Here is a 57,671-nt window from a genome sequence, read left to right on the forward strand (position 1 = left end):
ACCCGTTCCCATCCCGAACACGGAAGTTAAGCCCTCCTGCGCCGATGGTACTTGGGGCTCGCGCCCCTGGGAGAGTAGGACGTTGCCGGGCAACATAATAGTAAAGCAAAAAAACCTGTTCCGCATATGGAGCAGGTTTTTTGCATGGGTTTCCAATCACTGATGATATATTCACGGTTAAATAGCGCGATGCTTATTTGAATGGGCGGAGGAAATAGTGGATCATTCTAATGGTTATAGAGCTGGACTGATTAGTCCCGGCTTGGCCATCGTTGTTTATAAGGAAACAATGTTTCTCATTGCGTTTGTCAATTGACTGTTTCAGATGTACTTGTAAGGATACGTTAACAAAAAAGAACGCGCTTTTTGGGCGCGTTCTTAATATATCAGGATTCTATTCATACTTTAGTGATTCATATAATGAAATCCTTGTTGCTCTTCGAGCGGGTAATACAGCAGCAAAAATACTCGTAAATAATCCTAAAGCGCTGATAAAAGCAATTGCAAACCATGGGATGATGGGTTCGATGTCGATGTTGATCATATTTGTGGATAAGTAGATCGTGATCATTCCTAATACGATTCCACTTATGACTCCTGCGATGCCAATCATTAGTCCTTCTGAAAGAATCATCTTGATGGTTTGACCATGAGTAAGGCCAATGGATCGCATGACACCGATTTCCCGTGTTCGCTCCATAATGTTCATCATCAAAGTATTGACAATGCCGATACCTGAGATGAAAATAACGAGTACAAGTAGTGCGTAAAATGGAGTCATTACCCCAGACTGTTTCACACGTTCCAGATTGGAAGCGGGAGTCGTCAGTTCGTATAATTCTCCTCCAAAATATTTCAGAACTTCTTCCTTGATTTTGTTTTCGTTGCCCGCATTCTCAAAAGTAAGCGACATATTTTTTGCATCCTTCATACCGAACTCACCTTGAAAATTTGTATCTAACGAAAAGGCTAGATACCCTTTGTATTTTAACACAAACGAACTATCTACAACCCCAACGACTTTAAATGCTTTTTTTCCCCTAGGTGTCTGCATTTGAATGGGCTCGCCTACTTTTCCACCCCATTCTTCAAAAGCAGCTCGACCTAAGAGAACGGTATAAGGTTTGGACAACTTTTTAAGTAATTGCGCTGTTGTTTGTTCTTGTGATTGAAAAGGAGGATGTTTTTTTGCCCAACTCTCTTCGATCCCAACAACTGAAAATTGACGGGGTTGTTGGTCTGTTGTTTCCCACGGGACTTTCTCTTCCTTATAGGTTGTAACATCCCCTACACCATTTAACTTTTTCATTGCTTCTATATCTATATTCGTTACGGTTCTTTGGAGTCTTACATTCATATCGCCACCAGCAGTTGTTCGAATGACCTCTTCCATATAATCGTTTGAAGTCTGAATGAAAGACGTAACAAATAAGGTGCACACAATCCCGATCGCTAAAATAAACGATGTATTTGCTGTTCGGTTGATGTGGCGAGTCATACTTTTAGCAGCGACACGCCCGCCAAATCCCCAAATCCGATGATTGATCGATGTGAAAGCTTTTGAAAAGGCTAGCAAAATAGCAGGGAATACGAGTAAAAGCCCGATTAATAGGAAGATAGCAAAATATTGCTTTGTGAAAAAGCTGATCAGAATAAGCAAAATTCCACAGTAGCTTCGCCACTTCCGCTTAGAACTTACCTGAGGTCCCATCGAACTTTTAATGACCGTCATGACATGAACGCGACTAGCTTGGATCATGGGGAATAATGCAGCTAATACAGGAACTACGATTCCTGTAAGAATAGCCATTGCAATCGCAAACGATAGCTCGGACTGAACCGTAAAGGATGCATTAAAGGATGCGAACAGTAAATTTTTTAATAGGTCTGCTAACTGGATCCCAAGTGGAACGCCCAGCAATAGTCCAATCGATGAAAGAAGGAAAACTTCATACATAACAGATTTCCCAATCTGGTAGGGGAGATATCCGATCGCTTTCATAATGGCAAATTCCTTCTTTCGTTCCCCAATACTCATATAGAAAGTATTGAATAGGATGAAGCCAGTTATGAAAATGATCAGACCACCGATCAAGTATAGGATCTGATAGATACCATCGACTTGATTCGTCTGTTTCTCATCTAGAACGACAGGTCTTAATAGGGCGCTTTTATCCTGGATCGCGTTTTGGAGAGCATGTTCTGCTTGTTCATTGGATCGCGTTGTTTTGATACGGATTTCACTTACGCGATGATCCTGTTTATACCATGTTTGCAGGGTGGTTAATGGGATCACAATTCTCCAACTTTTTCCTTGAGCAGCTTCCCAATTGGAAGGGCTTTCAAAAAAACCTCCATTGGCTACAATCGCAGCTATCTGAATTTCTTTTTTACCGGTAGGGGTAGTAAAAGAGATTTTATCACCAATCTTTACTTTCCATAAACGGGCTGCGCCTTCAGGGATGATGGCACCTGGCTGGTTCACATCTCCTTCTTTGGCTACTATTTTTCGCATGCTATTGTTGATGCTACTCAGACCGGTGATTCTTACTCGGTTATTCGTCTTATTTAATTCAGTTAGACTGGGTATGTTAAATTGCGTGTAAATGTATAGAGAAGCAAAAGCATCGGTAACTTCGTCAACTTGCTTGACTTTCGATAGGTGATCGATTGGAAGGGTATTATTTTTGCTTTCGATTACATAATTAGCATTTCCTTCACTTTCTTGCATTTGTTTGTCAAGTAATTTTTTAGTTGAATCCACAGAGCTAAAAACAGTTAGTACCATAGCGACACAGGCCACTATAGCAAAAAGCGTAAAGAATGTCCGCAGCTTTTTACGCATTAAGTTTCGCCAGCAAATTTTCCATGACATGATCTTCTACTCCTTCCGCTAATCTACTATCCGATTGGATTTCACCATCTTTTAAGAGTAGAATTCGTTCTGCGAATCTTGCTGCATAAGGGTCATGGGTTACCATCACAATCGTAAGTCCAATTTCACGATGCAGACGATCCAGAAGATTAAGGATTTCCGTTCCACGCTTCCGATCCAAGTTTCCTGTGGGTTCATCGGCTAGGACTAATGGAGGATTCATGGCTAAAGCGCGTGCGATGGAAACACGTTGTTGTTGTCCACCACTTAACTGGGAAGGGAAAAAATTAATCTTGTCTTCTAAGTCAACTGCTTGAACAAGTTCGGCCGTTCTTCGCTTTTGTTTACTTTTTGAAATGCCCTCAGCCTCCATTGGAAAGGCGATATTTTCGGCAACAGTCATAGTTGGTAATAGTTGATAATTTTGAAATATAAACCCTATATTTCTGCGTCTGAAATATGTCAACTCCTTTTCAGAAAGAGAGGGAATATTTGTTTTTTCAATAAATATTTCTCCATTTGTTGGTGAATCTAATCCGCCTAGCAATTGCAACAGCGTACTTTTTCCAGACCCACTGGGTCCCATGATGGCGACAAATTCACCTTTGGGGATTTTTAAATTCATTCCTTTAATAACTGTAAAAGGGTGTTTGCCAATTTCATATGTTTTTTGTATATCATTCAGATGAATCACATTAACTCCTCCTTAAACTAAAAGCTGATAGATAGATATTCCTGATTCTAGTTAAAAATATGGCTTTTTCACTTATTTTTTCAGTGAGATGTCGCCGTTGTCGGTTTGAATCATTAAAGTCGGACCTTGTCCATTTGGTTTTTCTTTTCCGATGAACCCCTTAACTTGTTTCTCTACGAGATCATCGTTCTCTTTATTTTCGCTAGAGATAGGAAAGTCTGTCTTAATATCGCCAAGTTGGGTATGAAGATCGACCCTTAGAGAAATCGGCTCCTTTGAAGTACGTATGATAACATCGCTGATATCCGCTTTAATCCGGTTATTCCCCTTGAAACCGTCAGCGGCAGCCAACTCAACATTGCCAGTGTTCGTTTTCACGTCTACCGGAGAATCGATTCCCTTAAGGGTTATGTCGCCTACATCTGTCTTCCCATTCAACCGGTTGCCCTCATATCCGTTCAGTTTGATTTCTCCAGTATCCGTTTGCACCGTTAATTTTTTCGCCGACAGCTTTTGATCGACTTCTATAACTGCCACTTTCGTTTTAACGGTCAGGGATTTATATTGTTTTTTCGGGAGATACACATGCAGTTGCAGAGGGTGCATCCTATCAGAAATAAAGTCGAGTAGCTGGTTCTTCTGTTTCTGTATTGCATCTAGTCTAACTATTCCGTTGTTTTCTGAAGTTTGAAGATCCACATTCACCCCTTTGTTTTTTTGTCCCACCAGTTTTGTCTTAATTTGCTCACTAGTACCGGGATGGATTTTTACATCGGCCAAATTGCTCTCCACCGACAGTTGATCTACATTTTTTTCTTTAAATGTTTTCTCGATATTTACATCTTGACTTCCGTATCCCGTCCCTGCGAACAGCAGGCCCAACACCCCGACCAAACCAACCACGATCAAAGCCAGAGCAAGTTTCACAATCTTACGCATGTTTGTTCACCCCTTTGATGATGTTCAGATTGGATTTCAAATAACGGATAAACCATCCGAAAAACGTACGGGAGAAGCGAACCGTTCCCATGCCTAGCAATAAGCCCACACCGGCACCGATTAAACTAGTGAGCAGTCTGAGCAAAAACTCCAGTAGACTGGACTCCATCAGCAGTGCCTCGATGGCGAACAAGGGGGTGATCAACAGAATCAAGGACGTGACATACATAGAAAAAATTACGGAGAGAACAATGATCAGTGGCCCCAGCATAAACACTAGATTAAAAAATCCAAGCCCCAGGAAGGTGAAAGTCGCACGAAACAGACTGACAAAAGATTGATTTTCCTGCGCCCGCTCTAGATGGTAGTCCGCAATCAGTTCCCTAGCGATTTTCCTGGGGTCGCCCAGTGTCCTGACCATCTCCTCCTCTGTTCTTCCCTTATGAAAACCGTGTTGGAAGTGTTCTACATAGTCGGACAGGATCTCTTGTTTTTCCTTTTCTGGAATTTTTACCAAGTGTGAGCGGAGTTTCTTCAGAAACTCATCCTTCATCATGATCCAGTCCCTCCTTGATCAATTGATCGACCCCTTTGTTAAATGTCTCCCACTCCCCAATCAACTCCTCCGCGTACAGCTTCCCCGCTTCTGTCAGCTGATAATACTTTCGCGGTGGCCCTTCCTTGGATTCAGATAGGTAAGTGGTGAAATAACCGTCTTTGGTCAAGCGCCGCAAAATAGGATAGATCGTTCCTTCGGCAATCAGGAATTTCTCTGAGATATGATCGACCAACTCATACCCGTACCGATCCTTTTTCAGCGTCAGAACCAACACACACAATGTGAGAACGCCTTTTTTAAATTGGACATTCACAGAGGATCACCCGGCCTCCTGCAGGTAATTAAATATTGGGAGGTAAAGAACATACTCTCGAAGTATAATACATGGTACTAAACAATGCAATGTACTAACGATTGCATAATAACATACCGTTTGTAATGTTACAACCCCCTTAATAAAATGGCATGAATTCAGTTATAATGAAGCAATTCATAATTCCATTTCTTTTTTTATGCAAAAAAGGACGCATTCATTTGATACATAAGGGTTTGCGGCCTTTTTTCGTAGGCAAATCGGAAATGATCAGTTTCCATCAGTTTGCATAGAAAATAATCGTCAGAGTCATTTTCTATTTTATGGAGGATTGACCCCGAAATCCGTTGCTCCCTTTTCCCCTTCAATAGATCCACTGGGTCCTATGAGGTGACAAATTCATCTTTGGGAATTTCTGAATTCATTCCTTTAATAACTGTAAAATGTTATTGTAAAATTTAATATTTTTTTGTATATTATTAAGATATATAACATAAAATTACCCTTAAATAAAAGCTGATAAATAGATATGTATAAGAATAGCATGTGTAAACTCAGGAAGAAATTGCGGTAAATACTTATATTAATATGATTGATATAAACATATAATATAAAAAACAATTTAAATGAATGCACATTTTATGTTTATTAAATAAAGAAATCGATTGATGAAATAATGGATTGCTTTTAATATTTAATTGGTTATTAATCTAAAAGGAGTTTAAACGATGAGTTACTTATTTAATAATTTACAAAAAAAAGTAAAAAATATATCTATTTTGACCGATGAAGAATATAGACAGATTTTATTGGAGTGGAATGATACAGCGGTTGAATATCCTAGTGGAAAAGGATTGCATCATTTAATTGAGGAGCAGGTTTTGCGAACGTCAGCTAATATTGCTGTCACGTTCAAAGATGAACAAATAAATTATGATCAATTAAACGGTCGTTCCAATCAATTGGCGCATTATCTAAGGGAAATGGGGGTGAAAAAGGATACAGTAGTAGGGGTGTTAATGGAACGATCTGTGGATTTAGTGGTCACTTTGTTAGGGATATTAAAAGCTGGAGGGGCGTACTTGCCATTAGATGTAGAAAGTCCGTCCGCGCGGTTGGGGAATATACTGGAAGATGCACAAGCCCCTATTTGCATAACACAACCTCATCTAGAGAATAAACTCTCAGATGTTAACAGAGTACAGCCATTTGTTCTAGAAAAGCAGCGTGATCTCTTACAATCCTTTTCTCAAGAGAATTTAGATATTGATTTTGATCCCGACCAATCGATATCCATTTATTATACTTCGGGGTCTACTGGAAAACCAAAGGGTGTAGTTAGTACACACCGTGGATGGGTTAATCGCATGTGTTGGATGCAGAGAGAACATCGGTTAACAGCTGAAGAAACTGTCTTACAGAAAACAACACTCACGTTTGATGATGCGGCGGTTGAATTTTTTTGGCCTTTAATGGTAGGTGCAAAAATTGCTTTAATGGAACCCGGCCTTCATCGGGACCCTAGAGCGATATTAGATACAGCTATTCAGTATCAAGTTGCTGTGATTCAGTTCGTACCTAGTATGTTACGAATGATATTGAATGCGATTACACAGGAGGACAAGGAGCGATTATCTACTGTACGAGTCGTTGTATCGAGTGGCGAAGCTCTTCCGGCAAGTTTAGTAGGCAGTTTTTTGGATAAAATGCCCGGGGATCTATTTAACTCTTGGGGGGCTACGGAAGTATCGATTGACTCAACGGTTCATAAATGTACAGAAGAAGATGTTTTACTAGGGGGGATTATTTCTGTTGGTCGCCCTTTTGATAACAATCACGTATATATTTTAGATTCGTTACTAAGACCAGTCCCTGTTGGTGTGGCAGGAGATCTTTTTTTGGGTGGAGTAGGACTTGCTCGAGAATATTTGAATCAGCCCGATAAAACAAATGAAGCGTTTATCTCAAATCCTTTTGTTCCAGGTACAAGGATGTATAAGACAGGTGATAGAGGGTTCTATCGACCTGATGGATCCATCATGTTCTTAGGTAGAAAAGATAATCAGATTAAAATTCGTGGGATGAGAGTCGAATTAGGTGAAATTGAAAGTGTTTTAAGAAATTATATCGGTATAAAAGATGTTATTGTAGAAGTTTCGGGAAAAGGCGACCAAATTAAACGTTTAATTGCTTATGTTGTTAGTCATGGAGTAGAAGTGTCTCAAAGAGAGTTGCAATCCTATTTAAGGAGTCAACTACCCGACTATATGGTTCCGAGTTATTACATGTTCTTAGAGGAAATGCCTCTAAATGCAAATGGAAAAATTGATAGAGGGGCTTTGCCACAACCGAATGAGGCGCAGATTGTTTCAGATAGTGAATTTGTCGAAGCTCGAACGGACACTGAAAAGGCAATAGCAGAGATATTTAATCAAATTCTAGGGCTAAGTCGGATAGGAATTCATGATAATTTCTTTTCTTTAGGAGGGCACTCCTTATTAGCTATTAAGTTGGTTTCTCGTATCCAAGAGACATTTGGGGTAAGAATACCCTTGCGAACCGTTTTTGAATCGCCAACTGTCGAAAAGTTATCGTCCACCCTTGACCGAGATGTAAATGTCAAAGGACATATAAAAAAAATAATGTTAAGTGATCGAACTCAACCGATCCCACTTTCATATGCTCAACAAAGACTATGGTTCTTAAACCAATTAGACCCAGAGAATACGGCTTATAATATGCCGATGATTATTAATTTGAAAGGTCGACTCAACAAAGTAGCTCTCAATCAAAGTTTGCAACATATCATTGAACGGCATGAGTCGCTTCGTACAAGTATTCAAAATACAGATGATGGTCCAGTTCAAGTAATAAATCCCTCGTGCATGATGGAACTACCGCTGATTGATTTTACTAGTTATGCTGGAGATCAACGGATAGACAGAGCAAAAGAATGGTATCACGATGAGGCAAGACGTCCCTTTGATCTTAGCCAAGCCCCTTTAATTCGAGCTTATCTGCTTCGTTTAGATTTGGAAGAGCATGCATTAGTCATTAATATTCATCACATTTTTTCAGATGGTTGGTCATTAGACATCTTAAAGCAGGAACTTACCCAATGTTATGAAGCATTTGTAAAAAATAGCGAGCCTTCGTTTCCGGATTTAACTTACCAGTATGCAGATTATGCTTATTCACAACAGCAGTGGATGAAAAACGATGACTTTCAAACACAACTTGCTTATTGGAAGAAGAGATTAGATGGGGATATTCCTGTGCTTTCACTACCAAAGGATCAGGTGCCTGAACCAACTTCAAAACTGTACACTCATAAGCTACCGATTCAGTTGACTGATCAATTAAAAAAGTGGAGTGAAAAACAAGGGGCAACTTTATTTATGACGATGTTGGCTGGCTTTAAAGTACTGCTTCATCGTCTAACGGGACAAGAAGATATTCTGGTTGGAACCCCAGTGATCAATCGAGATAATCAGCATCTAGAGTCTTTGATTGGGATGTTTTTAAATACAGTCGTTATGCGAACGCAATTGTCAAGTAAGATGAGCTTTAAAAAAATCGTTCATCAGGTGCGTAATCATGTGATTAACGATTTTTCTCATCAAGATATCCCATTTGAAACGATAGTTGAGGAGATACAGCCGAATCGTAGTTTAAGTAGAAGTCCGTTATTCGATGTTTTTGTAAACTATGTAAATTTCGAGAACACCAAAAATCCCACATGGAATTTGCCTGATTTAAGAGTCGAACCGCTAGAGTGGTTAGAACCTGAATCCAAATTCTTACTCACTTTGTATATTGTTGAGACCGATCAGGAATTGGTATTAAATCTTGTTCATCAACCTGATGCATTTTCTACTCAACGTATTGAAGTGTGGTTAGAACAATATCAACTTTTACTGGAACAGATGATGGAAGAATCCGATGAACCAATCTATGGATATTCATTGGTAGGAAAAAATACGGATGGTTTACTTCCAGATCCAACGATAGAGTTAGATCGGCCGAAAGTAGAAAAGGTCTATCATCAGATTATCGATCACGCACAGCAGCAACCTCAGAAAGTAGCCATTCAACAAGGAGTTCAATATTACACCTATAGTCAGTTGGTTGAAGAGGCGAATAAAGTAGCCGAGTTACTCCGTACACGTGGAGTTCAGCCAAAACAAGTCATAGCGGTACGCGGCAAACGTGGTCATTCTCTCATACCAATCATGTTAGGAATTTGGCAAGTAGATGGGGTTCTCTTGCTAGTCGATTCTATGTTACCTGCGTCACGCCAACAATTATTCATTGAGGAAGCTACTGCTTCATGGTTGATTGATATTCCAAAGGATTTACAATCAGTAAATAGTAAAAGAAACTTAGTCATTCATTCATTGGAAAATAAAAAATCAGTCAGGATCAATGAATTTGCCGATCAAATGGATGGAGATCCCGCTTATATCTTCTTCACCTCAGGTACTACAGGAAAACCCAAAGGAGTATTGGGCAGTCATCAAGGGCTTAGTCATTTTCTCATGTGGCAACAGAAAGAGTTTGATATTCATTCCGGGGATCGGGCTGCTCAACTCACGAATTTGTCTTTTGATGTCTATTTGAGAGATACCCTATTGGTATTAATCAGTGGTGGTACCTTATGCATACCAGAAGATCCATATGATTTAAATGGGGAAACTATATTTTCTTGGGTAGAAAGAGAGAAGATCTCTCTAATCCATACGGTGCCTTCTATCCTGCAATCCTGGGTAATCGATCAACGATCAGATTCGTCATTAGCTTCGTTAAGGTGGATCTTTATTGCTGGGGAGCCCCTCACAGGAGCACTAGTAGAAAAATGGAGAAGTAAATTCAAGGAAGCGGGCTCACTTGTTAATCTATATGGCCCTACAGAGACATCACTTGCAAAATGTTTCTATATTGTACCTGAGTCTCCCCCACAAGGAATATTATCCATCGGTCAGCCTATTCCTCAAACTCAAATTCTAATTTTAAATGAGAATAGAAATTTATGTGGAGTCGGGGAAGTTGGGGAGATCGTGATCCGGACACCTTTCCGTAGCTTGGGCTATCATAATTCTCCAGATGAGACGAAACGTGTATTTCGATTGAATCATTTTAGAAAAGATACAAATGATTCCCTCTACTACACTGGAGATATTGGAAGGTATAGGTTTGATGGTACCTTGGAGATTTTGGGGAGAACAGATGATGTGGTTAAAATTCGTGGTGTCAAGGTTCAACCAAATGAAATTGCAGCGGTTATTTCTAAACATCCAGCAGTTAATCAGTGTGTCGTGATCCCATATAAAGATCAAGCCGGTGAATATAAGTTATGTGCTTATATCGTGCCTCTATCCAGTGATGCGATCAAAGATGAGGAATTAAGGGCATATATTGCACAAGAACTACCGGTTTCGATGCAACCCTCTGGTTATATGTTTCTTCCACGCTTGCCCCTTACCCCCAATGGGAAGGTAGATCGAAAAGCATTGCCAGATCCAGTAATCGACATGCCAAAAACGGTGTATGTTCCACCGAACGATGAAGTAGAAAAACAGATCTGCGAGATTTGGTCATCACTGCTAAAAGTTGAGGAAGTAGGAATAACGGATAACTTCTTTTCTCTAGGTGGGCATTCATTAATAGCCGTACAGGTGGTTGCTCGCATTCGTAAGAGTTTCGCTGTCGACTTACCTGTTGCGCACCTTTTTGAATTTCCGACCGTGGAAAAGTTGGCTGAGTTGGTCAGAAATCGTCAAAATAGCTCGCTCTTTGTTGAACCGATCAGTGCAATTGAACCGCAATTGAAAAGTGAATCGATCGATAATCTTTCAAATGAAGAGATAGAAGCAATGCTCCAAGGTATGTTAAATCAGGACAGTTTGAAATGACAAAGGTACATTCGAATGATGATATCTATTACAAATGTGGATATAGGTTAAATAAGGTTATATTCGCATGATTGGAAACGGAGATGCTATGTACAATGACAAATATTACATTTAATGACTTTGTAGATGATAAGCGAGTCGTTATTGAACCCATAGAAACAGGAAGAACTCTTCCTGTTCTCGTTCAGGCGCTAGGGAGTGATGTAGAACTAGAGGAATGGGTTGAAAATAATAAAAAATCAATCGACGATTTACTTTTTCAATACGGTGGTTTATTATTCAGAGGTTTTTCGATTGAAAATGAAAGAGATTTTCACCATTTTCTCGCTCAAACTGGTAATGAGCTCTTACAGTATAACGAGCCTACTTCCCCGCGAACTAATATCCAGGACAAAGTATATACTTCAACCGAACATCCAAATGACCAAGAAATATTGTTACATAATGAGATGTCTTATTCCTCATCTTGGCCTCGTAAGATCTGGTTTTGTTCAGTACAAGTAGCCGAGGTGGGCGGCGAAACACCAGTAGCGGACATGAGAAATGTATTTAATCGGATTCCGGAGGATATTAGAAAACGATTTATCGAAAAAGGATGGATGTTAATTCGGAATTTTGGTAACGGATTTGGCTTATCTTTGCAGCAAGTAGTGGGTTCAACACAGAAAGAGGATGTAGAAAAGTATTGCGCTAGCAATGATCTTGAATTTGAGTGGATCAATGACAATTGTCTACGCACTAGGCAGGTACGTAAAGCAGTACGCCAACATCCTATTACAGATGAAAACCTTTGGTTTAATCATATTTCTTTCTATCATGAGTCTAGTCTCCAACCTCAAAATCGTAAGATGTTTTTAGATTGGTTCGGCTCGGAGGGGATGCCATACAACACATTTTATGGTGATGGCACACCGATTGAAGATGAAGTGATTGAAATCATTCGTCGTGCATACGAACAGGAGAAAGTGGTCTTTCCATGGCAAAAGGGGGACGTGCTTATGTTAGACAACATGCTAGTGGCACATGGTAGGAATCCTTTCAAAGGAGAACGGAAAACCCTTGTTGCGATGGGTGAGTTATTTAAAGGGTGAAGGAGTGATTCAATTTTGAACATCAATGAACTAACCATTGAACAGAAAAAAGATTTGCTGAAGCGGCTATTGAAAGAGGAAATTAAAAAATACCCGGCTTCCTTTGCACAACAGAGTATGTGGATGGCTCATCAGATGGCTCCAGATAGTGATGCATATCATGTAACGATTCCTTTACGTTTAAAAGGAAAACTAGACATTGTTGCATTAGAAGCAAGCATCAATGAGATCATTCGGCGTCACGCGTTGTTAAGAACGACTTTTGAGAATAGTGACAACGGTGTTTTACAGGTTGTCCATCCACATTCAAATTGGGTACTTCCGATTGAAGAATCGAAAGGAAATGCACTTTATCGTGAGTATATTACAAAACCTTTTGATTTAGAGAAGGGTCCGTTGTTCCGTGCCTCCATGATTAGGCATAGTAACGAAGTACACGATTTGATTATTGTTAAACATCACATCATTACAGATAGTTGGTCAAATGGGATCTTACTTCAAGAAATGGTTGCTTTATATAGAGATTTTGTTCGAGATAAACCATCTTCATTGAAGGATTTGTCTATACAATACGTTGATTACTCCCAATGGCAACGAAATGTGCTAAATGATAGCGTCATCGAGAAACAATTAAAATATTGGAAGGAACAACTTGATGGCGATTTACCTGTTTTAGAACTTCCCACAGATTATAAACGTGAAATCAGTAAAAATAACCAATCCACATATTGCTTTCGAATTTCCTCCCACTTAAGTAACCAAATCAAAGAGTTCTCAAAAAAAGAAGAAAGTACAATTTTTGTTACCATGTTAACTGTATTTAAAATGATGTTACATCGTTATACCGGACAAAAGGATATTTTAGTGGGAACCCCCTCTTCACAACGGTATCAAGAAGAATTGGAGGGACTAATTGGGCCTTTCATTAATATGCTTGTCTTACGCACAAATTTATCTGAGAACCTAACATTTAGAGAGCTATTGCTTCGAGTTCGTAAGGTTGTTATGGGTGCTTATTCACATCAAGACATTCGCTTCGAAAAGCTTATAGAAGAGTTACAACCGAATCGAAACCATTCTCCTTTCTTTCAAGTCATGTTTCAGATTCAAAACGCCCCACTTGAAGAAGCAGTAGAACTTGAAGAGTTAAAAATAGAGAGCCTGAATCTACATCGTTCCACGTCAAAATTTGATATGAATCTCATGTTTACAGAAGTCGAACATACATTACAGGGGTATTTGGATTATAATTCGGATCTTTTCTCGGAAGAGACGATCATTCGCATGATGAGGCATTATCAAATACTTCTTGAGCATGCATTGGAAAATGTGGATCATCCTATTGCGACACTGCCACTCTTGGGAGAAGAAGAAAGAAAACAAGTCCTTGTTGATTGGAACAAAACAGATGGGAAAGCATCACATGATCTGTTCATGCATCAAATCATCGAAGAGCAAGCAGAGAGTAATCCTGATAACGTAGCGCTTGAATTTAAGAACAAGCATTTAACGTACCTGGATCTAAATCGACGTGCGAATCAGCTGGCACACTTTCTACAAAATCGTGGAGTGGGTCCTGATACACTCATCGGGATTTCAATGGAGCCGTCTTTAGAGATCATTGTAGCGCTCTTAGGTATATTGAAAGCAGGAGGAGCCTATGTTCCGATAGATCCTAGTTATCCGCAGAGTCGTATCGAATACATGTTAAATGACTCAAAAGTATCCATTGTATTAACAGATAGCAATCATGTAGATTCCCTTCCAACAACACAAGCTGAATGTATTTCTTTAGATAAAGAGTGGGATAAAGTATCACAAGAAAGCTCAGAAAAACCCGTTTGTGAGGTTACTGGAGAGAATCTTGCTTATGTTATTTATACCTCAGGCTCGACAGGCAATCCTAAAGGAGTAATGGTAAAACATAAAGGTTTAATGAATTATGTCTCATGGGCTACAGATACACTGCGTGTAAAAGATGGACACGGATCTATTTTGCACTCTACATTGTCTTTTGACTTAACGATCACGAGTTTATTTCCTTCATTAATGGCGGGTAAACGTTTATTAATCCTTGAAAAAGAGCAGGGAATTGAGGGGCTAAAACAAGCACTTCTGCAGAATAAGGGGTTTAGCCTTATCAAGATCACTCCGGCGCACCTTCAATTATTATCCAAGACAATAAAGCCAGACGAGATGAATGGCTTAGCTAACGTGTTTGTCATAGGGGGGGCAGCACTATCCTATGAATATATTGCACCATGGTTAAAATATGCTCCTGATACATTAATCATTAACCATTATGGGCCTACGGAAACAGTTTGTGGTTGCTGTACGTTCGAAGTGGTGTCTGAACGGATAGAAGGAAACATTCCTATTGGTAAGCCAATTGCGAATACACAGCTTTACGTATTGGATGAACATCTTGAACCTTCACCCTTGAATGTACCAGGTGAATTGTATATCGGTGGCCAGGGTGTTGCTCGTGGCTACTTAAATCGCCCTGATTTAACAGAGGAACGATTCATTGCAAATCCGTTCAGTGATGATTCATCACTCCGTTTATATAAAACAGGGGATCGAGTACGACGCTTACCCGATGGAAACCTTGAATTTATTGGAAGAATGGACGATCAAATAGAAATCCGTGGTTTTCGAATTGAACAAGGGGAAATTGAAGCGAACCTTTGCAGGCATCCTCTGATTGAAGCTGCTGCAGTGATTACACTAGATGACTCCTCAAATGAAAAGAGTCTTGCCGTATACTATGTACCCTCAGAAGGACAAGAAGTAAACACAAAGGAATTACGTAAGCATCTAAATGATTTCTTACCTGAATATATGATTCCTTCACTGTACGTTCCATTAAAAAGTTTACCATTAACTTTAAATGGAAAAATAGATCGCAAAAAGTTAGCTAGTTTAGAGCTACCCTCTACTTCGACCAATAGCACTTATGTTGGGCCTCGTGACCAGTATGAACTAGAAGTCGTACGCATTTGGGAGGAAGTTCTTGAGCGACAAAATATTTCGATTCATGATAATTTCTTTGAAGTTGGCGGCCATTCACTCAAGGTACTCGATATCATGATTGCCATTCAAAAGCAATATCAGGTTACGATTCCAATTCATATATTCCTAGGGACACCTACTATTGTGCATATTTGTAATTACTTACGAAATGGGCATGATGAAACGAAACCTTCCTGCTTGGTCCAACTAAATAAAGAAGTCGGCACAAAGCGTCCCTTATTTTTGATTCACCCTGGCGGCGGGAGTGTACTTCCATATTATAAGTTTGTGAAAGCCCTTGGGTTCGAACAACAGGTTTACGGATTGCAATCGGTTGGTTTTGAATCAGACGAACAACCACTCAACACGATCAGTCAAATGGCAGATCGGTATGTTTCTGAAATCCGTCAAGCTTTTCCACAAGGGCCTTACCGTATTGCGGGTTGGTCACTAGGAGGATATATTGCTCTAGAAATCACGCGCCGCTTTGAATCGATAGGTGAGCAAATTGAGTTCCTTGGACTGATTGATGTAGTAGCTCCTGATATTGTCGTTAATCACAATCCCCCTATTATTCGCGTGTTTGATCGAATGGCGGAGATTTTAGGAATAAAAGAATCAACACTTCAAGCTATGAAACAAGAGGAGGCAATCGAGTTCATTTATATGCAATCCAAGAACAGAGATGAATTTCCTGAATGGTGGACATTGGAAAATTTTTCTCGTCATATGGATTTACGGATTGCGAACTCAATTGCTCGGGATCATTACAGGGATTCGAAAGAATATCTACAGCCTATTCAAAGTAACTTGCACTTGTTTGGTGTGTCAGAAGTGGAGGCGGTAAACAATCCACATCCACTGGTTGATGCAAATGGATGGAATAAATGTACGGATGGGCAAATCTGTCATCATTCTATTTCAGGAACCCATAATACATTAATGGATGATCCGCATTTCTATAGTCTTGCTGAAAAGTTTAAACAACTGCTGATCTAGTCAGACAAGTGATATCCACTGGACTTAACCTAGGGGTCCAGTAGTTCTACTAATTTAAAGTACTAGGTTTTTTAAACCTAGTACTTTTTACACACTGCTGATCAGAGAGGATATAAATCATGACGATTCAATTTTCAGGGAGAGTAACGGAAAACCCTAACAATATTATGATCGAAGAAGTCTTGTTCCCACAATTAAATTATGAAGTGAAACATTTGTTACCTTATTATATACAAATTGAAAAAGAACTTCTCATTGAGTATAAACGCATGGGGTTAATGGAAGAAAAAGAAATTCAAGACGTCCTTAAGGCATTAAATCAAATAAATGAGAAGATGATTTCACAAATCGCAAAAACGAGTATGACAGATATAGCCTTTTCAATTGAAAAAAGTGTTGAACAAATGGTGGAACGCCCTGTAGCAACTTGGCATGTAGACCGTAGTCGTAATGATTATCAAGCCTGTGCACAAAAAATGCTTGGTCGACAACAGCTATTACAAGTTGCTAAAACTAGTATGAAACTGGCAAGCAAAGTCATAGAATTAGCAAAAAAAAATGCACATAATCCGATGCCTGGCTATACTCATTATCAATCTGCTCAAGTGATTAGTTTAGGATTTTATCTATCCGCTATATCAGACCAACTTATCCAAGAAATTAAAAGTTGGATTCAAATTTGGGACAGAAATAATTATAGTCCTTTAGGTGCTGGTGCGATGGCAGGACAAGAATTGAATTGGGATCGAGAAGAGATGGCTGTGCGATTAGGCTTCGATGGAATAGAGGACCATTCGTTGGTTGCTGTAGCTTCTCGTAAGTGGTCACTAGATATTGGAGCAGCTTTTGCAAATTGGGGTGTAATGATCAGTCGGTTTGTTACGGATTTTATTCAATGGGGGAGTAGTGAATTTCATTGGATTGATTTACCGGATGGACTGTCGGGGATTTCGTCAGCCATGCCTCAAAAAAAGAATTTTCCAATTTTAGAAAGAGTAAGAGGGCGTACAGCGCATCTAACCACGTATTACATGGATATGCACATGGGACAAAGAAATACGGTTTATAGCAATTTAGTCGAAGTATCCAAAGAAGCTAATAAGCATGTTTTAACCATGTTTGAGACGGTGCAATCCATTATTTTACTGATGCAAGTCTTTTTTGATCATCTCCAATTTAACCATGAGTCTATGAACAAACCATGTAAAGAAGAGTTTTTAGGTGGCTTCAGTTTGGCGAATTATCTCACCTTAAACTTAAAGATTCCATATAGAAAATCCCAAGTCATTGCAGGACAATATATTGTTCACGCAATGAAAAAGAAGCTAAAACCAGCAGAAAGTGACTCAAATTACCTAGAGGACTTATGTCGTGACTATGGTTTTCCCGTTTCGATTGAATCTGAGGTTATTTCGAATATTTTTATTAATGAAGCCGATTTACAGAATAAAAAAACAGTTGGTTCGACACAACCAGACCGAGTCCTTCAGATGCTCAGCACTCAAGAACAATCATTGAATGATCTTCAAATAGAAATAGAGAAGCGTGATCAGAGGATAGGTTTAGTAAATAAAAAGTTAGATAAATCGCTCAACGTATAGAGAGAGAGGAGAAAAAGATTGTCTACTTTACTTCCATCCTATTCAGAAATATCGGAGCATAAATCGTTTGGTGTAGGGTATTCATTTGGGACATTTGGTGAATTACTGCAGGGTGTGTTAGAGGACGGCTCAGACTTTCTGGTTACATTTCCGATTTCTAGATATTCAAAGGCGACTTTTACGACCACAGAAGACAAAGAGGATATTGAAGTATTTCCTCCCTATAAGACAAAATCACTGTTACTAACAAAACGTCTATTTGCCTATTTCAACATTAGTGCGGGAGGAGTTCTGAGGATAGAGAGTGAGCTTCCGGAAGGAAAAGGACTAGCTAGCTCCTCAGCGGATTTAGTAGCCACAGCGCGCGCAATCGAACAATGTATGAATATCAAAATCAGTAATCCTTTACTTGAACAGTTTATGGCTGAAATAGAGCCGTCTGATGGTGTGATGTATTCAGGCATTGTCTCTTTCTATCATCGTAAAGTTCAATTACACCGCTTTTTGGGAGGTATTCCTACGGTTACTATTTTGGGGATAGATGAAGGTGGGGAAATAGATACTGTCAAATATAATCAACTCCCTAAGGTTTATCCATTGGAAGTGAAAAAAGAGTATACACGCCTCTATTACCAGGTTGAAGATGCGATTGAAAAGAATGATTTAAATATGATTGGAAGAGTTGCGACGCAAAGTGCAATTTTAAATCAATGTATTAATCCTAAGAGAAATTTGGAGTATATAATTGAATTGTCTAGGGTTCACAATTGTCTAGGCGTTGTTGTAGCACATAGTGGCACTTGTATGGGGCTGCTTCTATCTCAAAAGGATCCTTTTTATCAAGAAAAATACGACCAGGTTTATAATGCACTATCGAAATGTAGTAAAGAAATTATCGTTTCCCATTCATTAAGTTTTGAATCGGATGTGTAATTATCCCTAAATAGATAACGAAATTATGATCAGTTAGATGGGGAAATCGTGCAAATAGACACTATTGGTTTGAATAGGGGATAGCTTATGTTAAACGATAGAATTATTGATAGCATTGGTAACACCCCATTAATCCACCTGGCCTTGAATAAACATTCTAAGGCCAATGGATTCGCTAAGCTAGAAATGATGAACCCGTTTGGTATGAAGGACCGGGTGGCAAAGCGTACGATCTTACGGGCGAAAGAATCAGGTGTCTTAAAAGATGGAATGCCAATCGTAGAAAGTTCCTCTGGGACATTGGCTTTAGGTGTAACATTAGTAGGAACGTATTTGGGGCACGAGGTTCATATTGTAACAGATCCAAGAATTGATTTATTAACTTTAACCAAACTACAAGCTTTAGGGGCTCATGTCCATATCGTCGAACACATGTCAAAGGGCGGATGGCAGAGTGCACGACTCGAATATTTATTTCAATTCTTAAAGGAGAACCCCGATGCTTTTTGGTTAAGACAATATGAAAATCCAGAAAATCCAGCCTCGTACATAGAGTTGGCACAGGAGCTCATCACAGATCTTGAAAGAGTAGATGTCTTAGTAGGGGCTGTTGGTAGCGGGGGCTCACTGGGGGGAACCGCCAGAGAGTTGAAGAAATACTTCCCTAACCTGAAAGTGTTAGCAGTGGACGCTGTAGGGAGTGCTATTTTTAATCAAGAAGATTATCCGAAACGTTTACAAGGGGGGTTAGGAAATAGCCTGATTCCCTCTAATGTGGACTTTGAAGTAATTGATGAGGTTCATTGGCTAAATGATTCTGAGGCCTTTGGTTGGACATTAGAGTTAGCTCGTAATGAAAAGTTATTTACTGGAAACAGCTCTGGTTCTGTATACGCTGTTATGCGTTGGCTTGGGGATCAATTACCAAACGGAACGAATGTCGTGGGGATATTTCCAGATCGAGGAGATCGATATATTCAGACCCTTTTCAATGGAGACTATCGTGAAAAGCAAGGTTTAGTACCAGTAGATGTATCAGCTAAACCTATAAAAGTACAATATAGAACCCATGTAAAGAGCTGGTCCTATTCAACTCTTGAAAAAGATCAGGTTTTATCTGGAGTTTATCAAGAAGAGGGTTGTGAATTTGGGGAATAATATGATTCTTTTTATTGAGTCGAATACTACCGGTTCAGGAATGAAAGCATTAAAGAGGACCAAAGAAATGGGATTTTATCCAGTATTCTTAACAAATGATCCAACCCGGTACCAAGGGCTTAGTCATATAGACTGTTTGGTTGTAGAATGTGATACCAATTCCGTAAGGCGAGTACAAAAAAAGATAGATCGATTTTTTCAGACAGACCACATCATTGGGATCACGACCACCAGCGATTTTTACTTAGAAATTGTAGCTGAGCTTCAACAAGTTTATCAACTACAGGGAAATTCACCTAAGACTATTCGTACTTGTCGACATAAAGGTTTATCTCGAATGGCATTGGACCAACATCAAGTTTTGCAACCTAAGTTCTGGATTGTTAATTCTAAAATTGAATTACAAAAGATATCCACTTTGATTTCTTATCCTGTTGTAGTAAAACCGGTTGATGATAGTGGATCCAATGGTGTTAAACTGTGTCATGACATAGTTGAGGTAATCACACACACACAAGAACTCTTAGGTGTTCACATAAATGTACGAGGCCAATCCACTGAGCAATCTGTATTAATTGAAGAATATGTAGATGCTCCTGAATTTAGTGTAGAAATGTTTTCTGATAAAGGCGATATCCATTTTATAGGAATCACTCAAAAAGAAATTATCGGCAATCCATACTTTGTGGAAGCAGGACACATCTTTCCTGCACCATTGTCCGGGGAACAAATACTAAATATAAAAAACACAGTGATCAAAGCATTACAAGCGGTCCAGCATAGGTTTGGTCCCAGTCATACTGAAGTGAAATGGACTCCCCAAGGGGCATCCGTTATAGAGATTAATGCACGATTAGCTGGTGGGATGATTCCTGAGCTGATTCGTATTTCTACTGGAGTCGATTTATTGGATCAACAAATCCGGATGGTATCTGGAAGTTCTTTTCATATATCGGAGTCCAAAAGGAAAGTATCAGGAATACGGTTTTTAACCACTAATACTTCCGGTGTTTTTAATGGCTTTGATGGAGTGGAGAAAGCTAGGGAAATATCAGGTATCGAACAGATTGTTATAACTGCACAAAAAGGAAAAAAAATTCGTCCTCCACAAAATGCCTATGATCGTCTAGGGTATATTGTTGCCAAAGGAAGTTCTAGTATAGAAGTTAAGAAAAAGATGGATGAGGCTCTTTCGAAAATTAGGACAAAAATATAGTAGGAGGTAAAGTGGTTTATGATTGAATTAAGAAGTGATACGTTTACACTTCCGACGGAAAAAATGCTACAAGCTATGGTGAAAACTCCACTTGGGGATGATGTGTATGGAGAAGATCCAACGATTAACCAATTAGAAGAACAGGTAGCTGAAATGTTTAATAAAGAAGCTGCTTGCTTTTTACCTAGTGGAACCATGGCGAACTTAACATCTATCTTGGCTCATTGCCCTAGAGGTTCTAAGGTTTTAGTTGGAAATGAATCAGATATATTTATATATGAAGCGGGTGGAGCTTCGGTATGTGGTGGAGTTATCTATGAACCGATCCCCACACAGTCTGATGGCAGACTATTGCTGGAGGATTTGGAGAAAGTTTTTGATTTTGACCCAGAAGACCCGCAATTTGCACTTCCATCCTTAATTTGTTTGGAGAATACGCACAATCGTTGTGGGGGGAGAGTATTACCTTTTGAATATCTTAATTCCGTAAGGCGATTTGCGAATGAAAGATCTCTTCCCATCCATATGGATGGAGCAAGAATTTTCAATGCCTCCGTTGCATTGAAATGTCCTGTATCAGAGATTGCGAAGTATGCGGATTCCATTCAATTTTGCCTATCAAAGGGGTTATCTGCTCCAATTGGTTCTATGGTGGTAGGGAGTCGCAAATTTATCAAAGATGTTCGGCGGTGGCGCAAATTGTTGGGAGGAGGAATGAGACAAGCAGGTGTATTAGCAGCTGCTGGAATTATTTCAGTGAACAATATGGTTGATCGGTTAGAAGAAGATCATAAGCGTGCGCGTCAATTTGCAGAAGGATTGTTACTTATTACTGGGATTGAATTGGATTTGAAACAAGTGGAGACAAACATTGTGTTTTTTCGGGTGACTGATCCTCAATTTACACCGGAAAAATTTATAGAAAAGTTAAAAGCGAATGGAATTGCAATAGAGACCTTAGGCCATGGTAGAATTCGCGCTGTTTTTCATCGTGGGGTGACTGGGAAAGAGGTAGACGAGGTACTCGATGTGATACAAAAAATAATGGACAAGTAGGTAGAGTATTATGATCTATAATCAGGAGCAGACACATCTGAAAGGAGAATAACTAAGATGCGAATCTAGAATTGCTGTCATCTGATGGACAGATTACAATCTCTACGGATGAAACGAAGGAAGTGTTGAGCTATACGCACGGCTGCAAATCCCCCTATTTATAGAAATAGAAGGGGATTTTTAGTCGTGTTTATATATCGATATAATATTTTTATGATTTATATAAATTTAAGCAATATAGGACTTTATGATTATTGCCCAGAATAAAACAATATGATATACTCATTTTGCAAAATACTTTCATAATATGTATACATTAATGTCATTTTTTTACTTAAATTAATAATAATAAAATAATCTGCCTGAAGCGATCAAGGGGGATAATGAGTATGGGTAAATTAGATTTCAAATTAATTGAAAACAATGAATTACATTTATGTAAGATTTGTAAAAAGGATTCTACTTCATTTCAATCCTTGAAATCTAGTACTTGCCTATGTTTTACCCTCACAAATATGGAAAAAAAAGTAGCGAGAGAGCTTATTAAAGACAAAAGCAATCAGGAGATTGCTGATACGCTCTATATTAGTAAACGTACAGTAGAGTCACATATTACTTCAGCAATTCAAAAACTAAGAGTCAAATCACGAGTAGGATTAGCTGTTAAAACGACAGAATTACTTATGTTAAATAATGAATATAAAACAAGTTAAACAGGGTAGCGCAATGAAAAGTACAATTGAAAATATGAATAAAATATTCCTTTTCAACAGGGTTTTAATAGTATTATTTTAGATGATTATAGATACACCCTAGTTTAGGGCAGTCTCTCGTTAATTGGGGGAGTGCTACATCCGATTTAGTGTGTAGGGACTTTGATCGAAGCCTCATCCTTTGCGGGAATCACTGATGTGTATTTGATAAGTTTGTTTTAATATTTATCTGCGACATATAATTAGCCACAGATGTGTTGATTATCCAAAAAGCAGAAGTGCATTTCTGACATATTAGCTTGAAAGGAAGAAGTGGGAAGCCATATTTGCTGAATAGAGAATTCTTTCTATCGTATCTAACTACACAAAAACAAACTATGTTACTAGGAATAATTTATTGAAATCTATAATTCATTCATTTCATATATACTCCAGGGAGGGTTGACTTTGCCTGAAAAAACTTTTGTGAAGGCAAATCCGTTGTCGGAAGGGCAAAAAGCCATATTTTCTCATCATTATTTGTATCCTGAAAGTTCTCTCTATTGTGAGCGGTTTGCATGGCGTCTTCGTAGTCCAATTGAAGTTTCAAAGTTTAAGCAGGCCTTAATTGAAGTAACAAAAAGGCATGATATTTATCGATCTATTTTTATTATGGAGAAAGAGCCTGTACAGAAGGTTTACAGTGAACCTATCTTAGATTTTGAACTGGTTAATATGGAAAATAGTAATGATTCTTATATAAAACAATATATTCATGAGGAAACACATAGACCTTTTCAATTAGAGGAAGGACCTGTCTTCAGAACTAGATTACTTCAGCTATCTAATGATGAATATATATTACTTTATATTATTCATCATATATCTACAGATGGCTGGACCTTTTCCATTACATTAGATGAATTGGGGTTATTTTATAAATATTTATGTGAAGAAAAAACGGTTGATCTAGATCCAATACAACTTGAATATTCGGACTTCGTAGATCAACAAAAGGAAATGTTTTCAGGTAAAGAAGGAGAGAAATCTAGGCTTTTTTGGAAAGATAAGCTCTTAGGTGAACTTCCAGTTTTAGATATACCGGCAGATCATGGTCGACCTCATACCCCTTCATATAAAGGGAGTTTACTTCCTTTTAAAATTAATAGGAAAATAATTGATAGAGTAAAAGAATTTTCCGAAAAAGAAGATTCCACACTTTATATCAGTTTATTTTCTCTGTATGCTGCTTTTCTACATCGCTATTCTGGACAGAATGAGTTTATTATAGGTACTCCCGTTTCTGGTAGGAGTAATAAAAAATTCTCTTCTACTGCAGGTTATTTTGTCAACCTTCTTCCTATCGGTGTTCAAGTTTCAAAAGAGGATACTTTTATAGATGTTTATCAGGCTGTGCGAGAAGAGGTATATAGTTGTATTAAACATCGTGACTATCCTTTTCCATTGATGATTCAAGATCTAGAGGCAAATTTGCATTCTAGTTATTCACCTGTTTTTCAAACTTCCTTTGTTTTTCAAAGAGCTGTTAGGCAAAAAGAAGCTATTTTACTTGGAAGTGCAACAAATACATTGGATCTCCATGGACTAATAATGGAACCATTATATATAGAAAAAAATATATCGAAGTTTGATTTGACTTTGTTTGCTGAAGAAGAAATAGATGGTAGCATGTGTTTAAATTTTGAATATAATACTGATATTTTTGAATCGAGTACAATCTCTAGGTTTGCGAGTCACTTTGTGAATTTTATTACTTCGGCTATTGATAATCCAAACGTTCAACTTTCCGAAGTTTGTTTACTAGATAAATCTGAACAAAAACAACTGTTGGTGGATTGGAATGACACGACAGTAGCATATCCTCAAGCCCTGACGATTCATGAGCTATTTGAAGGACAAGCCATGAATTGTCCAGAAGCCACTGCTGTGGTATATGAAGATCAACAGCTTACCTACCGCAAATTAAACGAACGTGCCAACCAGCTGGCGCACTACCTTCAGAAGCAAGGTGTAGGAGCCGAATCACTGGTGGGAATTTGTATGGATCGATCACCAGATATGATTGTGGGGTTACTCGGAATCTTAAAAGCCGGGGGAGCCTATGTACCGCTTGATCCGAATTACCCAGAGAAAAGGCTGCAATATATCTTAGAGGATGCTGGTATCCAGATACTTGTCACCCAAGCACACTTACAAGAGCAAGAAGAGTTACGGAAGACAGTTAATACCATTTATTTGGATCAGGATCAAGAGTGTATTGCACGAGAAAGTATTCTTTCTCCTAAGGTGGAAGTGACTGCTCAGAATTTAGCTTATGTCATCTACACCTCAGGTTCCACGGGAATTCCGAAGGGTAATTTGACTACCCATCAGAATGTCGTAAAGACTATCTGTAATAACGGTTATCTAGAAGTGGATGATCAGGATCGTGTACTACAGCTCTCTAATTACGCTTTTGATGGTTCGATATTTGATATCTATACAGCTTTATTCAACGGAGCTACCTTGGTTCTTGTGTCGCATGACGTTGTGCTGAATACAAAAGAGCTATTAAATACCATTCGAAATGAAAAAATTACGATTTCGTTTATGACAACGGCTTTATTTAATACATTAGTAGATCTAGATCTCTCTGGTTTGCAAGGAATTAGAAAAATCTTATTTGGTGGAGAAAGAGTATCGAATAAACATGTAGAGCAAGCTTTAGACTTTTTAGGAGAACATCGGATTATCCATGTATATGGACCTACAGAAACAACTGTATTTGCTACACGGTACTCTATTGATCATCGTGTTAAAGATATGGGTGTTGTGCCAATTGGAAAGCCGATAAACAATACGGAAGTATATATACTCGATCAAAATCGTCAACCTGTTCCGATTGGCGTACCTGGGGAGTTATATATTGGTGGAGATGGGGTTGCACGTGGTTATCTAAATCGCCCAGATTTAACAGCAGATCGTTTCATTGCCCATCCGTTTATGCCGGGAGAGCGGTTGTATCAAACGGGGGATTTGGTCAAATACTTGCCTGATGGAAATATAGATTTCTTAGATAGAATAGACAATCAGGTCAAGATTCGTGGTTTTCGGATTGAACTCGGAGAAATCGAAGGGGCTTTAAATGAGATTCCTTCGATCAAAGAAGCGGTTGTGTTGGTACAGGAATATGATCGCGGGGATAAACGGTTAGTCGCTTATGTCGTGGGAGAAGGAAGCGTTGCGGAATGGAAAGCCCATCTCAAAGAGCAACTGCCCAGTTACATGATGCCGGCTTCCTTTGTCGTGATGAAAGCGTTCCCACTCACCCCGAATGGAAAAATTGACCGAAAAGCCTTGCCGACTCCAGACACCAGGCAAGGGGGGGATCAGTATATCGCCCCACGGACTCCCCTAGAAGAACTGGTGGTTTCGGTATGGGAACAGGTGCTAGGGCTAGAGAACATCGGGGCGAAAGACTCATTCTTTGAATTAGGTGGGCACTCGTTATTAGCGACCCAAGTGGCTTCTCGCTTACAAGAAGCGTTTCAGATTGAACTATCGATCCGGGAGCTATTTGCCTATCCCACGGTTGAGGCGTTAGCGACACGATTGGACGAGTTGCGTCAAGGGGAGAAGGCAACGTTACCGCCATTGAAGCCGATGGAACGGACGGAACCGGTTCCACTCTCATATGCGCAGCAACGCCTGTGGTTCATCGATCGGTTTACGCCCAATAGCGCCCTTTACAACATTCCAGGGGTATGGCGATTAAAAGGGGATTGGTCTATAGAAAGCCTGGAAAAGGGGCTCAACGCACTGATTGAGCGGCACGAAGTGTTGCGTACAGTCATTGGTGAAGTGGATGGTCAGCCGGTGCAACAGATCCAACCTTTTATGCCAAGGAAGCTGCCGGTGATCCACTTGATAGATCTGCCTATCGAAGAAAGAGAAGCCGAGATGAACCGTCTCATTCAAGAAGAAGCGGAATCCCCCTTTGACTTGGCTCAGGGTCCCTTGATGCGGACCCAATGCATTCAAATGGAAGAAGAAGAGTGGATATTCCTTTGCACCATGCATCACATCATCTCAGACGGCTGGTCCATGGGGATTTTCCTCGAGGAATTGCTCACCCTGTATCAAAACGTACTGGATGAATCCCCTGCAGAGCTTCCTCCATTGCCAATCCAATATGCAGACTTTGCCCAGTGGCAACGAAAGTGGATGGAGGAAGAGGGGCTGGATACACAGCTTCAATATTGGCAAGAAGAACTATCTGGCGAACTACCAGTCTTGCAATGGCCCACAAATCGGGTGCGTCCGGTAGCCCAAACATACCAAGGGGCCGTGCATCAAGTCATGTTCCCGCTCGACTTAGTAGAGAAGTTAAAAGAGGTAAGTCGTGAGGAAGGGTCCACGTTATTTATGACCTTGCTGGCGGCCTATCAAGGATTCTTGTCTCGATATACCGGACAAGACGACATCTTGGTGGGGAGCCCAATTGCGAACCGCAATCATCAAGAAATCGAGGGGCTGATTGGATTTTTCGTCAACACTCTCGTGTATCGAGCGGATGTAAGCGGCAACCCGACCTTTCGAGACCTCTTAGCGCAAGTGCGTCAAAAGGCACTAAAGGCGTACGAGCACCAAGATATCCCCTTCGAAAAAATAGTGGAAGCGGTGCAGCCAGAGCGTAGCACCAGTTATTCTCCGATTTTCCAGACGCTCTTTACCTTACAAGATATGGCGTCATGGAAGGTACCCGACTTACCCGAACTAAGTATGGAGTTGGCAGAACACCACGTATCGACAGCGAAATTTGATCTGACCGTGGTGATGGAGGAGAAAGCGGAGGGGCTTTGGGCTGCCTTTGAGTACAACACGGATTTATTTGATCGGGCAACCATTGAAAGAATGGCGAGGCACTTTGAAAACTGGTTGCATGAAGTCGCCCACCATTCGGAAAAAGCACTGGGAAGTTTGGACCTGATGGCAGAAGAAGAGAAGCAGCAGCTGTTGGTGGAATGGAATGATACGACAGTAGCCTATCCTCAAGCTCTGACGATTCATGAGCTATTTGAAGAACAAGCCATGAGCCGTCCAGAAGCCATCGCCGTGGTCTATGAAGATCAACAGCTGACCTACCGTGAATTAAATGAACGAGCCAACCAACTGGCGCATTACCTCCAGAAGCAGGGAGTAGGAACCGAATCGCTAGTGGGGTTGTGTGTGGATCGGTCCCCAGACATGGTTGTGGGGTTACTCGGCATCTTAAAAGCCGGGGGAGCGTATGTACCACTGGATCCGACTTATCCAGAGAAACGGCTACAATATATCGTCGAGGATGCTGGTATCCAGATACTCGTTACCCAAGCACACATACAAGAGCAAGAAGAGTTACGGAAGACGGTTAAAACCATTTATCTGGATCAGGATCAAGAGAGTATTGCCCGAGAAAGTGTTCTTTCCCCTAAGGTGGAAGTCACGGCTCAGAATTTGGCGTATGTCATTTACACCTCGGGTTCAACGGGAAATCCGAAGGGTGTGATGGTGGAGCACCGTAATGTGACCCGGCTCTTTCAAGCCACAAGGCCTTGGTATCAGTTTAATGAACAGGATACATGGACGCTTTTCCATTCGTATGCGTTTGACTTTTCCGTTTGGGAATTATGGGGGGCCTTGCTGTATGGCGGTCGTTTGGTTGTCGTACCGTACTGGATTAGCCGCTCTCCGAAAGACTTCTATCAGCTGTTAATCGAGGAAAAGGTGACCGTCTTGAACCAGACCCCAACGGCTTTCCGACAGTTGATACAGGTCAGTGAACAAATCGAAGGTGAAAACGGACACTTGGCGTTACGATATGTGATTTTTGGTGGAGAAGCATTAGAGCCATCGAGCTTATTGCCGTGGTTTAAGCGATATGGTGATGAACAGCCGCAGTTAATCAATATGTATGGCATCACCGAGACGACCGTCCATGTCACGTATTATCCACTGACGTATGAAGAGGCGTCCCAGGTACTGGGAAGCAACATTGGGAAGCAGATCCCAGATCTCCAAGTGTATGTGTTAGATACGAATCAGCAGCCGGTGCCGATAGGAGTAGCTGGAGAGCTTTATATTGGCGGAGAAGGATTGGCGCGTGGCTATCTCAATCGTCCAGAGTTAACGGCAGAACGTTTCGTCTCCCATCGTTTTGGAGAGCAGGTGAAGCGATTATACCGGACAGGGGATTTGGCAAGGTACCTTGCCAATGGGGATTTAGAGTATCTAGGGAGAATTGACCATCAAGTAAAAGTGCGTGGTTTCCGGATTGAACTCGGAGAAATCGAAGCGGCCCTCCTTACACATACTTCCGTCACTGAAGCCATCGTCATTGTGCGGGAAGATGAGCCAGGGGATAAACGACTGGTGGCCTATGTAAGAGGCGATGGAAGTGCTGCAATGTGGCGGGAGCATCTGAAAGGACAATTACCGAGCTACATGGTTCCTGCACACTTTGTTGCTATAGATACCTTCCCACTGACTCCCAATGGAAAAGTGGACCACAAGGCGCTACCTGTTCCAGATGGGAAGCAGGAGATCAAAGAAGAGTATGTGGCTCCTCGGAATCAACGTGAACAAATATTGGCCTCGATTTGGAAACAAATACTGGGTAAAAACCAGGTAGGCATACATGATAACTTTTTTGAAATCGGTGGAGATTCCATTCTTAGTATTCAGATCGTATCGCGAGCAAGTCAAACGGGATTGAAATTAACACCGAAACAGTTATTTGAATATCAAACGATTGCAGAATTAGCTCAGGTAGCAGGAGAAATCGAGGGAGTACAAGCGGAACAAGGAGAAGTGACAGGGGAGGTTCAATTAACTCCCATTCAGCATTGGTTCTTTGAACATCAGCATCCAAATCCTCATCATTGGAATCAGTCGATGTTTTTTAGAACAAAGGAGCGAATGGATGCCCAGTTACTTGAGGAAACACTTCAATGTATCCTGAATCATCATGATGCCTTGCGTTTACGATATGACCTTTTACCAAATGAAAAATGGAAGCAGAGAAACGAAGGAGTAGCAAAACAAACGATCGTAACTCATATAGAATTAGATCGATTACCACAAGAAGAGTGGAATCGAGTGATTCAAAGAGAGATTGACAATGCTCAGGCGAGCTTGAATTTACATGAGGGTCCTATCATGAGGGTGGTTTACTTCGATGAAGGAGCGAATGATTCCGGTCGTTTATTTTGGGCGATTCATCACTTAGCAGTAGATGGGGTTTCTTGGCGGATTCTACTGGAAGATATACAAACGATTTATAGTCAAAAAATAGAGGGTCAGCCGTTATCCTTACCTGCGAAGAGTACATCCTTTCAAGCGTGGTCTGAACAGTTAAACGCTTACGCCCAGGATGGTATCCCGCAAGAGATTCAAGATTACTGGAAGCAACAGCTAGAAAAAGAAGTGACGGTTCTTCCGAGCGATTATTTAGTTGGGCAAACTTCAGAAATATTTGCCGAACAGATTACGGTAGTATTGGGCGAGAAAGAAACTGATGCGCTACTCCATGAGATTCCTACTACCCATAAGGCTCAAATCAATGAAGTGTTGTTAACAGCATTGGTGCAGGCTACTGCCAATTGGACCGGTCATCCTACACTTTCGGCACACCTAGAAGGGCATGGTAGGGAAGAAATTTTAGATGGAGTTGATCTGTCTAGAACGGTGGGGTGGTTTACAAGTATTTATCCTGTTCATTTAGATATTAAAGGGGCAAATACTCCGATTGAAGCGTTAAAAGCCGTAAAAGAGCAAATCCGTCAAATCCCGAATAAGGGAATTGATTATGGAATCCTACGTTACTTGAATCATGATATGGCAGCTATCTTCTGTTCCCAACAGAAACCATCGATTAGCTTTAACTACTTAGGGCAATTTGATCAAGGGACTTCTCAAGAGGCGATGTTTACCCAAGAGAAAGGGTTTGTTCAATTAGACCATGCCCCTGAATCCAAGCAGACCCATCTGATTGATGTGGCGGGGATTATAACGGATGGAAAGCTACAGATCACCTGGATGTATAGTCGGGAACAATTTGATAAGTCTACCATTCAAGATGTAGCAGAAAGTATGCTAAGACAGCTAGACATACTCATTCATTCTTCTGCTACCGAGGCGGCCTTTACAGTCTCAGACTTTGCAGCTGCCGAATTGACCGAAAAAGACTTGAGTAAATTACTATCTAAAATGTCGAAAATGACAAATAAACGAGGTAAATAATGAGTAATATTATAGATATTTATCCGCTGTCTCCGCTTCAGGAAGGGATGTTATTTCACTCGATATATGACCAAGAGGATGAAAACTCGGCATCTTATATTGTACAAATAAGTATCCTGCTTGGTGGAAAACTGGACACCGCTATTTTTAAAAAGGCATGGGAACATGTGATTAACCGGAATGAGATCTTTCGTTCAGCCTTTATGTGGGAAGAAATCGATCATCCATTGCAAGTGGTTTTTGGAGAAGCATCGTTTGAAATGGATAATGAAGATTGGAGTACATGCTCACATGACGAAAGAGAGAAGCGGTTAAAACTTCTCTTGGAATCTGATCGAAAAAAGGGATTTCAGTTAGATGAAGCACAACTGATGCGGGTGAAAGTCATTAAAGAAGCTGAAGCGGAATACAGGATTGTTTGGACACATCATCACATTTTATTAGATGGATGGAGCGTATCTCTTGTCTTTAAGGAATTGTTTACGATTTATCTAAGCATGATGAAAGGGGAGGCTTGGGATTTACCCAAGTCTCCACCCTACAAGAAATATATCCAATGGATTAAAAAACAGGATAAGCTTAAAGCTGAGCAATATTGGAAAGAGGAACTACAGGGGTTTACTGCTCCGACTCCGTACACCTTAGAACGACAGAATCGATCAGCAGATAAGGGATACGGAGAGAGCGTTCAATCGTTGTCAGTAGAAGAAACGCAAGCGTTACAAGTGTGGGTACGAAAAAATAAGGTTACCCTAAATACCCTAACTCAAGGGGTTTGGTCCTATTTATTGAGCAAGTATAGCGGAGAGCAGGATGTCGTATTTGGTGTAACAAGCTCTGGTCGACCGACGGAAATAGTGGGTGTAGAGAATATGGTTGGTCCCTTTATTAACACGCTACCCACCCGTATTCAAGTTTCCGAGGATAGCAAGATAGTGGACTGGTTACTGAATATCCAAGAGAAAGAGATCGAGCGAAGACAATACGAATATACCGCCTTGACTGAAATTCAAGGGTGGAGCGAAGTTTCAAGGGAAGTTCCTTTATTCCATACGTTATATGTCTTTGAGAATTACCCTGCACAGAAAGGTAATCTTGACTCGGATTTAGAAATTCTGAATGTGCACGGTGTAGAACAAACGAATTATCCACTAAACCTTGTCGTGATACCAGGAGAGCAATTGTCCTTTAAGCTGATGTATGATCGAAGTCAGTTTGATGAAATGACGATTGACCGGATTCAAGGTCATCTATATCATGTGCTAAAACAAATGACAGAATAAGGAAATCAGCAGATAGGTTTGATTAATTTTGAACAATGGTGCCGGGTGTTCTAACATAGAGTTGCATAGATTTGAAAGCATAGGAAAAAACAACCGATCGATTGCTTGCCATACTGAGCAATCGATCGGTTGTTGATGTATAATGAAGGGAAGCGTTTGTAGAGAAGTCTTCCGAATTGGTGGGGACTTCTTTTTTTTTGACAAAGGTGAACGGTATGTGCAATTTTATCTGGATGATTTATCATTTGTTAGTTGTAAAAATTATTTAAATAAACAAAACATTTGTCCACAATCGTGGTATATTTTAAGTTGATGTACAACACATCTCTCAGGGGGAGTATCATGCGACGTGTATATACATGGTTAATGATGGTTGCTTTATTGCTTCCATTTGTACCCGTTTCAAACCATGTTTTTGCGGAGGGTCCTAGTGACCCAGCACCAGAAATTAAGCCGAAGGTAGTCAATGATAACGCGGGTAAAAAGATCTTGTTTGACAATACTCATGGTCAAACAGCTGGTGCCGCAGATTGGGTCATTGATGGTGGATTTTCGGATTTTGCTAATGGGTTAGCAGAAGATGGATTTTATGTGAAAGAGTTACGTAAGAATTCGGAAATGAATTACGATGACTTGAAATCTTACGATGCTTTCGTAATTGGAGAAGCAAATATTCCTTACAAATCATCTGAGCAAGCGGCAATGGTACAGTACGTAAAGGAAGGCGGAAGTATTTTTTTCATCGGGGATCACTACAATGCTGACCGAAACAAAAATCGTTGGGATGCAAGTGAAGTATTCAACGGCTATCGCCGGGGTGCCTTCGATGATCCGACAAAGGGCATGGGTGATGCAGAGAAGAATTCCAATACGATGAAGGGTGTCGAGAGTTCTGATTGGCTTAAAGATAACTTCGGAGTTCGTTTTCGTTATAACGCTCTTGGGGATGTCAATGCGGATCAGATCGTTTCTGCTGAGCAATCCCTTGGGATCACAGAGGGAGTTAAAAGTGTAGCCATGCACGCAGGGTCTACCCTTGCCATTGCCGATCCTGAGAAGGCAAAGGGGATTGTTTATCTTCCAAAAACCGATGCGAAATGGCCTAATGCGGTGGACCAAGGGGTATACGAAGGTGGTGGAATGGAAGAAGGACCTTATGCTGCTATTGCGAAGGTCGGGAAAGGAAAAGCCGCTTTCATCGGGGACTCTTCCCCTGTAGAAGATGCATCACCAAAGTATCTACGTGAAGAGACTGGAACAGCGAAAAAAACCTATGATGGTTATAAAGAAGTAGATGATGGAAAACTCCTTATCAATACGATGAACTGGTTGACTAAACAGGAAAACTACACACGCTTGAGTGATATAGAGAAGTTAGAATTGGATAAGCCTACGTCTCTATTGGATATTGAGAACCCAGCTACTTCGACAGAACCAAAGCCTGAACCATGGGCACCTCCTAGTGAAGGCTATCACTGGTGGGACCCATCCACATTTAAACCGGGTTCTTATGGCTCTCCAAAGGAAGCACCTACTACAGCAGTGTATGGAATGGTTCGTCAAGAAACCCTGCCGAATAAAAAAGAGTTTAAAATCCGCGCTGTTGCAGACAACATGGCTGCTGGTTCCACTGTTTCCGGCTTACAAATAGGAATTTACCTAGCAGGTGGTCAACAAGTAGCAAAGATCAAAAATGAAGACGGAACATGGCCACCAAGCTATGGATACAGCGAGAAGTTTTCGCTGACGGCCAATGAAAAGGGCCATGCTGCTAAAGAGCTGACGGTTTCCATCAATCCTGCTGTAACGGGTCAGGCAAGTCTACGCCTTCGGCTAAACGGTAGTAATCTTAATACAGAAAGCGTTTCCATAGCTGATGTAGATGTACAGCCCCTGCCAGATGATGGTCCTCGTGTACCTGAGAAGATTTCAGTTGCAGAAGCAAGAGGAAAGAAGACAGATGATATCGTTACGGTTGAAGGGACCATAACTTCAAAGCCTGGACTATTTGGCGGACTAGCATTTTATCTACAGGATGAAACAGCAGGAATCTATGTTTATCAGTCTGAAGCTGGATTTGAACCTGGGGATAAGGTAACGGTGAGCGGTAAATTTACTGTGTACAACGGGGAAAAAGAGCTAACTGATATCCTCCAAATAAAAAAAGTTGGCACTAGTAAGGTGCCAGAACCTAAAACCGTTACCGCCATTTCAGAAGAGAACCAAGGCCAACTCGTTCGCATGGAAAACGTGACAGTACGAGGGATCGAGAAGAAGGGAACCTCCTTTGAATTCAACGCAGTAGCAGATGACAAAACGACTCGTGTTAGGGTAGATGGACGTTCTGGTTACACGATGGAAGCATTTAATGCGGATTATCCAGAAGGTACGAAGATTCACCTCCTTGGTCTTTCTTCAATCTTTAATGATCAATTTCAGTTAAAGCCACGCTCCTCCACGGATTTTGCGAAGGTAAATGTGGACAATCAAGCCCCTGTGACCGAAATGAAGGTCATAGGTAACAAATTGTCCCGGGGTGAGTATTTACAACAAGCAGAAGTGACTCTCCAGGCAACTGATGATAAAAGTAGTGTAGAGAAGATCGAGTACCGCTTGAATGATAACGAGCCATGGACAACTTATGAAAAGTCCATTCGCTTGGCTCAAGCAAAAGTGTATCCCTTGGAGTATCGGGCAACCGACCAAGCAGGTAATACAGAAGAGAGTAAGAAAGAATCGATTAGGGTCATAAAGGCTACGATGGATCAGCTAAAAAGTTCTATCCAAGTGGCGGATATTAAGCTTGCTAGTGCAGAAAAACTGTTGCTTCAACAAGTGAAAATCGCAGATCTTTTTTTGAAAAAGGCTGAAAAAGCAGAACGAGATGGACATGATAAATTGTCCGCTGCTTATCGATTCGCTGGGAGGACACAGCTAGATGTTTTCTTGTTAACTTTAAAATACCTACCGTCTTCGGCAATTGGTGATCATGACAAAAGTGATCTCACTAAAATTGCTAAACTCATTCGCGAATCGATCAAGTAAGTTCCAGTTTCAGAGCAGGGTTGGATTTTTGACTTAACGTGTCTCCCCAAGGCCCTTTTATGAGATGTCCAAAACGACCATCTCATAAAAGGGCCTTGGTGTGTTTTCGGAAAAAGCGAACGATAAATTGACTATAAAAAATAATGTTCGCCTTTTCGTTGACGGTTTGGGTTGATGCTGTTAAACTGAGGTTGAATAAAGGCAAAAACAACGTAAAAAATTGAAGAGAATGCTTTCTCATATATGCTTGGGAATATGGCCTAAGCGTCTCTACCTGGATACCTTAAATCTCCGGACTATGGGAAACTCGTTCAGCACGGGGAAATTATCTCAAGCCCGGGCGGCGGATTTCCTATCTTGCCGTCTGGGTTATTTCTGTCGATAGGGGATGAGAGGATGGAGCAACCGTGGGTAAGTGTCATCATGGGGAGTACATCGGATTGGCCCACTATGCAAAAAACTTGTGAAGTGTTAGCGGAATTGGAGATCCCTTATGAGAAAAAAGTTGTCTCTGCCCACCGTACTCCTGATGAGATGTTTCGTTTTGCTGAGGGGGCGGAGGAGCGAGGGATCAGGGTAGTTGTTGCTGGGGCAGGGGGAGCGGCCCATTTACCCGGTATGGTAGCATCCAAAACCACCCTGCCGGTGATCGGAGTACCTATCAAATCGGCTACATTAAATGGTGTCGATTCTCTCCTATCGATTGTGCAAATGCCAGGCGGGGTGCCTGTGGCTACTGTCTCGATTGGAAAGGCTGGAGCGATTAATGCGGGTCTCCTGGCGGCGGAGATGCTTGGAATACAGGACCCCGAAGTTAGGGAGCGTCTTCGGACACGCAGGGAAGCCATCCGGCAAAGTGTGATGGAGAATGGGGAGTTAGATGAGTGATGAGCTTAAGTATAGAACATACCAATCGGAACAAAAGTCGTCACTATTTACCACCTGGAAGTACTGTGGGAATACTGGGTGGTGGGCAATTGGGCCGCATGATGATTCTCGAGGGGAAGAAGATGGGTCTGCGTTTTGTAACGTTAGATCCTGCAAGTGATTGCCCGGGCTCCCATGTGGCGGATGATCACCTGATTGCATCCTTTGGGAATCAGGAAATGGCTAGGCGACTAGCTACTCTCTGTGATGTGATCACCTACGAGTTTGAAAATGTAGATGGTTCTGTCGCTCGCCTGCTTGAAGAGAAGGCATGGCTTCCCCAAGGGGCATCCCTTTTAGAAACGACACGCCATCGTCTACGGGAGAAACAAGCCCTGATGAATGCAGGCATTCCTGTGGCCCCCTATCGAGGAGTAACAAAGGCGGCAGATTTAGCCGGAGCAGTAGCGGAGGTCGGTTTACCCTGTGTCTTAAAAACGGTGACAGGTGGGTATGACGGTAAAGGGCAACGAATCATCCGCCACCACGGGGAAATTTCACAGGTAGCTGCAGAGATCCGCGTGGGGGAAACCTGTATTGTTGAAGGATTTATCCCCTTTGTAAAGGAACTATCGGTGATCGCTTCTAGAGGACAAGATGGTGAGATACGCTGTTTCCCACCTGTCGAAAATATTCACCGGGATCATATTCTTCACATGACCATAGCTCCCGCCCCTGTGCAGGATGCGATAACAGAAGCCGCAGAGGATTTGGCAACCAAAGTAGCAGAAGAGCTGGGCGTAGTGGGGGTCATTGGGGTGGAAATGTTTTTGCAGGAGGATGGATCTCTACTTGTCAATGAATTGGCGCCGCGGCCGCATAATTCTGGACATTTTACTCTGGATGCCTGTAACGTTTCTCAATTTGAACAACACCTACGAGCGATATGTGGTTGGCCGTTAGCTACTCCCCGTTTGTTGTCACCAGCAGTGATGATCAATATTCTCGGGCAACATACCGAAAAGCTGATGGCACAACTGCCAACCATGTCGCCAGAGATAAAAGTACACTGGTATGGTAAAGAGGAGAACCGAGTCGGCCGGAAAATGGGACATCTCACGGCACTAGGTTCTTCCGTGGAGGAAGCACAGCGACACCTAACATCCTGTGAACTACTGTCATAAAGTTGCCAAGAGAGGTGGACCTAACGTGATTCAGCGGTATACACGACCTGAAATGGGTGCGATTTGGACGGATGAAAATCGGTATCGTGCCTGGTTAGAAGTAGAAATTCTCGCTTGTGAAGCCTGGGCAGAATTAGGGGTCATTCCTCGGGAAGATGTTAAGCAGATTCGTGAGAACGCGCGGATTGATGTAGCAAGAATCCTGGAGATTGAAGAGGAAACGCGCCACGATGTAGTTGCCTTTACCCGAGCGGTAGCAGAGACCCTAGGACCCGAGTCTAAATGGGTTCATTATGGACTCACATCCACAGATGTCGTGGATACAGCTCTTTCCTATTTGATGAAACAAGCAAATGCGATTTTATTGCAGGATGTGGATCGTTTCCTCGAGGTGCTAAAGGCGAAGGCGCTGGAACATAAAGATACAGTGATGATGGGGCGTACCCATGGCGTTCATGCAGAACCCACTACCTTCGGCTTAAAAATGGGACTCTGGTACGCAGAGATGCAACGAAACCGAGATCGATTGGTTCACGCGATAGAAACGGTAGCTGTTGGGAAATTGTCCGGTGCGGTAGGAACCTATGCCAATATTGATCCCTTTGTAGAAGAGTATGTTTGCCGCGAGCTTGGCCTTACACCAGCACCGATCTCCACACAGACACTGCAAAGGGATCGACATGCTGAGTATCTTTCTTCACTAGCCCTGATTGCTACCTCCCTAGAAAAATTTGCAGTGGAGATTCGTGGTTTGCAAAAAAGTGAAACAAGGGAAGTAGAGGAAGCCTTTGCTAAGGGACAGAAGGGCTCATCTGCCATGCCTCATAAACGAAATCCGATTGGTTCTGAAAATATTACGGGTCTTGCGCGGATCATTCGTGGGCATATGGTGACGGCTTATGAAAATGTTCCTCTCTGGCATGAACGAGATATCTCCCACTCCTCTGCAGAGCGCGTCATTTTGCCAGATGCAACGATCCTTCTCAATTATATGTTAAATCGTTTTGCAACCATCGTAGCGAACCTTACCGTTTTCCCTGAGAATATGAAACGGAACATGTCTCGTACCTATGGTTTGATTTATTCCCAGCGGGTGCTGCTCTCTCTAATCGATAAAGGGTTAAAGCGAGAAGAAGCCTACGACCGCGTGCAAAAGCTTGCCATGCAGGCCTGGGAAGAGGGAATCCAATTCCGCGAGTTGGTGGAGGGGGATGAGGTGATCCCGACAATTCTCAATGAACATGAGATTGCCGATTGCTTTGATTATCATTACCACCTACAACGGGTGGATGAGCTATTTCGCCGGTTGAAGTTACTTTGAAATCGAGGGGCTAGTTTTAACTAATTGACCATAGGGAAGGGGAAGGTCAGCATGAAGCGGGGGGAACTCCTCTACGAGGGGAAAGCGAAAAAGATCTACCTCACAGATAATCCGCAGCAGGTTTGGGTGGCGTACAAGGATGATGCAACGGCTTATAATGCCCAAAAGCGAGGAAGCATCCAGGATAAAGGAAAGTGGAATAATCGCATCAGTGCGCGTCTGTTTCAGTTTCTTGGTGAAAAAGGAGTAGAGCATCATTTCTTAAAAGAGATATCTGCGACAGAGCAATTGGTGAGAAGGGTAACGATTATCCCACTAGAGGTACTCGTGCGCAATATCTCCGCAGGAACGTTGGCCAACCGGCTGGGGATTGAGGAAGGGAGACGCTTTGCAAGACCCGTAGTGGAGATCTGTTACAAAAATGATGAGCTAGGGGACCCCCTGATCACGGAGGATCATATTGCAGCTATCGAATTGGCTACCGATGAGCAAGTGACCCAGATGAAGGAGATTGCTCTCAAGGTCAACGAACTTCTCAGTGAACAGATGGATCGATGTGGTATCACCCTGGTTGATTTTAAATTGGAGTTTGGCATCGATGGGGATGGGCGACTATTGCTGGCGGATGAGATCTCCCCAGACACCTGTCGTTTTTGGGATAAAGAGAGTGGAAAACGACTAGATAAAGACCGTTTTCGTCGCGATTTAGGCGATGTTGAGGAAGCCTATCATGAAATATGGAGCCGCCTAGGAGGAGAAACCCATGTATAAAGCGACCATCACTGTACGTCTAAAAACGAGTGTGCTAGATCCCCAGGGAAGTGCTGTCAAAGGATCCCTTCATTCCCTCGGATTTGCCGCTGTGACGGATGTCCGAATCGGAAAAACGATGGAAGTATGGATCAGTGCACCAGGGTCGACAGAGGCTGGAGAGAAGGTTGAAGAAATGTGCCAGAAGCTTCTCGCTAACCCTGTGATCGAAACCTATGATTACGAGCTGGAGGGGGCGTAATCATGCGTTTTGCGGTTCCTGTCTTTCCAGGGTCAAACTGTGATATCGATTGTGAAAAGGCGATAACTACCGTTTTAGGGGAACCGGTAGATTTTGTCTGGCATACTCAGCGGGATTTGGATCAGTATGATGCGATCATTGTGCCAGGGGGTTTCTCCTATGGAGATTATCTTCGGGCAGGTGCACTGGCTCGTTTTTCTCCAGTGATGGAGGGTGTGGTTAAAGCGGCCTCCGAGGGGAAATTGGTGCTTGGTATCTGTAACGGGTTTCAAATTCTCCAGGAAGCTGGGCTGTTACCTGGAGCCATGAGAGTGAATGATCATCTGAAATTTCGGTGTGATATTCAACCGTTGACGGTGGTCAACAATTCCCTGGCCTTTACCCAGGACTACCGAAGGGATGAAGGGATACAACTGCCAATTGCACACGGTGAAGGGAACTTTTACTGTGATGAAGTTACCCTCAAGGAATTGGAGCAGAATGGACAGATTGTTTTCCGGTACGTAGGGAGCAATCCAAATGGTTCAGTCGAGGATATTGCAGGTGTTTCAAATAGAGAAGGCAACGTTCTTGGCTTGATGCCCCATCCGGAACGAGCGATTGTTGAGTGGATGGGAAGTCAAGATGGAGCAAAAATGTTTACTTCGATGCTTCGTTACTGGGAGGAGAAAATCGGTGCAGCCTAATCAGAATGTGATGGGAACGTCAACCGTGATGGAACCAACTCCAGAGGAAATCCGTGATCGCAAGCTGTATAGCGAATTAGGCCTTACCCCAGCTGAATTCGAGCAGGTTGAAAAGCATCTGGGGCGCTTGCCCAACTGGACGGAACTTGGGATTTACAGTGTGATGTGGTCGGAGCATTGTAGCTACAAAAATTCCAAACCCCTCTTAAAACGTCTCCCGGTTGATGGGCCGCGGGTACTTCAAGGTCCTGGAGAAGGGGCTGGGGTGATCGATATTGGTGATGGCCAGGCAGTTGTGTTTAAAATCGAGAGTCATAATCACCCGACTGCTGTAGAACCCTTTCAAGGGGCGGCTACAGGGGTAGGAGGAATTATTCGGGATGTTTTCTCCATGGGAGCTCGCCCGGTCGCTCTTTTAAACTCCCTGCGTTTTGGACCACTGGAAAGCCCGCGTGTCCGCTATCTCTTAGAACAAGCCGTCGCAGGTATCGCTCATTATGGCAATGTTGTTGGTATCCCCACAGTAGGCGGTGAAGTGGAGTTTGACGCTACCTACGAGGGTAATCCCCTGGTGAATGCCATGTGCGTGGGGATCATTAACCATGAGGACATCCAGCAGGGTGTGGCCAAGGGAGTAGACAATCCTGTGATCTATGTAGGGGCTAGCACAGGTAGGGATGGAATCCATGGAGCTATCTTTGCATCGGAGGAGCTTTCCGAGGCGTCAGAGGAGAAGCGTCCTTCAGTACAAGCGGGCGATCCCTTTATGGAAAAACTGCTTCTGGAAGCTTGTCTTGAACTGGTACAAAAGGGTATCCTGTTGGGCATTCAGGATATGGGTGCCGCTGGATTGACCTGCTCCAGTGCAGAAATGACGGCCAAAGGCGGAGTTGGCCTCGATCTCTACCTGGACGATGTTCCCCAACGAGAAGAGGGAATGTCTCCCTATGAGATCATGCTTTCAGAATCCCAGGAACGAATGCTTCTTGTCGTGGAAGAGGGACGGGAAGCCGAGGTAAAAGAAGTGCTGGATAAATGGGAGCTTCCTTCAGCCGTCGTTGGACGGGTAACAGAGGGAGATCGCTACCGGATTTTCCACCAACGAGAATGTGTCGCCGATATTCCTGTCAAAACCCTGGTAGATGATGCACCGATCAATTACCGCCAGGGTGAGGAGCCTCTATCCTTCCGGGAGGAGACCGCTGCTTCGTATATGGAGGAGCTCACTGGAGTAGATCCTACCGAGGCTCTACAAAGGGTACTTGCGGCACCTAGTCTGGCCAGCAAGCGTTGGGTCTATCAACAATATGATTCCATGGTGCGTACCTCTACCGCTGTCCGCCCAGGTTCAGATGCTGCGGTCATCGTTCTTGATGGGTTGGATAAGGGTCTCGCCATGTCTGTAGATGGAAACAGTCGCTATGTGAAGCTTGACCCTCATGTTGGCGGTGCAACAGCAGTTGCTGAGGCGGCGCGCAATGTCGTTTGTGCAGGGGCTCGCCCCTTAGCGATTACCGATTGCCTTAACTTTGGCAATCCAGAAAAGCCTGATGTTTTTTGGCAGTTGGAAAATGCTATCGATGGGATGGGTGAAGCCTGTCGGCAACTAGGCACACCGGTTGTCGGGGGAAATGTCAGCCTTTATAACGAAACGAAGGGCTCTGCGATTCATCCAACACCAGTAGTCGGGATGGTTGGGCTCGTGGAGAGTCGAGATCATATCACTACGCAGTCCTTCCAACAGGAAGGGGACGTCCTTCTCCTGCTAGGTGCAAACTTCGGAGAGCTAGGGGGAAGTGAGCTCCAACAGCAGGTGTTAGGAATGATTTCCGGTCGTCCACCACAACTAGACCTTGCAGCGGAAAAAGCCCTTCAGTCAGCGGTATTACACCTGATTCAGGCAGGGAACGTTTCATCCGCCCACGATCTTTCCACAGGAGGCCTTGCAGTTGCAATAGCCGAATCTGCTTTTGCTAAGGGATTAGGGGCTCGGATTGATGTGGAAACAGACCTTACGGTGATCCCTTACCTATTTGGTGAGTCCCAGTCCAGAGTGCTTCTATCTGTGCCAAAAGAATTTGCAAAGGAAGCGATGGCGATGGTGGAGAAGCAGGGTGTGACCTGTAGTCGGATCGGGGAAGTTAGCGGTGAACAACTCTCCATTTGGATCAATGGAGTAGAGGTGGTTTCTGAGCAAGTGAGTAGCCTGCAAACCATCTGGGAGGAGGCAATCCCATGCGCGATGAATGCGTCTTTGACGAATTAAAAGAAGAGTGTGGGGTTTTTGGTATCCTAGAACACCCTGATGCGGTTCAACTCACTTATTATGGACTTCACGCCCTTCAACACCGCGGGCAAGAAAGTGCCGGCATCGTAGCGACCAATGGAGATGGATTTCTCTATCACCGGAGTATGGGCCTTGTAAATGAGGTATTTACACCAGATATCATGGAAAGCCTTGCGGGAAATCGCTCGATTGGTCATGTACGCTACTCTACAACGGGTGAGAGCATGCTGACCAATGCACAACCACTGGTCTTTCATCATTCAGTAGTGGGTCAGATGGCTTTAGCTACCAATGGAAACTTGGTAAACGCCAAACGGTTGCGTGGGGAGCTGGAAAAAGAGGGGGCGGTATTTCACACCACCTCCGATACAGAAGTGATCTTCCATTTGATCGTTCGTTCCGATGCACGAGATCTGGAAGGGGCGATTAAGGAAGCGTTGAATCAGCTAACAGGGGCGTATGCACTACTCATTCTTACCAATGATCGCTTGTTTGCCGCTCAGGATCCCCATGGGTTGCGTCCCCTCTCTATGGGGATGTTAGGCAATTCAACGGTATTCTCCTCAGAGACTTGTGCCTTTGATGTGATCGGAGCCGAATTTGTACGAGCGGTACAACCTGGAGAACTCCTTGTATTGGATCAGGATGGGATGCGAAGCACCCGCTTTTCCGCCGCCGCACCGAAGGCTGTTTGCTCCTTTGAATATATCTATTTTGCTCGTCCAGATAGTGATATTGATGGAATCAATGTACACTCCGCTCGAAAGCGATTAGGTCAAAAACTGTACGAAGAGGCACCTGTGGAAGCGGATGTAGTGACCGGCGTTCCTGATTCTAGTATCTCTGCGGCGATTGGCTTTGCTGAGGCGGCAGGCATCCCATATGAGTTAGGGTTGATTAAAAACCGTTATGTTGGACGGACATTTATTCAACCAAGTCAGGAATTGCGCGAACAAGGAGTAAAAATGAAGCTCTCTGCGGTGCGTAAAGTGGTGGAAGGAAAACGAGTTGTGATGATTGACGACTCCATCGTGCGTGGTACTACCTGTCGCCGCATCGTTAATATGCTTCGGGATGCTGGAGCAACAGAGGTTCATGTGCGGATCAGCTCTCCACCTGTTAAATATTCCTGCTTTTATGGGATCGATACGGCAAATCGCCAACAACTGATTGCTGCTACCCATACAGTAGAGGAGATTTGTCAGGAGATTGGTGCAGATAGCTTAACTTTCCTCAGCCCAGAGGGAATGATCGCGGCAGTGGATCGCCCTGTTGAAAATGGCCACCATGGCCATTGTCTTGCCTGCTTTAGCGGTCGCTATCCAACGAGGATTGATGAGGAAGAATCCCTGGCTGTGGAGGGAAGACGATGAGCGAAGCGTATCGGCAGGCGGGTGTAGATATCGATGCAGGGAATGAGGCAGTGGAACGGATAAAGGGGCATGTTACTCGTACGCATCGTCCCGAGGTATTGGGTGGTATTGGCGGATTTGGTGGCATGTTTGCACTCCAGGGATATAAAGAGCCCATTCTGGTAGCGGCTACGGACGGCGTGGGCACCAAGTTAAAGCTAGCCTTTGCTTTGGAACGACATGATAGCATTGGCATTGATTGTGTGGCCATGTGTGTCAATGATCTGATCGTCCAGGGTGCGGAGCCGCTATTCTTCTTGGATTATGTAGGTACAGGGAAGCTTTCTCCACAGCAAATTGAGCAAATCGTCCAAGGGATCGCAGATGGGTGTGAGCAAGCGGGCTGTGCGCTTATTGGTGGTGAAACAGCGGAGCTGCCGGGCATGTACGCAAAAGGGGAATATGATGTAGCTGGTTTTAGTGTAGGGGCGGTAGAACGCCATATGCTCCTTGATGGTAAGGGTATCCAAGCAGGGGATGCGTTAGTTGGCTTGGCTTCCAATGGACTACACTCCAATGGCTATTCCCTCGTTAGACGGATACTCTTTGGGGAGAAGGAAGAGAATCAGCATCGTCTTACAGAGTTGGTTCCCTGGGGAGAGCATACCTGGGGCGAAGAGCTTTTAAGGCCTACCCGGATCTATGTCAAGGCATTTCAAGAGTTGTGCAAACAATTTACTGTGAAGGGTGCGGCACATATCACCGGCGGAGGATTGGTTGAAAACATTCCTCGGATGATACCAACGGGCCTTTGCGCAGAGGTGAATATGGGCTCTTGGGAGATTCCAGTCATTTTTCGTGAACTGCAGAAAGAAGGTTCATTGACGGATGGGGATCTTTATCGCACCTTCAATATGGGCATCGGTTTTGTTCTTTGTCTCCCATGGGATGAGGCACAAGCCGCTTGTGAGGTTGCGGAGAAATTGGGGGAGAAAGCTTATCTGATCGGACGTGTGTCCGAAGGGTCAGAATCTTTCTCCTGGTCAGGAGGGAAGATGTGATGAGTATCGCCATCTTTGCTTCGGGAAGTGGTAGTAACTTTGAAGTCCTCGCTGACCAGTCGCGGCGGCAATGGCCTAAGGAAGTATCCCTACTCATTTGTGATCGACCTGGGGCAGGTGTACTGGAGCGAGCGGAGCGTCTCGGGATACCTACGGTCACCCTGGTGCCCAAGAACTATGAGAATAAAGCCAAGTATGAAGAAGCCATCCTCTCTACTTTGCAAGAGTATGGGATTGAGTGGATCCTGCTAGCCGGCTATATGCGTCTAATCGGCCCTACTTTATTGCAAGCGTACCCCTGGCGAATCCTTAATATCCATCCCTCCCTTTTGCCAGCGTTTCAAGGGAAGGATGCGATTCAAAAGGCATTGGAGTATGGTGTGCGTTGGACAGGCGTCACTGTGCATTGGATCGATGAAGGGGTGGATACGGGTCCGATCGTGGATCAAAAGCCGGTACTAGTAGAGCCGGATGATACCCTTGAGACATTGACAAAAAAGGTGCAATTCGTCGAGCATAATCTCTACCCCAATACCGTGTACAAGCTACTCACAGGAAGAATTCCTGATCATCCATCGGTAAGTAGGTCATCCGGCTAATCAACCATTTATCAACAAGAGAATGAGTGCTCACTTCAAAGGAGGATATACCCTTGCAACCGATTCGTCGTGCACTGATCAGCGTTTCCGATAAAACGGGTGTGATTGAACTGGCTCGCACCCTAGCTTCACAAGGTGTAGAAATCGTTTCTACTGGTGGTACCAAACGTCAGCTTGCAGAAGCAGGGATCCCCGTCATCGGTGTTTCTGAGGTAACGGGATTTCCTGAAATTCTCGATGGTCGGGTAAAGACCCTTCACCCTCGCATCCATGCGGGTCTTTTGGCTGTCCGTGATGAGGAGAGCCATCGTCGTCAATTGAAGGATTGGAAAATTTCCGTGTTTGATCTAGTCGTTGTCAATTTGTATCCTTTTCGACAAACCATTTCCAAGCCAGAGGTTTCATTTGCAGAGGCAGTGGAAAATATTGATATCGGTGGCCCTTCGATGGTACGTGCAGCGGCGAAGAATCATCGCTATGCGACCGTGCTAGTCGATCCTGCGGATTATGCTGATGTGCTGGAAAAGGTATCTATAGGGGTGGATTCGGCAACTCGACGTCGACTTGCTGCGAAGGCCTTTCGTCATACGGCGGCTTATGATGCAGTGATCGCAGGCTATTTGACCGAAGAAGTAGCAGAGGAGTCTCCTGAAGCGTTGACGGTTACCTTTGAAAAAATTCAGCCCCTTCGCTACGGAGAAAACCCACAACAGGCGGCTTCTTTCTATCGAGAACCTCTCGCCGCAGGACCTTCCATGGCCACCGCCGAACAACTCCACGGCAAAGAGCTCTCCTATAACAACATCAACGATGCGAATGCAGCATTGGAGATTATTATGGAGTTTACCGAGCCGACTGCAGTTGGCGTAAAACATATGAATCCATGTGGTGTCGGTACAAGTGAAACCCTAAGCCAGGCATGGCAGAAGGTACTTGATGCGGACCCTGTTTCTATTTTTGGTGGCATTGTTGCGGTCAATCGGGAAGTGGATAAGAATGTTGCGTTACAACTGAAGGAAATCTTCCTGGAAATCGTACTTGCACCTAGCTTTACAGAAGAAGCACTTACCATTCTCCGTGAAAAGAAAAATTTACGTCTTCTGCGTTGGCACCAGGATGAATCTCGGTACTCTCGTTCTCCTTTGCAATTGCAATCCGTTCGCGGTGGCTTACTCGTTCAGGGTGCAGATGTAAAAATGGTGTCGCAGGCAGAATGCCAAGTCGTAACGGAACGTCAACCTACTGTGTCTGAGTGGGAGGAGCTCCTGTTTGCATGGAAAGTAGTTAAGCATGTGAAGTCCAATGCCATTGTTCTTACAAAAGAAGGAAAAACCCTCGGTGTAGGTGCCGGTCAAATGAATCGGGTAGGTGCGGCGGCGATCGCTATTAAGCAGGCGAAGGACGAAGCGGCGGGTGCTGTTCTTGCCTCTGATGCATTTTTCCCTATGGGTGACACGGTAGCGATGGCTGCGAAGGCTGGAATTACTGCGATTATTCAACCGGGTGGTTCCATTCGCGATCAAGAGTCCATCGATGAAGCGAATAAGCATGGGATTGCGATGATTTTTACAGCAACCCGCCACTTCAAACATTAACGCCTAACCCCTCTCCGGCGTATATATAAAAGCACGGAATGCCGAGGGAGGGTCTTGTCATGCATGTAATCCGATGGTCGGTCGCCCTCATACTCGTCACGGGAGCCCTCATGGTGTTGGCGGCAGTAATGGGTTTTTATGTTCCAGATTCGTGGCAATATAGCCTACGAATAGCTGGTGGCGTCTTTTTCCTATTAGCATTGATCACCAGCGGAGTAATGTCCATTCCTAGTGTTCATCGTCAGTCGAAAAGTGAGATCACGCGGGAGGATTGGGCATTTATTTTCATTATTTGTACAATCGCTTTGTTTGGAATCAGTTTGTGTTTTAATTAGTAGGTGGTAGGCCAATGGTTAGTACGTGAGGGCTTCGTACCACGTAGCTATTGTCATCTCTCACCAAAGCAAAAGAGCTCATAATGGAAAAAATGAGGCTTTTTCCTGTATTCATCAGCAGGCTTGCTACTGGCAGAGCAAGGGGCGTTTCCCGCCCATTGCTTTGTAGGACAGGCTCTATATTGCAGAGGATTGCTTGATCGATGTAGAACAATGTGCCAGAAGAGATAGTTAAGAGAGAGTTGTCAGTAGGAGGGGAACCATCTTGCGTGTATTGGTGATTGGTAGTGGAGGCAGGGAACATGCGCTTGTATGGAAGTTAAAGCAAAGTCCACAAGTTACCGAGCTCTATTGTGCACCAGGTAATAGTGGGATTGGACAGATCGCAGAATGCATACCTCAGTTGTCTGCAACGGATGTAGAGGGTCTGCAAGCCTTTGCGGAGGAAAAAAGCATTGACCTTACCGTTGTCGGGCCAGAGGATTCTCTGTTAGCCGGGGTTGTAGATGCATTTACAAGTCGAGGGCTTGCCATCTTTGGCCCTAACCAAGCGGCGGCGCAGGTGGAGGGGAGCAAGAAATTCGCCAAGGAACTGATGGAAAAGTATGAGATCCCTACAGGGGCATATCGTGCATTTACCCAGGCTGAGGAGGCTCTTAAGTATGTAAGGGAGCAAGGGGCCCCCATTGTGATCAAAGCGGATGGCTTGGCGGCAGGAAAAGGGGTGACCGTTGCCCATTCCATTAATGAAGCGGAAAAAGCCATTCATGAAATCATGGATCAGCGTGCATTTGGCGAGGCGGGCGCACAAATCGTCGTGGAGGAGTATTTGACTGGACAGGAAATCTCCCTGATGGCCTTTGTTGATGGTGAGACGGTTCGTCCAATGGTGATTGCCCAGGACCATAAGCCTGTCTTTGCAGGGGATCAGGGGCCCAACACAGGCGGGATGGGGGCATACTCCCCTGTGCCGCAAATCTCTGATCATGTGGTAACAGAAGCGATTGAGAAAATCTTGATACCTATGGCACGGGGGATAGCAACCGAGGGGATCTATTATATTGGGGTGTTATATGCAGGGCTGATGGTTACCGAAGAGGGACCAAAGGTGATTGAATTTAATGCCCGTTTTGGTGATCCTGAGACCCAAGTCGTTCTCCCTCGTCTGGAAAATGATTTATTAGATGTACTGATCGCTACGATTCATGGAGAACTACATTCCACCAAGCTATCTTGGAAAGATGAATCCGCGGTCTGTGTTGTACAAGCATCTAGCGGATATCCAGGCCCCTATCGGAAAGGGGATGTCATTACTGGGCTTGAGCAGGAAGCGAAGGACAGCATCATCTTCCATAGCGGGACTGCCTTAAAGGACGATGAGTGGAAAACCGCAGGAGGGCGAGTGCTCGGTATCACTGCCCTTGGTGCAGATTTAGCCCATGCACGGGATGCCGCTTATCAACGAGCGATGAATATCCGCTTTGAAGGCGTCCACTATCGACGAGACATCGGTGCGAAGGCGGCAGAACAGTAAAAAAGAGGATATATGGTATAAAAATCAATGGGACATGGCGACTTCTTCTTGATAGGTAGATCGAGATGAGGGCGTCTTTTTTATTCAGAAAGGTTGGATGACTTTTTGATTTAGTTTTACATGCTTGCTTGATGAGCATAGCTAACTTTCAATGATTTAATTAAATCGGTGCTGGTATAATACCTGGATGCAATATTTCATGACGCGTCATATTTTTAGAGTTTATATTATTTTATATTAAAAGTTTAAATTTAAAAAAACTAATCTTTAATCTCTAATATTGATTAAAAATGATTTAAGCCTTATTATATAGGTGTATGGTTTTATTTTTGAGATTTAAAATATATCCATACACAATAAATAGGATAAATGGGAGGAGAGGTTTTTTTGAAGCCACCATTAATTGCGGGCCTAATTATAGCCAGTATATGGGGCTATTTTGACGATTTGAAAAATGGAGATACAAATATGTTTATATAAGTGTCCATTGATTACTTAAAAATTAACTTTCAATTAGGAAAGAGGTTCATAGGACAGATGATAAAGGAACCAAAACAGCAGATATCAAATGATGCAATTAAGGTGTGGCGTATAGCAGAAACAATCGCATTTATCAGCATACTGAGCATATTGCTAATCCTTTTATGCTTGGGCCATTATTATGAATGGAATAGGTGGATAGGCTATATCCTTTATTTCTTTTTAGTTACATCCCCCATTTATTCTATTATTTCAATAGTCTTTGTTCCTATTTATCGACAAAAGACCTGGCGCTACGATGTTGACGAGAAGTATATTCAATTAAGATATGGAGGAGTATGGGAGAAAACCCACTTAATCATACCGATGGTTAAAGTGCAATTTGTAAATACAAATCAGGGGCCCTTATTGCGGAAATTTGGTTTATCAACAATAACAATTGGTACAATGGCTTCTGAGCATGAAATCCCCGCCCTTCCTGAAAAGATAGCTATTGAATTAAGAGATCATATTGCTTTTTTGGCAGGCGTTGAATCAGATGAGAGTAATAAAAGAGAGGCGGGAATTGAATATGGGGAGGGATAAAACAATAAATCATGCCCGTCGGCTCCATCCACTATGGATTGTTTTTTCAATGGGGAAGTATTTTAAAGAGTTAGCTTTTTTTGTGATTGCTTTCGCCGTTTATATAAATTCAAAGTCTACATTATTTAAAGAAATTGTGGTTATAGGTATTATCGTATCTTTAATATATATTTTATTATCTGTTCTTTTAGAGTGGTTTCATTTTAAATACCTTATTACAGAAAAAGAAATATGTATTCATGAAGGACGTTTTATTCAAGAAAAGCGTTATATTCCATTAGAACGAATCCAGGGCATTAGTCAGGACACACCTTTTTTCCATCGTTTGTTCAAGCTTACCTCTCTCTTGCTAGATACAGGTTCAACTGAAAAGAAAGCATCCGCTAAACTAGAGATGATCACATATAATGAAGCTGAGAGAATTCAAAAACAATTGAGTGATATTGATTTAATAAATAAAGAAGAAAATAAACTAAATCAGAAAAAATCAATTGAAAAAGTAAAAAATAAAGGTCAGTCTCCTAAAAACCAACAATATAAAGTAACATCCAAAGAAATATTTATCTCTGCAGTTACTTCACTAAGCCTGTTTGTTTTCGCTTCATTTCTCTATGCTTGTTATTCTCATTTAAAGGACTACGCTTCTTATTTAAAGGGTTTTTTTTCAGTAGATTCATATATCAACACCGTCTACTCATTCTTTCAACAATCTTGGCTGCTAACATCGCTTGGTATTATTGCCTTTTTTCTGTTATCGATGCTATTTGGCTGGGTTGAAGCTTATGTCAAATATAAGAATTTTGAAGTGACAAGTGATCATAAAAGAATATATATTAAAAAAGGTTTATTTGATAAGACTAAATTTTCAATTCCAAAGGATAAAGTTGAAGCGATCATTTTGAATGCAAAATTTCTAAAAAAATTATTAGGTATTGTAGAGGTGAAAATTGTATGCACAGGTGACGAGGATGATCAGCATACCCTCTTTCCATTTATAAACAAGAAAAGAGCTTTACAACTAATCCCCGACATATTACCATCATTTACTATTATGTCAGATATGACGAATCTTCCTCGGTCTGCAATTTTTATCAAATTGGTTCGGTCAAGTTTGATTTGTATAGTAGGTGCGGTGATCATGTTATATTTTTGGCCGAAACTATGGTATATTGCATTGGCTTTGGGTACCCTTGTCACTATTTCGCAAATCCTAAGTGGTTTATTTAGTTGTTACATGCTTAAAGATTCCTTTATTCAATATCAAACAGGATCTTTTTCAACACGGTTGTTTGTTACAACCCAAATCAAAATTGAAGAATTAAAAATAACACAATCAATATTACAACGTAATTTTGGTCTTGCTACTCTAAAAATTTCAACTCGTACTAAATCATTTGATCTTTTTGATGCCTTGGAAATATCAGATATACCGATGGATATGGCTGACCGCTATTATCAATGGTATGCAACAAGGAATATACTTCATCGCAGTGATAAGAATATAGGATAATTAACCGATTTGGGGCAGAGGGATATCAGTTCTTTTGTACGATTTGACAAGAAGAGATATCTTGTGCAATTTGCACCTACTTATAGAGAAAAAATAATTTATTTAAAGATAAAAAACGGCCATCTGGCCGTTTTTTATCTTTAAATAAATTATTTTTTCTCCCTATTACACTAAGTAAAAACCAGTTCCCAAAATCGCATAAACAATTAGCAGTAGGACCCCTTCAAACCAGTTCGTCGAGCCATCTCTGGAAATCGAAGTTGCGATAAAGGCAGCGATGGCGATAGCGGCGAGTTCAATGGAGGTGAAGGTGAGATCCATAGTCTTGTCAAAGAATAGGCTGATAAATACCAAAGCGGGAGCTACAAAGAGAGAGATTTGCAGGCTGCTGCCCACGGCGATCTCTACAGCCGCTCCCATCCGATTTTTCATCGCAAGGAAAATCGCTGCACTGTGTTCTGCGGCATTACCAATAATGGCAATCAAGAAGGCACCTACGAAAAGCTCCGACCAGCCCAAAGCGCTAGCAACAGCTTCTACGCTACCTACAAGCCATTCACTTTGAATCGCTACAAAGACAGCAGCGATGAAGAGAAGAAGGATAGAATTACGTTTTGTCCACTCGGGTTCCTCGAAATGATTAGAGGTTTGTGAAACACCGCTAGTGGGTGCTTCCATAACGGGGCTCTCGCCTAATTCTTTTTTGTGGGTGATCATAGAGAATATGAGCCATAAGAAATAGCTGACGATTAAAAGGCCGGCAATAATCAGGCTGAAGGATTGCATGCCTGATTGATCAAGGCGATTGTCAAAGGCCGCAGGGCTGAAGAGAGCAATGACTGCTAAAAGCATTAATGAAGCATTATGTCCAGCGAGCATCGTATTAAAGGACTGGGTCTTGTATTTTAGTCCTCCACAAAAGATGCTCAATCCAAGTACAAGTAAAAGGTTTCCGATGATTGAACCAGTAATGCTGGCCTTAACCATATCAAACAATCCCTTTTGTACGAGGAAAATAGCGATAATCAATTCAGCCGCGTTTCCGAAGGTGGCATTCAGAAAGCCCCCTAGGCGTTCCCCGGCATAGTGCGCTACACTTTCCGTCGCTTTACCGAGTAAAGCAGCCCACAAAAGCAGGGATAGCGAGGCTAATGTAAAGCGTATCGGTTCATTGGTACTCAAAAAATGAGCGGCGGCGCTTGCTAGGGTGGTTAGGATAAGTAGTGGGGTAAACCAGCGGGATCTCACGTTGCAATTCCTCCATGTCGGTTGGGTGTGAAACGGTGATCATCCGTTCCCTTCCACAATGTTATTTGACCCCAGATGAGCTGGGATCATACCTAGATAAGCCAAAAAATGCATTGGCCTCTTAAAAATAAAAAGGATGTAGTCTAATCATCCCTTCCCTTCGTTTATATATAAAGCAAGAATAATTCGATGATGAAGGGAAATTCATGTAAGTGCCACAATCAAAATGGTATGATAAATGATATGTTCTCGTCAAAACTTTCAGAGCCTTCAGGTGTGGAGAATGTGTAACAGTCTGTGTTGTTCAATTGTCGAGAACCCTGTACCATGTTATGATGTCTGTATGGTCATTTGCCTGCGTATGTCTGCGCGAGAGGAGTGATCGATAATGAAACCTGAACTTATCTTCTCTTTTTTATTGGTCGTACGCAATGAAGAAGCTTATATTGAGAATCTTCTGGACTCGATCCTTAATCAAAATTTTCCTGCTGACAAGTACGAGATTATTGTTGTGGACGGCGACTCCACTGACCGGACGCCGGAAATCATCGAAGAAACAAACCAACATCATCCAGGACGAATTCGCGTTCTTTCCAACCCAAGAAAGACATTACCCACTGGCTGGAACATCGGTATCCAACATTCTAGTGGACGATATGTAATTCGGGTGGATGGTCATAGCCAAATTCCAGAAAACTTCCTGTCTAGAACCTTTGAAACTGCACAGAAGGTGCCAGAAGCCTCCTGTGTGGGTGGTGTGGTTAAGACGGTAGGTAATGGTTTTTGGGGAGAAGTAAATGCCCATGTATACTCCCATCCCTTTGGTGTAGGGAACTCGAAGTTCCGTACGGCCAAAAATGACTGGGAAGGCTATGTGGACACAGTTCCTTATGCCGCATATAAACGCGAAGTTTTTGAGGAAGTTGGCTACTTTGATGAGCAATTGAAGCGAAACGAAGATTTGGAGATGCACGCCCGTGTCCGTAAAAACGGCGGATCCTTCTTCTTATCTACCCGTGTACAATCCACGTATTACGTTCGCAATACGTTATCTTCGTTCCTGAAAAAATCTTTTGGGGATGGTAAGTGGACGATGATGGCCAGCAAGCGTGGCGGTGGTGTTTTACGCTGGCGACATCTGATTCCCTTTGGGGTTGTGATTACCAGTTTGGTATTGGGCATCACTTCATTCTTCAGTACGATTGCTCTGGGTACATTACTAACATTAGGCAGTCTGTACTTTGCCTTGTTGTTCGCTTCATCTTGGGGCATGCTGAAAATGAAAGGTCCTAAACATTTCTTTTCATGTATGCTGTCCTTTTTCCTACTACACTTTAGCCGTGGGATTGGATCAGCGGCAAGTTTCTTAAGCCCTGACTATTGGAGGAATGACCGGGCCTATGAAGAACGTTACGGCAAAAAAGTTACCAACGTTGCCCGTTGATTCCGAGCGAATTCTTGAATACCGATCGATTTGCCAGAAACCTCGTCAATCTGAGGAAATCTGGTCTTGGTATGTATTACGAAGGATTTCCATCTATGTGACAGTGGCGCTAAGCCGCACCCGAATCACGCCTAACGGGGTTAGCTGGCTTAGCCTCTTCTTTTTCATCTTATGTGGTTGGATGTTGGCTACAGGCGAAGTTAGCTGGCTCTTAGGTGCTGTGGTAGCCTATAACCTAGGTTATCTCGGGGATTGTCTAGATGGGGAATTAGCAAGGCTCACCAAGGTAACCAGTCGATTGGGAGTATTCTTGGATACATTGATCCGGGCGATCAGTATCCCAATGACCGTAGGAATGGCATTGGGTGTTTATCGATTGTGGAGTGCGGAGTTATCCTTAATTACTGTGACACTCATCTATCTCGCTGCCCTGATGGGTACCTTAGCACTTTTGGTACCTCTCGCTTACAACTATATCAATTTGAAGAGTGACGAGAACGATCCGGTTAGCGACATGCGAACGACATCCACCCGGCTAGAGTGGATCGCTTTTTTTACCGGGATGCCTGGTTTTTTCGCGCTATTACCCCTCGCGATCGTGGTGGAATGGATCGTAGATGTCCCCTTCATTAGTGGTTGGGTGCTTCTGTATTTGACTGTAATGGCGATGAAAACTATGATACGGTTGTATCTTACCACATTAAAGTTGGATTAGATTTCAACGGTATTAAATTTGTGTAAAGTAATAGTGACACCACCCCATAAAAGGAGTGAGCATGGTGAAAGTTGTAATTCTTGCAGCAGGAGTAGGAAGTCGTCTACGTCCTGAAACTGAAGATAAACCAAAGGCAATGATCCGAGTAGGAGATAAACCCCTCGTCCAATATCAGGTGGAGAGCGTATTAAAAGCAGGATTCAAAGAAGAAGATATCTACATCCTGGGTGGTTATAAAGTGGAACGCATCCAGGAACATTTTGAGGGTTCAAGTGTTAAATTTATCTATAATCCTGAATATGACACCATGAACAATATTTATTCGTTTCTCTTAACGAAAGAAATCGGTGATGATATCCTTCTCATTAACTCAGATGACTTCTTCGATGACAAGATGATTTCCGTAATCTTAGAAGATGGTAACCGGACATCCGTATTGGTTGACAAACAGAAACAAGTGACGGAAGAGTCCATGCGTGTGAAATTAACGGATAACCGCCTCTTTGAAGTGAACAAGCGGATGGGTCTTGCTGAAGCGGACGGGGAGTATATCGGCATTTCCAAATTGGCAAAAGAAGATCTAGCGGTTCTATATCGGGTAAGCGAAGAAATGATCGCTGCTGGTGACACCGATGCCTGGTATGAAAACGTATATGAAGCATGTGCTGGCGATATCGTTATTAAGGGTACGGATACCAAAGGATTACCTTGGGTAGAGATTGACGACTTTAATGACTTGGAGACGGCTCGTAAGTTAGCCGCTACAGTCCTGTCCTGATCGACGGGGAGGAGATTTGGCATGGCAAAAAAAGTGCATATCCCACTCCAGTTGATAATTGAACATGGAGCAATTGCTCATCTACACAAAAGCTCCATTGGAGAATGGCTTCAAGGTGCTCGCGTTCTATTGATTAGTGGAAGCGGTAGCACCCGGAAAGTGACAGAGCAAATTAAAGATGCCATTAAGGAACTTGCTGAGGAAGTCTCTATCCTTACTTGCCAGGATGTTAAGTTAGATACCATCAATGAAATTGAACGTCAGGTGTTAGAAGATACCCCTGATCTCATCATGGGTGTCGGTGGAGGAAAGGCTCTTGACATGTCTAAAGTGGTAGGTACACGGAGTAATGTGCCTGTCATTCTCTTTCCGACAGCGATTTCTTCAGATGTGATTTGTTCACCCGTTGCATCGATTAAGATGATGAATCACTCGACAAGCATTGGGGTAAAAATGCCCCAGGCAGTGGTCATCGACTTGGATGTATTGGCCTCCTGCCCCCCTCGCTTAATGTCGGCGGGAATTGGTGATCTTTTATCGAACAAAACCGCTCTTTTTGATTGGAAGTTAGCTCATCAAGCGGGTAAAGAAGAGATGAACACCTTTGCTAATTTGATGGCAAACAATGCAGTGGAATCCTTTATGAATCTGTTAAATCAGCCTGAGCTTAACCAATCTCAACTGATGAAGGTAGCTGCTGAAGCGCTGATCATGAGTGGTATTGCCATGTCCATCGCAGGTTCCAGTAGACCGTGTAGTGGGTCGGAGCATTTAATTAGCCATGCATTGGATTACCATTGTGGCTCCAAGGCGTTACATGGTGAGCAAGTGGCGATTGGGGTTCTCTTTTCCCAATATCTCCAGGGTCAACGAGAGAAGATAGAGAAGCTGACTCCCTATTTTGAAAAACTGGGCTTGCCTACCCACTATGAGGATCTCGGCTATACCCGGGAAGAAATGCTCCGGGCAATTGTTAAGGCCCCATCAATGCGGGATCGATACACGATCTTTAACGAATTTAATTTGTTAGAGGATCAGATCGACCGAATTTTGGACGAAGTGTATCCCGACCAGGCAAAAAATCGTTACCGCCTGACCGGTTTATCCGTCGGATAAGGAGTAAAGGCTCTATGTTTGCAGATATTATGAAATACAAGGAGTTACTATACTTCCTTGTGCATAAGGAAGTGCGTATTCGCTATCGTAACTCCATATTTGGATTTCTTTGGACGCTTTTAGAACCGCTAGGGCTGATGGCGATCTATGCTTTGGTTTTTGGGGAGATTCTTAATAAAAATCTGGTTAAAGCGTATCCGCTCTTTATCCTCATGGGTTTGATCCCCTGGACCTTTTTTAATAACACGTTACGTAGAGGAACAAAGGCACTATCGGGAAATGTATCATTAATTAAAAAGGTTTA

Annotated in this window: 37 protein-coding genes, 1 rRNA gene, 1 pseudogene and 1 riboswitch (1 of these 40 running past the window's edge); of the genes and pseudogenes, 33 read left to right on the forward strand and 6 right to left on the reverse strand. The window is 42.7% G+C overall.

All coding sequences use genetic code 11. The features are described 5' to 3' along the window. A 5S ribosomal RNA gene (gene rrf / locus BLV90_RS10270) occupies nt 1-91 on the forward strand; the annotation flags it as partial. Nucleotides 92-394: 303 nt separating this feature from the next. On the opposite strand, the gene BLV90_RS10275 is transcribed toward rrf, so the two are convergent. From BLV90_RS10275 to BLV90_RS10295, 5 genes are all read right to left on the reverse strand, one after another. Further along, a complete protein-coding gene (locus tag BLV90_RS10275; protein WP_091740312.1) occupies nt 395-2,875 on the reverse strand; it encodes an ABC transporter permease in 2,481 nt (826 codons plus the stop codon). Next, nucleotides 2,838-3,569, reverse strand: coding sequence for an ABC transporter ATP-binding protein (locus BLV90_RS10280; protein ID WP_245726320.1), 732 nt, complete (start codon nt 3,567-3,569; stop codon nt 2,838-2,840). Before BLV90_RS10280 ends, BLV90_RS10275 begins: the two co-directional genes overlap by 38 nt. 72 nt (nt 3,570-3,641) lie before the next feature. Next, the gene (locus BLV90_RS10285) at nt 3,642-4,508 is read right to left on the reverse strand and encodes a DUF4097 family beta strand repeat-containing protein (protein ID WP_091740315.1); all 867 of its coding nucleotides are present in this window, start codon (nt 4,506-4,508) and stop codon (nt 3,642-3,644) included. After that, nucleotides 4,501-5,064, reverse strand: coding sequence for a DUF1700 domain-containing protein (locus BLV90_RS10290; RefSeq protein WP_091740318.1), 564 nt, complete (start codon nt 5,062-5,064; stop codon nt 4,501-4,503). Before BLV90_RS10290 ends, BLV90_RS10285 begins: the two co-directional genes overlap by 8 nt. Continuing rightward, nucleotides 5,051-5,380, reverse strand: coding sequence for a PadR family transcriptional regulator (locus BLV90_RS10295; RefSeq protein WP_091740321.1), 330 nt, complete (start codon nt 5,378-5,380; stop codon nt 5,051-5,053). Before BLV90_RS10295 ends, BLV90_RS10290 begins: the two co-directional genes overlap by 14 nt. A gap of 728 nt (nt 5,381-6,108) precedes the next feature. Here BLV90_RS10295 and BLV90_RS10300 point away from each other — a divergent pair. From BLV90_RS10300 to BLV90_RS10430, 27 genes and pseudogenes are all read left to right on the forward strand, one after another. Continuing rightward, entirely contained in the window at nt 6,109-11,292 is a 5,184-nt protein-coding gene (locus BLV90_RS10300) for a non-ribosomal peptide synthetase (protein ID WP_091740323.1), read from the forward strand. Between the two features lie 95 nt (nt 11,293-11,387). Continuing rightward, the gene (locus tag BLV90_RS10305) at nt 11,388-12,383 is read left to right on the forward strand and encodes a TauD/TfdA family dioxygenase (RefSeq protein ID WP_177168002.1); all 996 of its coding nucleotides are present in this window, start codon (nt 11,388-11,390) and stop codon (nt 12,381-12,383) included. A gap of 15 nt (nt 12,384-12,398) precedes the next feature. Beyond that, complete coding sequence (locus BLV90_RS10310; RefSeq protein WP_091740329.1) at nt 12,399-16,394, forward strand: non-ribosomal peptide synthetase; 3,996 nt, start codon at nt 12,399-12,401, stop codon at nt 16,392-16,394. A 119-nt stretch (nt 16,395-16,513) separates the two neighbouring features. Further along, the gene (locus BLV90_RS10315) at nt 16,514-17,995 is read left to right on the forward strand and encodes an argininosuccinate lyase (RefSeq protein WP_091740331.1); all 1,482 of its coding nucleotides are present in this window, start codon (nt 16,514-16,516) and stop codon (nt 17,993-17,995) included. Nucleotides 17,996-18,013: 18 nt separating this feature from the next. Further along, complete coding sequence (locus BLV90_RS10320; protein WP_245726321.1) at nt 18,014-18,928, forward strand: GHMP family kinase ATP-binding protein; 915 nt, start codon at nt 18,014-18,016, stop codon at nt 18,926-18,928. An 87-nt stretch (nt 18,929-19,015) separates the two neighbouring features. Then, nucleotides 19,016-20,086 carry a cysteine synthase family protein gene (locus BLV90_RS10325; protein ID WP_091740334.1) on the forward strand — a complete coding sequence of 357 codons (1,071 nt, stop codon included), beginning with the start codon at nt 19,016-19,018 and terminating at the stop codon, nt 20,084-20,086. Then, entirely contained in the window at nt 20,076-21,302 is a 1,227-nt protein-coding gene (locus BLV90_RS10330) for an ATP-grasp domain-containing protein (RefSeq protein WP_091740337.1), read from the forward strand. The genes BLV90_RS10325 and BLV90_RS10330 overlap by 11 nt, the downstream gene beginning before the upstream one ends. Nucleotides 21,303-21,320: 18 nt before the next feature. Beyond that, nucleotides 21,321-22,358, forward strand: a complete 1,038-nt coding sequence (ltaE, locus tag BLV90_RS10335; RefSeq protein WP_091740340.1) for a low-specificity L-threonine aldolase — start codon at nt 21,321-21,323, stop codon at nt 22,356-22,358. Nucleotides 22,359-22,747: 389 nt separating this feature from the next. Continuing rightward, nucleotides 22,748-23,071 (forward strand): response regulator transcription factor, encoded by a 324-nt coding sequence (locus tag BLV90_RS16695; protein ID WP_143035041.1) that lies wholly within the window; start codon nt 22,748-22,750, stop codon nt 23,069-23,071. A 447-nt stretch (nt 23,072-23,518) separates the two neighbouring features. Then, nucleotides 23,519-31,330 (forward strand): non-ribosomal peptide synthetase, encoded by a 7,812-nt coding sequence (locus BLV90_RS10345; protein WP_143035042.1) that lies wholly within the window; start codon nt 23,519-23,521, stop codon nt 31,328-31,330. Next, a pseudogene (locus BLV90_RS10350) lies at nt 31,330-32,610 on the forward strand (condensation domain-containing protein); the annotation flags it as partial. The gene BLV90_RS10345 and the pseudogene BLV90_RS10350, both read left to right, overlap by 1 nt. A 369-nt stretch (nt 32,611-32,979) precedes the next feature. Then, nucleotides 32,980-35,658 carry an OmpL47-type beta-barrel domain-containing protein gene (locus tag BLV90_RS16275; RefSeq protein ID WP_425433883.1) on the forward strand — a complete coding sequence of 893 codons (2,679 nt, stop codon included), beginning with the start codon at nt 32,980-32,982 and terminating at the stop codon, nt 35,656-35,658. A gap of 217 nt (nt 35,659-35,875) precedes the next feature. Then, nucleotides 35,876-35,977: riboswitch (purine riboswitch) on the forward strand. Between the two features lie 77 nt (nt 35,978-36,054). Beyond that, complete coding sequence (gene purE, locus BLV90_RS10360; protein WP_091740354.1) at nt 36,055-36,546, forward strand: 5-(carboxyamino)imidazole ribonucleotide mutase; 492 nt, start codon at nt 36,055-36,057, stop codon at nt 36,544-36,546. After that, nucleotides 36,546-37,709 (forward strand): 5-(carboxyamino)imidazole ribonucleotide synthase, encoded by a 1,164-nt coding sequence (gene purK, locus BLV90_RS10365; protein ID WP_091740357.1) that lies wholly within the window; start codon nt 36,546-36,548, stop codon nt 37,707-37,709. The genes purE and purK overlap by 1 nt, the downstream gene beginning before the upstream one ends. Before the next feature lie 25 nt (nt 37,710-37,734). After that, nucleotides 37,735-39,030, forward strand: coding sequence for an adenylosuccinate lyase (gene purB / locus BLV90_RS10370; RefSeq protein ID WP_091740360.1), 1,296 nt, complete (start codon nt 37,735-37,737; stop codon nt 39,028-39,030). A 51-nt stretch (nt 39,031-39,081) separates the two neighbouring features. Then, complete coding sequence (gene purC / locus BLV90_RS10375) at nt 39,082-39,801, forward strand: phosphoribosylaminoimidazolesuccinocarboxamide synthase (protein WP_091740363.1); 720 nt, start codon at nt 39,082-39,084, stop codon at nt 39,799-39,801. Next, the gene (gene purS, locus BLV90_RS10380; RefSeq protein WP_091740366.1) at nt 39,794-40,042 is read left to right on the forward strand and encodes a phosphoribosylformylglycinamidine synthase subunit PurS; all 249 of its coding nucleotides are present in this window, start codon (nt 39,794-39,796) and stop codon (nt 40,040-40,042) included. The genes purC and purS overlap by 8 nt, the downstream gene beginning before the upstream one ends. Nucleotides 40,043-40,044: 2 nt before the next feature. Continuing rightward, a complete protein-coding gene (purQ, locus tag BLV90_RS10385; RefSeq protein WP_091740368.1) occupies nt 40,045-40,728 on the forward strand; it encodes a phosphoribosylformylglycinamidine synthase subunit PurQ in 684 nt (227 codons plus the stop codon). A gap of 10 nt (nt 40,729-40,738) precedes the next feature. Next, a complete protein-coding gene (gene purL, locus BLV90_RS10390) occupies nt 40,739-42,994 on the forward strand; it encodes a phosphoribosylformylglycinamidine synthase subunit PurL (RefSeq protein ID WP_091740650.1) in 2,256 nt (751 codons plus the stop codon). Next, nucleotides 42,964-44,388 (forward strand): amidophosphoribosyltransferase, encoded by a 1,425-nt coding sequence (gene purF, locus BLV90_RS10395; RefSeq protein ID WP_091740371.1) that lies wholly within the window; start codon nt 42,964-42,966, stop codon nt 44,386-44,388. Before purL ends, purF begins: the two co-directional genes overlap by 31 nt. After that, nucleotides 44,385-45,428 carry a phosphoribosylformylglycinamidine cyclo-ligase gene (gene purM / locus BLV90_RS10400; protein WP_091740375.1) on the forward strand — a complete coding sequence of 348 codons (1,044 nt, stop codon included), beginning with the start codon at nt 44,385-44,387 and terminating at the stop codon, nt 45,426-45,428. Before purF ends, purM begins: the two co-directional genes overlap by 4 nt. Then, nucleotides 45,428-46,027: a phosphoribosylglycinamide formyltransferase gene (gene purN / locus BLV90_RS10405; protein ID WP_342707319.1), complete on the forward strand. Its 600-nt coding sequence runs from the start codon at nt 45,428-45,430 to the stop codon at nt 46,025-46,027. The genes purM and purN overlap by 1 nt, the downstream gene beginning before the upstream one ends. A gap of 53 nt (nt 46,028-46,080) precedes the next feature. Further along, nucleotides 46,081-47,622 (forward strand): bifunctional phosphoribosylaminoimidazolecarboxamide formyltransferase/IMP cyclohydrolase, encoded by a 1,542-nt coding sequence (purH, locus tag BLV90_RS10410; protein WP_091740381.1) that lies wholly within the window; start codon nt 46,081-46,083, stop codon nt 47,620-47,622. A 59-nt stretch (nt 47,623-47,681) separates the two neighbouring features. Continuing rightward, complete coding sequence (locus BLV90_RS10415) at nt 47,682-47,957, forward strand: hypothetical protein (RefSeq protein WP_091740384.1); 276 nt, start codon at nt 47,682-47,684, stop codon at nt 47,955-47,957. 265 nt (nt 47,958-48,222) lie between these two features. Then, on the forward strand, nt 48,223-49,491 hold the full coding sequence (gene purD, locus BLV90_RS10420; protein WP_091740387.1) for a phosphoribosylamine--glycine ligase: 1,269 nt from the start codon (nt 48,223-48,225) through the stop codon (nt 49,489-49,491). Between the two features lie 537 nt (nt 49,492-50,028). Beyond that, the gene (locus BLV90_RS10425; protein ID WP_177168004.1) at nt 50,029-50,556 is read left to right on the forward strand and encodes a PH domain-containing protein; all 528 of its coding nucleotides are present in this window, start codon (nt 50,029-50,031) and stop codon (nt 50,554-50,556) included. Then, complete coding sequence (locus BLV90_RS10430; protein ID WP_245726322.1) at nt 50,510-52,066, forward strand: PH domain-containing protein; 1,557 nt, start codon at nt 50,510-50,512, stop codon at nt 52,064-52,066. Before BLV90_RS10425 ends, BLV90_RS10430 begins: the two co-directional genes overlap by 47 nt. A 165-nt stretch (nt 52,067-52,231) precedes the next feature. On the opposite strand, the gene cax is transcribed toward BLV90_RS10430, so the two are convergent. Beyond that, complete coding sequence (cax, locus tag BLV90_RS10435; protein WP_091740393.1) at nt 52,232-53,314, reverse strand: calcium/proton exchanger; 1,083 nt, start codon at nt 53,312-53,314, stop codon at nt 52,232-52,234. Between the two features lie 388 nt (nt 53,315-53,702). Between cax and BLV90_RS10440 the strand changes: the two genes are divergently transcribed. The 5 genes from BLV90_RS10440 to BLV90_RS10460 all read left to right on the forward strand — a co-directional run. Further along, nucleotides 53,703-54,758, forward strand: coding sequence for a glycosyltransferase family 2 protein (locus BLV90_RS10440; RefSeq protein WP_091740396.1), 1,056 nt, complete (start codon nt 53,703-53,705; stop codon nt 54,756-54,758). Further along, nucleotides 54,715-55,473: a CDP-alcohol phosphatidyltransferase family protein gene (locus BLV90_RS10445; RefSeq protein WP_177168005.1), complete on the forward strand. Its 759-nt coding sequence runs from the start codon at nt 54,715-54,717 to the stop codon at nt 55,471-55,473. The genes BLV90_RS10440 and BLV90_RS10445 overlap by 44 nt, the downstream gene beginning before the upstream one ends. Before the next feature lie 61 nt (nt 55,474-55,534). Next, nucleotides 55,535-56,251, forward strand: a complete 717-nt coding sequence (locus tag BLV90_RS10450; RefSeq protein ID WP_245726323.1) for a phosphocholine cytidylyltransferase family protein — start codon at nt 55,535-55,537, stop codon at nt 56,249-56,251. Nucleotides 56,252-56,272: 21 nt separating this feature from the next. Beyond that, entirely contained in the window at nt 56,273-57,367 is a 1,095-nt protein-coding gene (locus BLV90_RS10455) for an iron-containing alcohol dehydrogenase family protein (RefSeq protein WP_091740406.1), read from the forward strand. Nucleotides 57,368-57,381: 14 nt separating this feature from the next. Further along, nucleotides 57,382-57,671, forward strand: the beginning of a protein-coding gene (locus tag BLV90_RS10460) for an ABC transporter permease (RefSeq protein WP_091740409.1). The gene runs 517 nt beyond the window's last position; 290 of the gene's 807 nt are visible here — the first part of the coding sequence; it begins with the start codon at nt 57,382-57,384; its stop codon lies off the right edge, out of view.

The sequence above is a fragment of the Marininema mesophilum genome, assembly GCF_900106775.1.
In the GTDB taxonomy this organism is placed as follows: Bacteria; Bacillota; Bacilli; order Thermoactinomycetales; family DSM-45169; genus Marininema; species Marininema mesophilum.

Excerpts from the sequence above, each read along its gene's own strand:
- BLV90_RS10285 (WP_091740315.1), bottom strand. The coding sequence starts at position 4,508 with ATGCGTAAGATTGTGAAACTTGCTCTGGCTTTGATCGTGGTTGGTTTG.
- BLV90_RS10290 (WP_091740318.1), bottom strand. The coding sequence starts at position 5,064 with ATGATGAAGGATGAGTTTCTGAAGAAACTCCGCTCACACTTGGTAAAA.
- BLV90_RS10440 (WP_091740396.1), top strand. The coding sequence starts at position 53,703 with ATGAAACCTGAACTTATCTTCTCTTTTTTATTGGTCGTACGCAATGAA.
- purE (WP_091740354.1), top strand. The coding sequence starts at position 36,055 with ATGGAGCAACCGTGGGTAAGTGTCATCATGGGGAGTACATCGGATTGG.
- BLV90_RS16695 (WP_143035041.1), top strand. The coding sequence starts at position 22,748 with ATGGGTAAATTAGATTTCAAATTAATTGAAAACAATGAATTACATTTA.
- purK (WP_091740357.1), top strand. The coding sequence starts at position 36,546 with ATGAGCTTAAGTATAGAACATACCAATCGGAACAAAAGTCGTCACTAT.
- BLV90_RS10315 (WP_091740331.1), top strand. The coding sequence starts at position 16,514 with ATGACGATTCAATTTTCAGGGAGAGTAACGGAAAACCCTAACAATATT.
- purL (WP_091740650.1), top strand. The coding sequence starts at position 40,739 with ATGGGAACGTCAACCGTGATGGAACCAACTCCAGAGGAAATCCGTGAT.
- BLV90_RS10325 (WP_091740334.1), top strand. The coding sequence starts at position 19,016 with ATGTTAAACGATAGAATTATTGATAGCATTGGTAACACCCCATTAATC.
- BLV90_RS16275 (WP_425433883.1), top strand. The coding sequence starts at position 32,980 with ATGATGGTTGCTTTATTGCTTCCATTTGTACCCGTTTCAAACCATGTT.
- purM (WP_091740375.1), top strand. The coding sequence starts at position 44,385 with ATGAGCGAAGCGTATCGGCAGGCGGGTGTAGATATCGATGCAGGGAAT.
- BLV90_RS10425 (WP_177168004.1), top strand. The coding sequence starts at position 50,029 with ATGATAAAGGAACCAAAACAGCAGATATCAAATGATGCAATTAAGGTG.
- ltaE (WP_091740340.1), top strand. The coding sequence starts at position 21,321 with ATGATTGAATTAAGAAGTGATACGTTTACACTTCCGACGGAAAAAATG.
- BLV90_RS10455 (WP_091740406.1), top strand. The coding sequence starts at position 56,273 with ATGGCAAAAAAAGTGCATATCCCACTCCAGTTGATAATTGAACATGGA.
- purC (WP_091740363.1), top strand. The coding sequence starts at position 39,082 with ATGAAGCGGGGGGAACTCCTCTACGAGGGGAAAGCGAAAAAGATCTAC.
- purQ (WP_091740368.1), top strand. The coding sequence starts at position 40,045 with ATGCGTTTTGCGGTTCCTGTCTTTCCAGGGTCAAACTGTGATATCGAT.
- purF (WP_091740371.1), top strand. The coding sequence starts at position 42,964 with ATGCGCGATGAATGCGTCTTTGACGAATTAAAAGAAGAGTGTGGGGTT.
- BLV90_RS10305 (WP_177168002.1), top strand. The coding sequence starts at position 11,388 with ATGACAAATATTACATTTAATGACTTTGTAGATGATAAGCGAGTCGTT.
- purN (WP_342707319.1), top strand. The coding sequence starts at position 45,428 with ATGAGTATCGCCATCTTTGCTTCGGGAAGTGGTAGTAACTTTGAAGTC.
- purS (WP_091740366.1), top strand. The coding sequence starts at position 39,794 with ATGTATAAAGCGACCATCACTGTACGTCTAAAAACGAGTGTGCTAGAT.
- BLV90_RS10430 (WP_245726322.1), top strand. The coding sequence starts at position 50,510 with ATGAGAGTAATAAAAGAGAGGCGGGAATTGAATATGGGGAGGGATAAA.
- BLV90_RS10445 (WP_177168005.1), top strand. The coding sequence starts at position 54,715 with ATGAAGAACGTTACGGCAAAAAAGTTACCAACGTTGCCCGTTGATTCC.
- BLV90_RS10300 (WP_091740323.1), top strand. The coding sequence starts at position 6,109 with ATGAGTTACTTATTTAATAATTTACAAAAAAAAGTAAAAAATATATCT.
- BLV90_RS10450 (WP_245726323.1), top strand. The coding sequence starts at position 55,535 with ATGGTGAAAGTTGTAATTCTTGCAGCAGGAGTAGGAAGTCGTCTACGT.
- BLV90_RS10275 (WP_091740312.1), bottom strand. The coding sequence starts at position 2,875 with ATGTCATGGAAAATTTGCTGGCGAAACTTAATGCGTAAAAAGCTGCGG.
- BLV90_RS10415 (WP_091740384.1), top strand. The coding sequence starts at position 47,682 with ATGCATGTAATCCGATGGTCGGTCGCCCTCATACTCGTCACGGGAGCC.